Genomic DNA, 57061 nt, shown 5'->3' with positions numbered 1-57061 from the left:
ACTCTATCTGTTACTGAAAAACACCATACGCCGGGACCGCCCCTGCCATCGTCTCGATGGATTCAGGGCCGTGATCGAGCCGTCCGACAAGTTCAGTTTTCCATCCGGCCACGCTGCTGCAGCCTTCCTGTTCGCAACCGTGCTGGCGAGCTTCTACCCCTCGCTGGCACTGGGTGCCTTTGTGGTGGCGGCGCTGATTGGCCTGTCCAGAATTCTGCTGGGTGTGCACTATCCTACGGATATCGCCGCTGGCGCCCTGTTGGGTATCTGTTGCGGGGTATTCTCGCTTCACCTGTGGGAGATGTTCTGAGGTGCGGATACTCTACGGCGTTCAGGGGACAGGGAACGGCCACATAACCCGTGCCAGGGTGATGTCCACAGTGCTTGCAAAAGCGGGTGTCGAGGTGGACTACCTCTTTAGCGGCCGGACGCCTGATCGCTATTTCAACATGGAGCCCTTTGGCGACTATCGCACGCGGCGGGGCCTTACCTTCTTCACCGATGCGGGCAAGGTGCAGCTGGCGAAAACGCTGTTCGGTAATAGCCTGCTTCAGTTATGGCGGGACATTAAGTCTCTGGATGTCCGCGGTTACGATCTTGTCCTGACTGACTTCGAACCGGTTACTGCCTGGGCGGCGCGTCGTCAGCGGGTGCCAAGTCTCGGGATCGCCCATCAGTACGCGTTTTGTTATCGGGTTCCCGGTACCAAGACGGCACCCTGGTTGAAACCGGCCTTGAAACTGTTTGCGCCGGTGGACCAGGCGATCGGTGTGCACTGGCACCATTTCGATGCGCCAATACTGCCGCCATTGATCGAGCCCCCCAGTTTTACCGTGTCCACGCGCGCGAAAGAGGTGCTGGTGTATCTCCCGTTCGAGCGTCTAGATGATATTTGCTATCTGTTGCAGGGTTTCCCTGAGTATCGGTTCCTGATCTACGCAGCGGTAGAGGCACAGCAGGAAGCGCGCAATTTGGTGATCAAGCCCTTCTCACGTGAAGGCTTTCAACGTGATCTGGCGAGCTGTGATGGTGTCATGTGTAATGCCGGTTTCGGTTTGTGCAGTGAGGCTATGCAGGCCGGGAAAAAGCTGCTGATCAAACCACTGGCCAATCAAATCGAACAGGAGGCGAATGCCCGGGCGCTGGCTGATCTGGGCCGAGCCCGTGTCATGAAGCGTCTTGAGCCGGCTGCCATCACCCGGTGGCTGGATGAAACCAATCCCGATCCGCTGCTTTGGCCCGATACCGCATCGGCACTGGTCGATTGGTTACTTGATGGCCGTCAAGAGCCTATAGCGTCGCTGTCTCAGCGCGTATGGGCCGACCGTCTGCCCGAGCTTCAAAGCTCTACTTCCTGAAATTTATCTGAACTGACACGTGACGACTGGCCACTACACGGCTGTGTGGTGCGAGGCTGTGCGTGTATTGGACGGAGAGGGGAGTGTAGGGTGGGTCTGTACAAGGCTCTTTACAAGGCTCTTTATAAGACAAAGGGGTGCATGTTCCGTCATACACCCCTTTATTGGCGTCCTTTGTCCATGCACCTTGATGCATCCTGCGTGCGTCCTGCTGTCCTGCGATGCCGTTTTACGCGCCATCCGGGCATTCAGTCCCTGAACAGGAGATCCTGAAACCCATTATGACCGCACCTGCAAAAATGGATATAGGAATTTTTCCTAGTTTTTCCGATTTTACTCTCGAAATATTCATACTCAGTTTTGCCCGCATTGCACAGGGTGATTGATCCGGGCCTGATGAGGCGCAGGAGCGATTGGGTTACTATGGCTTCATGCGTCGACCTGGCCTTGTATCCCTATCGGTTGTCATGCAAGTGTCATCTTACTGTCGTCAAATGCGAATCCAGAATTAAGGAACGAGCCGTGGCTTTCAGCAACAGTCAGCGTTTTTACCCCGATACCCGTATGCGTCGTATGCGTGCAGACGATTTTTCCCGCCGCCTGATGCGCGAGAATCGATTGAGCCCGGACGATCTGATCTACCCGATGTTTGTCATCGAGGGTGAGGGTGAGAAAGAGGCAGTGGCCTCCATGCCCGGCGTCGAGCGTCTGAGCATCGATCTGCTGGTCAAGGAGGTCAGGGAGGTAGCGGCGCTGGGTATCCCCGCTGTGGCGCTGTTTCCGGTCACGCCGCTGAGCGCCAAGTCAGAGCTGGCGGAAGAGGCTTATAACCCCAATGGTCTGGCGCAGCGTGCCGTACGTGCGATCAAGGATGCTGTGCCGGAGCTGGGTGTTATCACCGATGTGGCGCTGGACCCGTTTACTACCCACGGTCAGGACGGAATCATCGACGAGCGCGGTTATGTACTGAATGATCGCACCGTCGAAACACTGGTGCGTCAGGCGCTGTCTCATGCCGAGGCCGGTGCCGACGTGGTTGCGCCGAGTGACATGATGGACGGTCGTATCGGCCAGATTCGCGATGAGCTGGAGGACCGCAGCTTCGTGAATACACGTATAATGGCGTACTCTGCCAAGTATGCGAGCGCTTACTACGGACCTTTCCGTGATGCGGTTGGGTCGGCTGGTAATCTGGGTAAGGGCAACAAGTTCAATTACCAGATGGATCCGGGTAACAGTGATGAAGCACTGCACGAGGTAGCGTTGGATCTGGCCGAAGGGGCCGACATGGTCATGGTCAAGCCGGGTATGCCGTACCTGGATATCGTGCGCCGTGTTAAGGAGGAGCTCAAAGTTCCAACCTTTGCCTATCAGGTCAGCGGCGAGTACGCGATGCATATGGCTGCATTCCAGAACGGATGGCTGGATGAAGAGAGCGTCATGCTGGAATCGCTGCTGGCGTTCAAACGCGCAGGCGCCGACGGCATTCTCACCTATTTCGCGATGAGAGCGGCGCGTCTTTTAAACCGATAATCTATTATTGGCAGGGAAATGATGGAGCTGGAAACTGGAGTTGAAGAGATGATCGAGAACGCTGAGCTGGAACAGGTCTGTGATGCGACCGTTGCGCTGCGCGACAGCCGAGAGAGCTTGCCGACGATCGATCCTATCGAGGCACCTCCGGTGGATCTCAAGGCGTCGGAGCTGTATATCAACCGCGAACTGAGCCACCTCCAGTTCAATGTCCGCGTGCTTGAGCAGGCGCTGGACGAGAAGCAGCCGCTGCTTGAGCGGCTGATGTTCCTGCTGATCTTCTCGAGCAATCTGGACGAATTTTTTGAAATCCGCGTAGCTGAGCAGATGCGTCAGCTCAAGTACGGTCGCGAGGCTGTCGGCCCCGATGCCATGCATCCGCAGAAGGTATTGGAGAAGATTCGCGAGATCTGCGAGATCAATGTTGACCGCCAATACCGTATTCTCAACGAGATCATGCTGCCGGCACTGGAGCGCGAAGGGATCCACTTCCATCGCCGTGGCACCTGGACGCCCGAGCAGCGAGCCTGGGTTGAGGAGTATTTCAACGAGAAGGTGGTGCCGGTGATCAGTCCGATCGGGTTGGATCCGTCGCACCCCTTCCCGCGACTGGTTAACAAGAGCCTGAACTTTATCGTTGAGCTCGACGGCAAAGATGCCTTTGGCCGCGAAACCGGTATGGCGATCATACCGGCACCGCGTTCTCTGCCACGCCTGATCCGGTTGCCGGACGAGCTGTGCGATGGCGGCGATAATCTGATCTTCCTGTCGTCGATCATCCATGAATTTGCCGACACCCTGTTCCCGGGCATGACAGTGGATGGCTGTTTCCAGTTCCGCATCACCCGCAACGCCGACCTGTCGTTCGATTTCGAGGAGATCGAGGATCTGGCCCGCACACTGCGCGGCGAATTGCACTCCCGCAAGTTCGGCGATGCAGTGCGTCTTGAGGTGGATAACCGCACGCCCGAACATCTGATCGCGTTCCTGCAGGAGGAGTTCAAGTTGCCGACGGCCCATGTCTATCGCGTCGACGGCCCGGTTAACCTGACCCGTCTGATGGCGGTGCGTGATCTGGTCGAGCGCAAGGAGTTGCGCTGGGATCCGTTCACACCGGGACTGCCCAACAAGCTCAAGAGCACCGACGATGTATTCTCCGCGCTGAAGCGGGGTGACCAGCTGCTGCTGCACCCCTTCCAGTCGTTTACGCCTGTCATTGATCTGCTGCGCCAGGCGGCCAAGGATCCAGACGTCATCGCGATCAAGCAGACTCTGTACCGCACCGGTGTGAAGTCCGATATCGTCAACGCGCTGGTTGAGGCGGCCAGAGCGGGCAAGGAGGTCACGGTCGTCATTGAGCTGCGCGCACGCTTTGACGAGGAGAGTAACCTGCAGCTTGCCAGCCGCCTGCAGGAGGCGGGCTGTCTTGTCGTTTATGGCGTGGTTGGCTACAAGACCCACGCCAAGATGATGCTGGTGGTGCGCCGGGAGGGTAATAACCTGACCCGATACTGCCATCTGGGTACCGGCAACTATCACTCGGGCACCGCTCGACTCTATACCGACTACAGCTATATGACCGCCGATGAGCAGGTGGGCGAGGATGTACACAAGATCTTCCAGCAGCTGACCGGCATGGGCAAAATCCAGAAGCTGCAGAAGCTCTACAATGCGCCCTTTACCCTGCATGCCAAGATGATCGAGCTCATCCATAACGAGATCCGAAACGTCAAGGCCGGCAATGAGGGGCACATTATCATCAAGGTCAACGGCCTGACCGAGCCCAAGCTGATTCGTACGCTGTACGAGGCCTCCCAGGTTGGCGTTAAGGTTGACCTGATCATCCGCGGCATGTGTCGGTTGCGCCCGGGGCTGGAGGGGATCTCCGATAACATCCGGGTGCGCTCCATCATTGGCCGCTTCCTCGAACACACCCGTGTTTACTGGTTTGCCAATGCCGGTAAACCGACCGTAATCTGCTCAAGCGCCGATTGGATGGAGCGCAACATGCTCAACCGTGTCGAAACCGGCTTCGAGCTGTACGGCAAGCACGCCGCGCGCATCCGTAGCGAGCTGGACTACTATCTGCGCGACAACTGCCAGAGCTGGGAGCTGCACTCCGATGGCAGCTACACCCAGAATATTCCCGCCGAGGGAGAAGAGTTGTTCAGTGCTCAGCAGACACTGCTTAACGAACTGGCCAACAGCTAGCTCCTGTAAGGCCGCCGTCCTGTACGGCGGCCTTCAACGCTCCAGCTGGGCTGCGTAGCCACTGCGATAATCGCTGTGGATAAACTGGTAGCCGCTGGCCTTTATCCGCTGATTGCGGCAGCGTTTGCTGCCGCCGCGACGTACCTCACGCCATTGTGTTACCGGGCTTTCGGTTTGCTCGGCCAGCCATGCCATCACGTCATGGATAGGCGTGGGTGCGTCGTCACTGGCCAGATACAGTGGTGACAGTTGCTCACCGAGCAGGTCTTGCCGGATTAGATGCGTCAATATTCCCGCACAATCATCCCGATGGATTCGATTGCTATAGTGTATGGGTGTCTCCGGTGCCTGAATGCCTGAACGCACCTGGCTGATCAGGTGGTTTCGGTCGGGGCCGTATATGCCGGAAAAGCGCACGACGGTGGCAGGGCAACCCGCGTTGCGAGCTTCGGTTTCGCTTTCCAGCAGGATCTGGCCGGTCGGGCTGTCGGGCTCGGTGGGGCTGAACTCATCTACCCATTCATGGTCGTGTTGCCCGTAAACGCCCGTGGAGCTGGTCAGGAATAGCCGTTTGGGCGGAACCGGCAGTGCCGCCAGGGTCCGGCGCAGGCCATCGACGTAAACGGCGCGATAGATATCGAGGTCGCGGCTTTTGGCCGCCGCGCAGTAGACCAGATAGTCGCAGGCCGGTAACGCGGGCAACGGACCGCTGGCCGCAAGGTCAGCTGCAATTGGCTGGATGGGCTTGGGGAGCTGGTTTATAGTACGGCGCAAACCATGGACCTCGGCGCCCTCTGCGCTGAGCCTGAGGCCCAGAGCGGTGCCGACATCCCCGCAGCCTGCAATCAGTACCCGGGTCGTATGCATTTTGATCTCCACGCATTTACTCGGACGTATCTTAACAGAGGAATCTGCATGACGCTGACAGAGCTTCGTTACATCGTCACATTGGCTCAGGAGCAACACTTTGGTCACGCGGCCGAGCGCTGCTATGTAAGCCAGCCGACATTATCGATAGCTGTGAAAAAGCTTGAGGAGGAGCTGGGGGTTGCACTGTTTGAGCGCAGCAAAAACGCGGTCAGGGTTACACCTGTAGGTGAAAAGGTGGTGCGACAGGCCCAGATGGTGCTTGAGCAGGCCGAGGCGATACGGGAAATGGCAAAGGAGGGCAAGGACCAGCTGGCCTCGCCTTTGCGTGTTGGAGCTATCTACACCATCGGACCCTATCTGTTTCCCCGGCTGATACCGCAGATGCAGGCGCTGGCACCGCAGATGCCGCTTTACATCGAAGAGAACTTCACCGAAGTGCTACGCGGCAAGATCCGTAATGGTGAGCTCGATGCCATCATTATTGCGCTGCCGTTCCACGAACCGGATGTGCTGACCCGTGCGCTGTACGATGAGCCGTTCATGATGGTGCTGCCCAAGGAGCATCCGCTGACGAAGGAGAGTGAAATCGACGCCAGCAAGATGAACGAAGAACGTATGCTACTGCTCGGCGAGGGACACTGTTTCCGCGATCAGGTGCTCGAAGCCTGCCCGACAATAAACCAGTCATTTCACGACCAGCACACCATTACCGAGGGCAGTTCGCTCGAAACGATACGCATGATGGTTGCATCGGGCCTGGGGACCAGCGTATTGCCGGTTTCTGCTATCGAGGGGCACCCCTCGCGTGATCTGGTCGCAACGCGGCCGTTCAAGGCGCCTCAGCCGACCCGTACCGTGGCGCTGGCCTGGCGTGCCAGCTTCCCGCGCCCGCAGGCTATTGAGGCCTTGATGCAGGCGATTACGGCCTGTCGTCAGTTACCACCGGTGCTGGATATCGCTTGATGCTGAGCGGGGGATGCGCACCGATTCCTGTCACCGACATCAAAGGGGTCGGGACCGCGCTGGCGCTGAAGTTACAGCGTTTGGGGATCGAGAGCATTCAGGATCTGCTGCTCCACCTGCCGCTACGCTATCAGGATCGAACCCGGATCCTGCCGATAGGCTCGCTCAGGCCCGGCGATGAAGGGGTAATCGAAGGGCAGATTGCCGCCAGCGATATCGTGCAGGGGCGTCGCCGCGCGCTTTTGTGCCGGTTGCAGGACGGCACGGGCACCCTGAGTCTGAGATTTTTTCACTTTTCGGCGGCCCAGAAAAACAACCTGGCAAGCGGTGCGCGTGTGCGCTGCTTCGGCGAAGTAAGGCCCGGCCCGTCGGGGCTGGAGATCGTGCATCCCGAATATAAGGTGCTGAAAGCGACCGGGTCTGTGGATGTCGAGGAGCGGCTGACGCCCGTTTATCCATTAACGGAGGGGCTCACGCAGGGGCGGATACGGTCGCTGGCCGCTCAGGCGCTGGAGTGGCTGGATCGGGGCATCGTCGAAGACCTGATACCCGATACATTGCGCAGCCAATGGAAATTGCCGGAACTGGCACGGTCAATCCGTTACCTGCATCAGCCGCCTGTCGATGCGGATCTCGACGGATTGCTCGCTGGCACCCACCCAGCACAGCGACGCCTGGCGTTTGAAGAGCTGCTGGCGCACCATCTATCCCTATTACAGATCCGCCACAGCGTGCGTGAACAGGGCGCTCCCGCCCTCAAGGCGACTGGTAGCCTGAGCGTACCGTTTATCGCCCAGCTGCCCTTCGAGCTGACCGGCGCCCAGTTGAGAGTGGCGCGTGAAGTGGCGCGAGACTTAAACATGCCGCACCCAATGTTAAGGCTGGTGCAGGGCGATGTGGGCTCCGGTAAAACCGTTGTCGCCGCGTTGGCGGCGCTCCAGGCGCTGGAAAATGGTGCTCAGGCCGCCGTTATGGCACCGACCGAGATTCTCGCTGAGCAGCACTTCAACAACTTTAGTCAGTGGCTTGAGCCGCTGGGTATCTCGGTTGCCTGGCTGGCGGGAAAGGTCAAGGGTAAGCAGCGTAGCCGCGAGTTGGAGCGCATCGCAAATGGCGAGGCCCAGCTGGTGGTGGGGACCCACGCGCTGTTTCAGGACGAGGTGAGATTTTCCAATCTGGCGGTGGTGGTGATCGACGAGCAGCACCGGTTTGGCGTGCATCAGCGCCTGAGCCTGCGCGAGAAGGGGCGCAACGGAGAACAGACGCCACACCAGCTGATCATGACGGCCACCCCCATTCCGCGTACGCTCACCATGAGTGCTTATGCCGATCTCGACTGCTCGATCATCGATGAATTACCGCCGGGGCGGACACCGGTTAATACCGTGGTGATCGCAGACTCGCGCAGGGATCAGGTGGTTGACCGCGTGCGCAAAGCCTGTGGTGAGGGGCGTCAGGCCTACTGGGTCTGCACGCTGATCGAAGAGTCCGAGGCGTTGCAGTGTCAGGCGGCTGAGGTCACCGCCGAGTCGTTGCGAGAGGCGCTGCCGGAGTTGCGTATTGGCTTGGTGCATGGGCGGCTAAAAGCGGCCGAGAAAGCGCAGATTATGGCCGCGTTCAAGTCTGCCGAACTGGACCTGCTGGTGGCGACCACCGTCATTGAAGTCGGCGTTGATGTGCCCAATGCCAGCTTGATGATTATCGAAAATCCCGAACGTCTGGGGTTGGCACAGTTACACCAGTTGCGTGGTCGTGTGGGCCGCGGCTCTGTCGAGAGTTTCTGTGTGCTGATGTATCATGCGCCGCTTTCACAGCAGGGGCGGGAGCGTCTGGCAGTGATGCGCGAGAGCACGGACGGATTTCGTATTGCCGAGAAGGATCTTGAGTTGCGGGGGCCCGGCGAGGTGCTCGGGACGCGCCAGACCGGCATGATGCAGTTTCGCATCGCCGACCTGCAGCGTGATGCCGACCTGCTGCCGCGGGTCAAGCGGGCCGCGGCCGATATCGAACACAGCCCTTCGCTGACACAGGCGCTGATCAGCCGCTGGCTCGGTCAGGGCGCCGACTATGCTCATGTTTAACAGACTGGAACGGGATTCAGATGCAGCCGACTGCTGAACAACTTGTCATGATTGAACGTCAGCTAGGGCGTAAACCGCGCGGGATAGCGGCTATCGCGTATGCCACCGAGCAGGGCGTACCTGTTGTGTTGCAGATGCGTTCACTGATCGATGACAAGCCGTTCCCGACACTTTATTGGCTCTGTTCGCGCGATCTCTACCAGATGATCGCCGAGATCGAAACGGGCGGTTGGGTCAAGCAGATTGAGCAGGCGCTGGCTGATGACGAGGTGCTTCGGCAGCAGTATATGCAGCAACAGCAAGCCTATGTCGACCTGCGCTGGCGCCTGATGGACCCGGAGGATCGTGCGCGCATCGAAGCGCTGGGCTTCAGTGATCTGTATCACCGCTACGGCATCGGCGGCATTGCCCAGTGGGACAAGGTGCGCTGTCTGCACATGCAATATGCCCATCATCTGGTGGGCGACAACCTGGTCGGTCGGAAAATGGATGAGGTGTTCGGGTTGAACGAGCGTCTGGCAGAGTTGAAGCTCTGACGCGGGTGAGGGATAGACAACAAAAAACGGCAGGTTGAACCTGCCGTTTTTTGTGTGGCCGATCGCGGGCGTTTAGCCCTGAACCAGCTTCTGATACTTCTGCATCAGCTGATCTTCGGACTCGACGTGATCCGGATCTTTCGGGATGCAGTCGACCGGACAAACTTCCACACACTGCGGCGTGTCATAGTGACCGACGCACTCGGTGCATTTGCCCGGATCGATTTCATAGATTTCTTCACCCGGAGAGATCGCCTCGTTCGGGCATTCCGGTTCACATACATCACAGTTGATGCATTCATCGGTAATCATCAATGCCATGTTGGCTACCTCAATGACTGACAGGGTTCAAGTTACGGCTGATAGTGCTGCTTCAGGGTGCTGGCAACCGACGGATGGACAAACTGGCCGACATCTCCGCCAAGTGAGGCAATCTCACGAATCAGCGTAGACGAGATGAACGACAGGCTCTCTGCCGGTGTCAGGAATAGGCTTTCGACCTCGGGTGCCAGCTTGCGGTTCATATTGGCTAGCTGAAACTCATACTCGAAATCCGATACCGCGCGCAGTCCTCGCAGGATTACGTTTGCACCCTGTTCCCGGACAAAGTCAGCGAGCAGGCAGTCAAAGCCAATCACTTCCACACTGTCGAGGTGGGCAAGTGCCTGCTTTGCCAGGCTGACCCTGAGCTCGAGATCCAGAGCGGGCCCTTTTTTCGGGCTGTCTGCGACGGCGACAACAATGCGATCAAACAGACGAGAGGCGCGTTCAACCAGATCGGTATGACCGTTGGTAATCGGATCGAAAGTGCCGGGATAGACTACCGTATTCATTACAGGCGCTGACCTATGTATTTATGAGCGACACTGTTTCAAGAAACTTGTCCCAGGCTTTTTTGCATCTGCACAGGGTTCAAGCATCCTAAGGCGCGGATGTTAGCCCAATTGCCCGAGGCGCACAAATAGATTAATGGAATCGAATATTTAAATTTAGTTATAAAAACTTATGTTTTATATTTTATTAAGGCATAAAGCGTGAGGGTATTATCCTGATCGCCCACGCATTGGTCGGTAATACTGCGTGCTTTGTGACGTTTTGATGACTCTTGTGTGACGTCGCTTGATTACTCCCGAGCCGCATCGTAGTTTCTTGCCTCAGTCCGGTCTAAATTGAAGTGGCCGGCGGCAACTAAGGAGAGGGGCGTGGTCAGGCGTAGCCGCGAAGACGCGGAAGCAACCCGGCAAGCATTGCTTGATACGGCGTTGGTGCTGTTTGCAGCACAGGGACCGGAAGCGGTTACCATGAAACAGATAGCGGCGCAGGCGGGGGTGACCCACGGCGCCATGTATTGGCATTTCCGAAACAAGCAGGATCTGCTGGTTCAGCTGCTGTCCCAGTGCGAGCTCCCCTTTGAACGCCACTATCTGGAGCAGCGACAGGCGGTGCAGCAGGATGCGTTGGGTGCACTGGAGGCCTTTGTGCGCAACAGCCTTAGACAGCTCACTCAGGATGCCCGGGCGCGCAATATCTATCGGCTGTTCCACTACGGGCGGGCTTGCTCACCGGAGCTGAGGCCTTTGCAGCCAGTTTTGAACGGCCAGTTGGAAACCTGGCAAAACTACCTGCACTATTTTTTGAAGCAGGCGCGCAAACAGAAACAACTGCGAAAAAAACTGGATCTGGACCAGATCAGTGCCAGCATGATGATTGCGCTGGTCGGTGCCATTGATCTCTGGCTGACCTTGCCCGAGCAGTTTGACCTCGGGGTGCAAGTGGAGTGTCTGATGACAATCCAACTCGAAGGCCTGAGGGCGCTCAAACCCTCAATGCTCTGACAGGCGTTCGTACAGTCGGTAGCTGACCTGACCTGCCTGCTTCTCCCGATACAGCTGCCAATCCGAAGGAAGGGGGGGCAGCGTCAACTCCCGTTCACATTCGATGTAGATCATCGCCCGGGCCGCTAGCAGGTTTCGGCTCTCCAGCAGCGCGCATAACGGCGCGATCAGGCCCTGACGAAATGGGGGGTCCATAAAGACCAGATCGAACCGCTCGGACTCGTCGGTGGGCCGGGCATCCAGCCAGTCCAGCGCGGCGGCGGTGATTACTTCTGCATTCTGCGCCTTAAGCAGCTGAAGGTTGGCCTGCAGTGCGCGGGCGACCTGCGGTGAGCGGTCGACGAAGGTGACGGACGCAGCACCTCGGGACAATGCCTCCAACCCCAAGGCTCCGCTACCGGCGCACAGATCCAGACAACGGGCGCCATCGGTTACGCCCTGCAACCAGTTGAACAATGTTTCCCTCACTCGATCCGGCGTCGGACGCAGTCCCTCGATTTCGGGAAAGCTGACCTTGCGGCTGCGCCACTGGCCACCAATGATGCGAAGTACAGCTTCAGAGGCGTCGGGTTGGCGGGGGCGTGCTGAGTGGTTGCGGCGGCTCATCAGGTCAGTGTCCAGCGGTGTTAAATCGAATATGGAGGCTCTGGGCAGGCACCAGCGTATCGGTGAGCAGTTGGCGCGCCTGCGTGAGATTCAGGGATTCAAGTGTAGCGCGAAACGCCGTGTGACTGTCCAGCGGCATGCGATAGAGCGCAACCAGATCCAGCCACTGCTCGGGTGTCTGCGCCTCTAGCACGTCGAGTTGATTGAGCAGGGTGCTGCGGGTCTCATCAAGTAGCGCTTGATCGAGCTGCTCCGCCAGACGATCACCATCGGGCAGCGGCGCTGTCCACTGATGCAGCAACAACGCGCGATACCCTCCGGTTGCCAGGGGGTGCCAGAGCCAGCGGTAATCGGCGTCAGCGGGCGCCATGCGCGATAAAAGGTGCGACACCAGCTCGGCGCCGAGGCGTTGCCGAGCAAGTGATGCGCCATCGTGCGGCGCGGGGATAGGTTGGGCGAGCAGCTCCCAGCGAGTATCCAGACGGCTGCCGGTGGCGGGAATTATCAGTGTACCGGCCTGAGGTGTCGATAAGGGTACGCCATCGGCTGTCGGAGGTACGCTTGTATCTGAGTTGTTCAATCCTTCTCCGATCAGAATGCGGCGGAGGGGCGTTGTCCACAGTCCGGCATAGAGATCAGCGGCGTGGGTATTGGTTCGCAACTGGTCGCCAAAGGCGGCCAGCAGGCGGTCTTCGGCCGACTGACTGTTCAGATAACGTTCAGCCTGCAGACGCTTCTGCAACGCGCTCCAATCGACAGGGGCAGGCTGAGACAGGATGCTCACTATGGATTGAAGCTGCTCGGGCCTGGGGGCGTTGGCCATATGAAAGATAACGCTCCGGTAGTGGCTGCGCCGCTCCAGCCGGGCCTGCCACTGTATCTCATTGAGCCGCTGTTGCACGGACGGGCTTTCGAGTCGCTGGGCAAGCGCGCGTTCCACTGACTGGTTGGCGACCCAGGCCTCATCACTGGCCGTATTCTGCAGAGGCAGTATCAGCTTGAGCTGATAACCTGAGCGCTTGTCAGGCATCAGGTAGCCCAATGCTTTCTGCCAATGGATCTGGTCCAGAGGGCTGGGCTGTTGTCCGGCGCGATGCAGAATCAGGATCACGATCGGTAATACCCAGATAAGAATCATCAGGTAACGTCGGTTGAAGAGCGGCTGCTGTCGGACTTTGACCAAAGCTTTATGCGTCCTTCGCTTAAGTAAGCGCGCCGCTATGGTAAGATAACGCGCTTTGGAATTTCATCGAATGGGGCGCAAGCGTCGAGGCTGGTCGTCCCTGTTATCCGGATACTACAGAATTTATGGAAGCACTCTACACCTGGATGCTCGATAACGGGCTGGATCCTAATTTACTCCCTTACGGCGCTGGTGCGCTGGCCTTCGTCATCCTGTTGGTCATTTACCTGTACCTGCGTGGTAGCAAAACCGAGCAGCAGGCGTCCCCGACATCCGCTGTGGAGACTGAAGCGCGTGAAACCGTCGAGTCGCGACAAGTGGCCGATGGGGCTGGAAGCGCGCCGGTTGAGACCGAGCAGGATACGACCGAAGCCCGTACTCAAACTGAAGTGGCTGTTGAAAGTGCGCTGGAAGTCGAGACGCCTGTCGAAGCCAAGCCTGAAGCCTTTGTTGAGGTAGAGCCGGAGCAGCCGGAGCCAGAGGCAGTCGAGCCGGAAGCAGACGTTGCAGACGAGGCCGAGCAGCTGGCGCAGGAGCGCGCAGAGGCGGAGCGTCAGGCGCTGGAGCAGGCCGAAGCGGAGAAGGCCGCCGCTGAAGCCGCCGCACGGCAGAAAGCCGAAGAGGAAGCGGTGGCCGCGAAGGCTGCGGCCGAACAGGCCGAGCGTGAAGCAGCGGAGAAAGCCCGTGTCGAGGCCGAGAAAGCAGCGGCAGAGGCGGCTGCCAAGGCTGAAGCTGAGCAGGGCGAAGCGCGCCAGACCCGCCTGTTCGAACGGATCAAAAGCGGCCTTAGCCGCACCAAATCCGGCCTGACCGAACAGCTTGGCAGCCTGTTTCTCGGCGCCAAGGAGATCGATGACGATCTGCTTGAAGAGATCGAAACGCTGCTGCTGATGGCCGATGTGGGTGTCGAGGCGACGACCGAGATCGTCACTCGCCTGACCGAACGGGTAGCGCGCAAGCAGCTGAAGGATCCCGAAGCGCTGCGTGAGGCTCTCAAGGAGGAGCTCGCAGAACTACTGGGAGGTGTCGAACATCCGTTGCGGTTGCCACAAGACAAGAGCCCGGCAGTTATCCTGATGGTTGGTGTCAACGGGGTGGGCAAGACCACAACGATCGGCAAGCTGGCCAAACGCTACCAGAGCGAAGGCAAATCGGTGATGCTGGCGGCGGGCGATACCTTCCGTGCCGCGGCGGTTGAGCAGCTTCAGGTTTGGGGCGAGCGCAATAATGTGCCGGTGGTGGCTCAGCACACAGGGGCTGATTCAGCATCGGTGCTGTTCGATGCCCTGCAGTCGGCCAAGGCGAAGGGAGTGGATGTGTTGATCGCCGATACGGCCGGGCGCCTGCAGAACAAGGACAATCTGATGCAGGAGCTGCAGAAAGTCGTTCGCGTCATGCAGAAGATCGACCCGAGCGCACCGCATGAGGTGATGCTGGTACTCGATGCCGGCACCGGGCAGAATGCGATCAGTCAGGCCAAGCAGTTCAAGGAAGCGGTGGGTGTCACGGGTATCACCCTGACCAAACTTGATGGCACCGCCAAGGGCGGCATCATTTTCGCCATCGCCAAACAGTTTGGCTTGCCGATCCGCTTTATTGGCGTTGGTGAGCAGGTCGATGATCTGCGCCCATTCGAGGCGAACGAGTTCGTCAAGGCCCTGTTCGATTAAGAGCGATTATGACCGCGATCCGCTTCAGCAATGTCGGCAAGCGTTACCCCAACGGCCATGATGCGCTGGTGGGGCTCGATTTCACCCTTGAATCGGGCGAACTCGCCTTTCTGACCGGTCACTCCGGCGCCGGCAAGAGCACCCTGCTGAAGCTGATCATGCTGATGGAGCGGCCCAGCCGCGGAGGCGTCTGGGTCGGGGATCGAGACCTGACCAAACTGCCGCGCAAGCAGATCCCCTTTCATCGCCGCGAGATCGGCGTTGTGTTCCAGAATCACCAGCTGCTGTTTGATCGCAGCGTGTTCGACAATGTGGCCCTGCCGCTGCAGATATCGGGCTATGATCCGGTGGACGCGGCGCGGCGTGTGCGGGCGGCATTGGACAAGGTGGGGCTGTTGTCGCGGGAGAAGCTGAACCCGATTACGCTCTCCAGCGGCGAGCAGCAGCGGGTCGGCATTGCCCGTGCCATCGTACACAAGCCCAAGCTGCTGCTGGCCGACGAGCCGACCGGTAACCTGGACCCCGAGTTGTCCGAGGACATCATGCACCTGTTCGAACAGTTCAACCGTATCGGTACTACGGTGCTGATCGCCAGCCATGACCTATCCCTGATCAATCGCCTGCAGCACCGTGTGCTCTCTCTGCAGGCTGGACGGTTGGTGTCCGATGGCTACTGAGCGCAAGAGCCCGCAGTCCCAGACAAAGGGGCGGATGCCACCCCGAGGTGCCGTGCAGCACCGTGTCGGTGTTGCTGACCGGCTGCGAGGTTGGCTGCGCCATCATTATGAGGTGGCGGCTCAGGCGCTGGTACGACTTTGGAGCACCCCGCTGGCCTCGTTGATGACTTTGGCGGTTCTTGCGATTGCGCTGGCGCTACCCGGCTTCATTTTCACGGCACTGAAAAATGTCGAGCAACTGACGGCGGGTCTCGATACCGATCCGCATATCTCGCTGTATCTGGATGTGTCGCTGAGTGATGAGCGAGTCGACAGCTTCAGTCGAGAACTGCTGCTGCGCGATGATCTCATCTCGGTTGAGCTGATCAGCCGGGACAAGGGACTGGCCGATTTCAAAGCCTATACACGTTTTGACGATCTGCTCGACTTTTTCGACAGCAATCCGCTACCCGCCGTGATTACACTGATTCCCGGTACCGAAGAGCCCGATCAGCTACAGCAGCTGCAGCAGGAGTTGGCTGCACTGCCCGAGGTAGAAGAGGCGCGGCTGGATCTTGAGTGGGTACGCAGGCTCGGGGCCTTCATGGCACTGGCCGAGCGGGGTGCTTGGGTGCTGGGCGGCTTGCTGTCGCTCACTGTGCTGCTGGTGGTTGGCAACACCGTGCGGATGACCATAGAAAGCCGCCGTGACGAGATTCTGGTCAGCAAGATGGTCGGCGCAACCGACGCCTGGGTGCGTCGGCCGTTTCTGTACAGCGGCATATGGTTTGGTGCCTTTGGTGCGCTGTTGGCATGGTTACTGGCGCAACTGGCGCTGGCTCTGATCTCTGAGCCTGTGCAGGCGCTTGCCGCACTCTACCTCAATGGCTATGTCGTTCAGGGGTTGGGGCCGACGGAATCCCTGACGCTGCTGCTAATCGGTATCCTGCTGGGGCTGGGCGGCGCCTGGATCGCGGTCGGTCGACACCTGCGTGACATGGAGCCCGGTTAGGTACAGGTGTTGCGTTTTGTCTGGGCAGGCGCTATTTTTTCCGGTCCGGAATGGGATTGAAACGGTTTTGGGTGGAACTTTTCCCGCCTGATTCCGGTCTTAGTTCCGGTTTCATATTGCTGGATGTTTACGAGGTGACTCCTTAAATGGGCACGAGCTTACAAGTTGTTGAACAACTCTCTCCGGGGCGCAATGTAGACGCCTACGTACAGAGCGTGAGCACAATACCTATCCTCACCGCCGAGGAGGAGAAAGAGCTGGCTGAGCGTCTGCATTACCAGAACGATCTGGAGGCTGCGCGGCAGTTGGTAATGTCGCACCTGCGCTTCGTCGTTCATATTGCACGTAGCTACTCTGGTTACGGTCTGCCTTTGGGTGACCTGATTCAGGAAGGTAACGTGGGTTTGATGAAAGCGGTCAAACGCTTCGATCCCACCATGGGTGTACGTCTGGTATCTTTCGCCGTGCACTGGATCAAGGCCGAGATGCACGAGTTCATCCTGCGTAACTGGCGTATCGTCAAGATTGCGACCACCAAGGCCCAGCGCAAGTTGTTCTTCAACCTGCGTTCGCAGAAGAAAGGTCTGGGTTGGATGAGCAACGATGAAGTCGAGGCCGTTGCTCTGGATCTCGGTGTGGACGCCAAGACCGTGCGTCAGATGGAGGGCCGTCTGGCCTCTACCGATACCGCGTTCGATGCACCTGTGGACAGTGACGAAGACAGTGCCTGGCAGGCACCGGCGGCGTATTTGGAAGATCACAGTGCGGATCCTGCCAGTCAGCTTGAAGCCGCCGATTGGGAAGAGAGCTCCCAGCGGGCGCTGATGGCGGCGATGGAAGCGCTCGACGAGCGCAGCCGCGATATCCTGATGCAGCGCTGGCTCAATGAAGAGAAAGCGACGCTGCATGATCTTGCGGCCCAGTACGGTGTGTCGGCCGAGCGTATCCGCCAGCTGGAAAAGAACGCGATGAACAAGATCAAGGCGGCGATGGTCGCCTGATACGGCCCTCGCTGGCATTCTGGCGCTTAGCCTAAAGCCGCTGATACGTTCCGGCAACGGAGAGTTCAGCGGCTTTGTCGTTTTTACGCGTCGGGCTCAGCGCGTATACTATGCACCCTGTTTGTTTTCGGAGTAGTGGGATGCCTGCCCGACTAACCCTGCTGAGTGCAGCATTGGCTGGTGCATTGGCTGTGATGCTGGGCGCATTTGCGGCGCATGCACTGCGTGAAGCGCTGTCTGCGCGCTTGCTTGAGGTATTCCAGACCGGCGTCACCTACCAGTTCTATCATGTGCTCGCGCTGCTGGCTGTGGGTGTGCTCCAGCTGCGTGGCGACAGTCGCCCCCTGCGATTGAGTGCGGCGCTGTTTCTGCTCGGCATGCTGCTGTTTTGCGGCAGCCTTTACACGCTGGTGCTGACAGGGGTGCACTACCTCGGAATTATCATCCCCATCGGCGGGGTATCATTGATGGCGGGCTGGCTGGTGCTGGCCTTTGCGGTTTTCAAGCAAGGTAAAACGTAATGCAGATTCAGGTGAACGGTGAGCCTTTTGACGCCGGTAAATGCGCGACGCTGGGCGAATTGGTAAACCAGTTGGGGCTGGCGGGCAAGCGTATTGCGATAGAGCTGAATATGGAGATCGTCCCGCGCAGCGAACACGAAAGCACTCCGCTCAAGGAGGGTGACAGCGTCGAGGTGGTGCATGCCATCGGTGGCGGCTGAGCTCATTGAGCCTGGGTGTCTTTAAACAGAATCAATTGCAGGATAGAGAGATGTCAGAGCAACACCTGAACGACCCGCTGGTCATCGCCGGCAAAGCCTACCAATCCCGTTTGCTGGTCGGTACCGGAAAGTACAAGGATCTGCAGGAGACCGGAGAGGCGATCGCCGCCAGCGGTGCTGAAATTGTCACCGTCGCCGTGCGTCGTACCAATATCGGCCAAAATCCTGATGAACCGAACCTTCTCGATGTGGTGTCACCGGAAAAATACACCATCCTGCCCAATACCGCCGGTTGCTACACCGCTCAGGACGCTGTGCGTACCTGTCGTCTGGCGCGGGAGCTGCTCGATGGGCACGATCTGGTCAAGCTCGAAGTCTTGGGCGACCAGAAAACCCTCTACCCGAATATTGTTGAAACCCTGTCCGCAGCAGAGACGCTGATCAAGGACGGTTTCAAGGTGATGGTGTACACCAACGATGATCCGATCGTGGCCAAGCAGCTAGAAGAGATGGGGTGTGTTGCCGTGATGCCGCTGGGCTCGCTGATCGGTTCTGGCCTTGGCATTCTCAATCCGCACAACATCCGCCTGATCATGGAAGAGGCCAATGTGCCGATTATCGTGGATGCGGGAGTGGGTACCGCGTCCGATGCGGCGGTTGCGATGGAAATGGGCTGTGCCGGAGTGCTGATGAATACCGCCATTGCTGCTGCGAACAAGCCCGTGCTGATGGCCAGCGCCATGCGCAAGGCGATCGAAGCGGGTCGTGAGGCGTATCTGGCCGGGCGCATGCCGCGCAAGGCCTATGCCAGCGCTTCCTCGCCGCTGGCCGGTGTTATCGGCTGAGTAAGCCCTGACCGCTAGACGAAATTCGGGCGCCATGGCGCCCGAAACTGTTAGAGAATCAAATCAAATGAGCGAGACAGAACAGCAGCGACCGCTGCGCCAGGTGCGCAGCTTCGTGGTGCGGGCAGGACGCATGACCGAAGGGCAGGAGCGTGCCCTTAAAGATAACTGGCCGGTGTACGGTCTTGAACTCAGTAGCGGCATGCTCGATTTTTCCAGCGTCTTCGGCGATGACCGTCCCGTAGTGCTGGAGATCGGCTTTGGCATGGGTGACTCCCTGATCGAGATGGCCCGTCGGGCACCGGAGAAGGGGTTTATCGGTATCGAGGTGCATCCTCCCGGTGTGGGCCGCCTGCTGGCGCGAGCACGGGATGAAGGGCTCAATAACATTCGGGTATTCTGTGATGACGCCATAGAGGTGCTGGCGCAGTGTATTCCCGATGGCAGTCTGGATTGCGTACAGCTGTTCTTCCCCGACCCCTGGCCGAAAAAGCGCCATCACAAGCGCCGCATCGTTCAGCCCGGGTTTGCGCAGACGCTGCGCAAGAAGCTGCGGATCGGCGGCACCTTCCATATGGCGACCGACTGGGAAAATTATGCCGAACACATGATGGAGGTGATGAACGCGGCTGAGGGGTATCGCAATGCCGCGGGCGAGGGCGAGTACTCACCTCAACCCGAGTGGCGGCCTGTTACTAAATTTCAGCGTCGCGGCGAAAACCTCGGTCATGGTGTCTGGGATTTGATCTTCGAACGGGTGGTGTAAGCTCTACGCGTCGATAAAAAAGAGAGTGCCTGTGCACTCTCTTTTTCGTAGTGGTATGGATAAAGCGATCAGTGGCAGTTGCGCCCTTCACCCTGGTTGCCTTTGTGTTTGCCGGGGCCGAACGCCATGCCGCCGCGCTGTGCCATCATCTCCTGCATCTTGGCCTGCTGCTCCGGCGTTAGGATCTTGCTCATCTCCTGCTTCATTTCGGCGTGATCCTGGATGCGCTCTGCGACGCGTGCTTGTGCATCGGCGATCAACTTATCCACATCCGCCTGGAAGGTTTCGGAGTTGGGGTCAAGCGAGCGCATCGCGCCCATGTAACCCTGGCGTTCCCCGCGCATGCCTTGGCGTTCTTCGCGGTGCTGTTCCCACAGTTGCTTCATCTGGGCCTGTTGTTCTTCGGTCAGGTTCAGCGCCTGGGCAAAACGCTCCTGACGGTATTCGCCTTTCTCATTGGCGGCGGCGAAGCCGATAGCGGAGGCGGTGAGCAGGGTGGCGACAACGCCGCCGATCAGTAACTTACGCATGGTGTGTTCTCCTCATCAGTGCTTTTGATGGGTTCAGTATGCGAAACAGCCGCGCTAAGTTGGGTTATGCGGCGGTAAAGTTTGGTAAAGCTTCCCCATACACGAGATGAAGGCCGTACTATTAAAGGTGTGGCACCGTGTCAGGAGTATCTATGAGCAATGAACGACTGCTGATCATCGATGATGATATTGAGCTGTGTAACCTTTTACAGGACTATCTCGCCCATGAGGGTTATCGCGTCGAAGCGTCCCATTCGGCCGAGGAGGCGCTTGTTCGCCTTAATGAACAGAACGAGTGGGATCTACTGATTCTTGATATACAGATGCCCGGTGCCAGCGGGCTGGAGCTGCTACAGCAACTGAGACCCCGTCTGCGGACTCCGGTGATTATGCTCACCGGTCGTGGTGATGAGATTGACCGCATACTCGGGCTTGAAATGGGGGCCGATGACTATCTGGGCAAGCCCTGCAACCCGAGAGAGCTCCTTGCCCGCGTGCGCGCGGTGTTGCGCCGCGCAGGTCCCGACGTCGTGGTGGAGCCGCGCCTGTTCCCGGAGCAGGTGATCGAGCGCTCGGGAATACAGTTGGATCCGGGGCTGCGTGAGGTTCGTGTCAATGGCGTGCAGGTGGAGTTGACCAGTGCTGAATTCAACGTGCTGGCATACCTTATCCACAACGCCGGACGGGTGATGAGCAAAGAGCAGCTAACCGAGCTGGTGCTGCATCGCAAGCTAACCGCCTATGACCGCGCGTTGGATGTGCATGTCAGTCGCGTGCGCCAGAAGCTGGGGCCGCTGCTGCAAGAGGGCGTCGAGCCGATCAAGACCATCCGGGGGCAGGGTTACCAGTTCGTCAAGGACCGCGCATGAAGTGGTACAGCAAACTGTTCTGGAAGATTTTTCTGGTGATATGGCTGGTTAGCGCCGCCGGTACCGGCAGTGCTGTACTGGGCGTGCTGTCCATCGCCGAGAAACGGCAGAGCAAGGAGTTGCTCGAGACCCGTGCGCGGGCTCAGGCTAGCCTGATGCTGGATCGTTTGGCGCGTGGTGAGGCAGAAGGCCGTGAGCTCTGGCGCAGTTTCGATAAGCATGATCACCGCCGCCGTTCGATACCGATGTGGATCATTAACGCCGATACCGGCCAGGTCGTGTTGGGTTTCGATGATCGTCCCCCTCCGGAAAAAGGGGGAATGCGTTTCGAGATCGATGACAACGGTCGCAAACTGCTAGCGGTGGTGTTGGCACCGCGAGAAGGGTTCTACTTCAAACGCCTGATGGGCTTCCTGCTGTCGATGCAGGCGGTACTGGTGTTGCTGGTATCGGCGTTGGCAAGTTTGCTGCTGAGCTGGTTGATCGTAAGACCGATCAACCAGCTGTGCCGCCATGCGCGGGAGCTCTATCACCATCAGAACCTCAGCAGTCGGGCGCATACCCGCTTGAGTTGTCGCCAGGACGAGATCGGAGAACTCTCCCGTGAATTCAACCAGATGGCGGGTTATGTCGAGGAGACGCTGACGGCTCAGCAACGGTTGCTGCAGGATGTGTCCCATGAGCTGCGTGCGCCTTTGGCACGTTTGCAGGTGGCCGCAGGTCTGGCGGAGCAGAAACTGGGCGAAGGGGATGTAACCGCCGAACGCATCAACCGCGAGTGTGAGCGGTTGGATGGACTGATCGCCGAGATTCTTTCATTGTCGCGTCTGGATCAGGCCCCCATAGAGGGGGAACCGTTTGCGATCGCCACACTGTTTGATGAGATGCGCCAGGATGTTGAGTTCACCCAACCGGAACGTAGGGTGGTAACCGATGTGGAGCCGCACACCCTTCGCCTTGCGTTGAACGAGGATCTTCTACGCCGTGCGCTGGATAATCTTGTACGCAACGCGCTGAAATATACTCCCGAAGACACACAGCTGTCGCTGTCTGCTCGTCAACAGGGAGCTCGGGGTGTTGAAATCAGCCTGCGTGATCAGGGGGCGGGGGTACCGGAAGAGTTGCTCGTAAAACTGACCGAGCCTTTTGTCCGTGCACGCAACGCAGGGGGCGACGGGTATGGACTGGGGTTGAGTATATCCAAGCGCGCCGCTGAACGTCTTGGCGGCTCCCTGCGATTACGCAATCACCCCGAGGGTGGGCTCGAGTGCGTGATTGTCTTGCCGGACGGCGTGCTCAAGGCAACAGCGCGGACCTGATCGCCATCTGAAACATGCAGGGCCTGCGCCAGGGATGGTGTCAGCACAACCTGCCCGCGATTGGGTTTCAGCTGCGCGGTGGTGCAGCGAAAACCGGTGGTGCGGGTGTTGGCCACCAGAAAACGTTGTGAGCCTTCCGGGGCCGACTGATCCTGTACGCTGATACGCAGTCGGCGGCTTTGGGTAATCGCCCTGATATCCCCTTGCCGGGCCGCCAGCGTAGGGCCTGCGTCGAAAATGTCGATATAACTCTCAAACCGGAACCCCTCCATCTCCAGCATCCTGTAGGCCGCTTCGGTATTGGGGTGTACGCGACCGATCACCTCCTGAGCATCCTTGGGCAGCAAGTGGATATAGATTGAATGTTTGGGCATCAGCTCGGCGATAAACACTTTGTTGCCAGCACCAGTCAGGTAATCTGCCTTGTCATAGTCCATGGAGAAGAAATGGCGCCCGAGTCCCTCCCAAAAGGGATTGGTGTGATGGGAGTCGGTAAACCCGCGCATCTCAGCGATGACGCGGTCGTTGAAGCGGCGAGGATGCTCTGCGATGAATAGAAATCGACACTTAGAGAGCAGTGTGCCGACGCCGCTTTGGCGGTACTGCGGTCGTAGGTAAAGCGTGCAGAGCTCGGAGCTTCCAGTGTAGTCGTTACACAGGTTCAGCGTCTTGAACTCGTTATACACATCCAGTTCACGCGAAGAGTGCACGACGGTGCTCAAATGGTAGTGGTAAAACGGAGTATCCAGCCCGACGGCTGAGGCAATACCGCAGGTTCCCGCGACCTCTCCGCTTTCGGGGTCCTCCAGTACGAACAGGTAGGTTTCGGGGCCGGGCTGTGCTCTGGGGTTACGCAAGGTTTCCACCGATACCCGCACTTTGTCGGCAAGGAAATCGGGGTTGTCCGGCAAGGATGTGAATCCGGGGCCGGATTCCACGGCGATCTGCTGTAGAAGGTCTAGGTCCCGGTACTCAATAGGCCTAATTACAAACATATACGCCTCCTTCCGCCTCGCATTGGCAGTTAGTCATCCTTTTCTGAGTGTAGACCGTGTAGCGTAAAGCGGCAGGGTGGCGAACGGGTGTCAGTTTTGTGTATAAATCTGTTACTTAAATATGGATACCCTGTAATCTGTCTTTTATTTTTCTTTAAAAAACAAATATATGAATGAATCGTTTTTGTACTTCTGATCTGTGGGTAACTTTTCAGAAATTAACGGGTGCTGGGTTTCTGGTGGGGTTGGTAATGGTCAATCAGGGTTTCAACCGGCAGTGGTTTGTCGAATAGGTAGCCTTGTCCTACCCGGCAGCCGGACGCCAACAGGAACTGGCGTTGCTCTTCGGTTTCTATGCCCTCGGCCAAGACCTGCAGGCCCAGCTGGCGGGCCATCAGAATGATGGTCGATGTGATGGCCAGATCGTCTCGGTCGTCGGGGATATCCTGTACGAACGAGCGGTCGATCTTCAGCACCTGCACCGGCATCTTCTTGAGGTAGCTCAGTGAGGAATAGCCGGTCCCGAAGTCATCGATGGCCAGCGTGACGCCCAATTGCCTGAGTTTATGTAGCACTTCCACCGAGTGGGTGAAGTTGTCCATCATCAAGCCTTCGGTGATCTCCAACTCGAGTGCATCGGCCGGTAGTCCGGTTTCGCGAAGGACCGAGGCCACTGTAGCGTGCAGCCCCAGATCGTCGAACTGCCGGGCCGACAGGTTTACGGCCACCCGGAACTGCTGATCGACAAACTCCCGTACCTTGATCGCCTGCCGGCATGCCTGTAGCAGTACCCAGCGACCGATGGGGATAATCAGTCCGGTCTCTTCCGCCATGGGGATGAACTCGGCGGGCGGGATGGAGCCCTCTATCGGGTGATCCCAGCGCAGCAGTGCCTCCATACCCACCAGTAAACCGCTGAGCAGGTCTATCTGGGGTTGGAACACCAGCTTGAGTTCGTTTCGGTCCAGTGCCTGGCGCAGGTCATGCTCAAGTGTGAGCGCCCGGCGCGCCTCGGCATTCATTTCGGGGCTGTAGAACTGGTAGGTATTGCGGCCGATATGTTTGGCGCGATACATGGCCAGGTCGGCATTACGCAGCAGACTGCTGACATCCATCGCATCGATGCCGATCAATGTGATGCCGATGCTGACCGTCACCTGCATCTGGTGTGTGCCGATATCCAGCGGCTGTGCCAGCAGCTCGATGATGTCGTCCGAGTAGTCGCGGATACGATCGATCGAGGTGAGGTCTTTTAGAATGACGGTAAATTCATCGCCACCGAGGCGGTACACCGCATGGGGTTCGTTGACGCAAAAGCGCAGTCTGTTGGCCACGGTGCGCAGCAGTGTATCGCCCGCCTCGTGTCCCATGGTGTCGTTAATCTTTTTGAAGTGGTCGAGATCGAGCAGCAGCAGGGCGCGTATATCATCGCTGGGGGTGCGCAGCAGCTCTTCGAGTTGATCGCGAAAGCGGCGTCGATTGCCAAGATCGGTCAGTGGATCGTAGAACGCCAGCCGCTCCATCTGCTGCTGGTGCTCCTTGAGCTGGGTGATATCGTCACTGACCGAGACGATTTTCGACAGCGTGCCATTTTCGTCCAGAATCGGCGAAATTGACTGCAGGCTCCAGTACAGGGTTCCGTCCTTGCGACGATTATGCAGGGTTCCGCGCCATTTCTGGTGGCGGCGGATGGTGTTCCATAATGCGTCGTACACCTCGGGAGGCGTGTTACCAGACTTGAGAAAGGAGGGCTGCTTGCCGACAACTTCGCGCAGGGTATAGCCGCTGATGTCGGTGAAGCGCGTGTTGACATATTCGATCGCACCACTGGCATCGGTGATCACAACGGCACTGCCGCTGTTTTCCACCGCGTTTGAGAGCTGCTTCAGTTCAAGCTCGCGCTGGCGGTGAATGCGTTCGTCCTGAACGAGTGCGAGGACAGCGTAGACGCGGCCCTGATCATCGGTCAGCGGTGAGAGATGCAGTTGAAGCTCGATCTGAATATCGGCGATCTGAACACGGTACTGGTTCAACGTGCAGCTGGTCTGTTCGCCCAGAAAAAGAGATGTCAGAGAGTCCAGCAGATGGCTACGGGATGGACTGTGCAACAGCAGTTTGGAAGTGTGTGCAGCTTCGCAGGATTGGCCCAATAGCCGCTCAAATGCGTGGTTGGTAGCGTGACAATACCCGTAGGTGTCGAGTAAACAGGCGCTGACAGGTGAGGCCATCAGGCCCTGAAAAACCTTCAGCGCACCGTCTCGTATTCGGTCACCGGCCTCTTGTGAAGCGGGCTGATCACTATTTTGCACGTATACTGCCTACGCCAATTACTAGCCGATAGCTGATGCTAGCAAATGCCTCACAAAGTGCAATGTTTCAGCGACGTTACGAGCGTAACCGGTTGAAAATGCGCTAAAAACTCGTTTGGCATATGCGAGACGCTCAAAGAGCGTCTGAGCCAGACTCGCCGGTACGGATACGGATAACCTGCTCAAGCGGCATGACGAAGATTTTGCCATCGCCGATCTTGCCGGTGTTGGCGGTTTTAGTGATCGCTTCGATTACCTGATCGACCATGTTGTCATCCACAGCCACTTCCAGTTTTACCTTCGGCAGGAAGTCGACAACATATTCTGCACCGCGGTAGAGTTCGGTATGTCCTTTCTGACGGCCAAAACCCTTCACTTCGGTTACGGTGACACCCTGGATGCCGATATCGGACAACGCTTCACGCACATCATCGAGTTTGAACGGTTTGATCACCGCAGAAACCAGTTTCATCGTTTAACTCCTCGTTCATCGTTAGGCTCACACGGGCGCCTGGATCCCACAATGGCATAATGCCGGATGCACCAGTATACCCACAATAGCCGGTTTACGCATATGCGTCAGACGTGTGGGTAAATGCAAAAAGGGAGCCTTAGGCTCCCTTTGCTATCAGCTGTATCGGAGTATCACTTCTTGGAGGAAGCGAATTCCGGATAGGCTTCCATACCGCACTCGGAGAGGTCGACACCTTCGTATTCTTCCTCTTCGGTGACGCGCACGCCCATGATGGCTTTGATAACCAGCCATGCGATCAGGCTGACCACGAACACCCAGATGAAGATGGTCAGGGCACCGATGATCTGGCCGGAGAAGCTGGAACCGTCGTTGGTTACCGGCACCAGCAGCAGACCGAGCAGACCTACGACACCGTGCACGGAGATCGCACCGACCGGGTCGTCGATCTTCAGCTTGTCCAGAGTGATGATTGCAAACACAACCAGCACACCGCCAAGGGCGCCGAAGATGGTCGCCTGCAGGGCAGACGGAGTAGAGGGCTCTGCAGTGATCGCAACCAGACCGGCCAGCGCACCGTTAAGTGCCATGGTCAGGTCAGCCTTACCGAACAGGATGCGGGCGACAATCATGGCAGCAACCACACCACCGGCTGCGGCAGCGTTGGTGTTCATGAAGACGACAGCAACGGAGTTTGCGCTTTCAACGGATGCAGTCGCCAGTACGGAACCGCCGTTGAAGCCGAACCAGCCCAGCCACAGGATGAACGCACCCAGCGTGGCCATCGGCAGGTTGCAGCCCGGAATCGCGTTGATTTCGCCGTTCTTGCCATATTTGCCCTTACGAGCGCCCAGTACCAGAACACCGGCCAGAGCAGCGGCGGCACCTGCCATGTGAACGATGCCAGAACCTGCGAAGTCGGAGAAACCAAGGTCGCCCAGGGTGTACATGCCGAACACCGCGTTACCGCCCCAGGTCCAGGAACCTTCCATCGGGTAGATGAAGCCGGTCATGACGACGGCGAACAGCAGGAACGACCAGAGCTTCATGCGCTCGGCAACGGCACCGGATACGATGGACATTGCAGTCGCGACGAACACAACCTGGAAGTAGAAGTCTGCAGACGGCGCGTAGGTGGCCGGCTCTTCAACGCCGGTGAAACCGTCGCCGGTGATGCCGGTCAGGAAGTATTCACCGCCGTACATGATGGCGTAGCCGCTGACGAAGTACATGATGCAGGCGATCGCGTACAGCGCGATGTTCTTGGTCAGAATCTCGGTGGTGTTCTTGGCACGCACAAGGCCTGCTTCCAGCATTGCGAAGCCCGCTGCCATCCACATGACCAGCGCGCCGCACACCAGGAAGTAGAAGGTGTCGAGTGCATATTTAAGCTGGGTTACATCACCAGCTGTTGTATTCAGAAGTTCTTCCATCTGTTTCGCCCTCCATCAGGCATACAACATCAATAATCTGTGGGAATGGGTCAGAGTGCGTCGTGACCGGTTTCGCCGGTACGAATGCGCACAACCTGTTCCAGGGGCATGACAAAAATCTTGCCGTCGCCGATCTTGCCGGTCTGGGCAGCCTTGCTGATCGCTTCGAGTACCTGATCGACGATGTCGTCAGCGACAGCGGCGTCGATACGCACCTTCGGCAGAAAATCCACGACGTACTCGGCACCGCGGTAGAGCTCGGTATGCCCCTTCTGACGACCGAAGCCTTTTACTTCGGTAACAGTGATGCCCTGAACACCGATGTCGGACAGCGCTTCACGCACGTCATCCAGCTTGAACGGTTTGATAATTGCTGAAATCAGTTTCATCTCTGAAGTCCCCTTTGGATAAGAAGTAACGAGGTGTGCGCTGCTTAGGGGCGCTGCACGCCTCAGTTGACGTACGCTCAAGCCAGAAGCGTGCCATATATAAAAAATCGATATAAAACAGCGGTATAGGTTGTATTGGTGAAATTTTGCCCGGTTCGATCAGGTGCACCTCTCTATAAACTGATCGTTTTTTGTGCACTCTTATGGAGCGTGCAATATTTTGGTGCGCACGTTTTGGCCTGCTGCACCACGCCTGACAGCGGAGCAAGACAGCGGTATAGTGCCGGGGCATATATAAAGGGCTTCAAGGGAGCGGTGATTCGATGCGTCAGAAATTGATAGACAGCCTAAGTGCACAGATCGGCCACCTGTTTGAGGGCGCGCGTGAATTGCCGGGGCAGCAGGAGTTGCAGCAGCAGATCCGCACGCTGGTTCAGGGCACCTTTTCGCGTCTGGATCTGGTGACGCGAGACGAATTCGATGCGCAGCGCGCAGTACTGGCCCGGACCCGTGAGCTGGTTGAGCAGCTAGAAAAGCGCCTTGCCGAGCTTGAACAGCAGAAAACACCGTCGACAGGCGACGAGCCGGACACCGACACACCTGCCGAATAACCCGCTGGCTCAAAGCCAGCTCATGACCCAGGGACGGCGTCATGTCATTAGCGATTATTCATACACGGGCACAGCTCGGCGTTGATGCGCCCTCTGTTGCCGTCGAAGTGCATCTTTCGGGCGGACTGCCCTCATTATCGATCGTCGGTCTACCTGAGGCTGCGGTCAAAGAATCACGTGAGCGTGTTCGTAGCGCGCTGATCACCTCTGGTTTCGACTTTCCTCAACGTCGGGTGACGATCAATCTGGCGCCTGCGGATCTACCCAAAGAGGGCGGACGGTATGACCTGGCGATTGCGCTGGGCATTCTTCAGGCCTCAGGCCAACTTAAGGCTGAAGGGCTTGAATCTCTTGAAATTCTGGGTGAACTCGCGTTGTCGGGTGATATTCGGCCGGTAACCGGTGTGCTGCCGGCATCGATCGCCTGCGGTAAAGCTCAGCGCAGACTCGTTGTGCCTCAGGCAAACGCCGATGAAGCGGTGATGACCGGTCAGACCGAGGTCTTCGCGGTCGGCCACCTGCTGCATCTGTGCGAGCACCTAAGAGGTGCACAGCGGTTGCCTTTGCATCAGCCGCGTGAGCAATCAGTGTCTTTGGCGGCGGTTCCGGATCTGGCGGATGTCAGAGGTCAGTTACAGGCGCGCAGGGCGTTGGAAGTTGCCGCCGCCGGCGGTCATAACCTGCTGTTCAGCGGGCCTCCCGGTAGCGGCAAGAGCATGCTGGCAGCGCGTCTGCCAGGCTTGATGCCGCCACTAAGCCTTGAGGAGAGTCTTGCTGTTGCGGCCGTGCATTCCGTCGCGGGCTTGCCGGTTGATGCTGTCTGCGCTGGCCAGCGCCCCTTTCGATCCCCTCACCACACTGCATCAGCCGTGGCGATGGTCGGGGGTGGTGGGCGTCCGCGCCCAGGCGAGATTTCGCTGGCACACGAGGGCGTATTGTTTCTTGACGAACTGCCGGAGTTTCCCCGAAGGGTGCTGGAAGTAATGCGTGAGCCTTTGGAAACCGGCGAGATTTTGATCTCCAGAGCGGCGCGCTCCACCGCATATCCTGCCCGCTTTCAGCTGGTGGCGGCCATGAACCCCTGCCCCTGTGGTTATTTTGATGACGGTACGGCTCGTTGTCGCTGCACACCGGATCAGATCAATCGCTATCAACAGCGCCTCTCAGGGCCGCTCTTAGACCGTATCGATCTGCAGTTGCAGGTGCCGGCACTGTCACCTCAGGAGCTGCTGACGCCTGCCAAGCCGGGAGAGTCCAGTGCGGCGGTGCGAGAGCGTGTGCTTGGCGCACGTGAACGTCAGCTACATCGCCAGGGCAAGGCCAACCGGGATCTGAATGGGCAGGAGCTGGAGAAACACTGTACCTTGCCCGTAAGCGCTCGCCAGCTTCTGGCGCGGGTGATGGCGCAGCATCACCTGTCGGCGAGAGCCTGTCATCGTCTGTTGAGGGTGGCCCGTACGCTGGCCGATCTTGAGCGTGAAGCCGATATCCAGCAGTCACACCTGCTGGAAGCGCTGGTCTACCGCGGTAAATGGGTGGAGCAGTAGCTACTAGAGTCAGGGATTATCGCGCCTGCATCTCGTTGGCGCCGAGCATCCTCAGGAACACGTCCAGACTCACTGGCGGACTGAAGAAGTAGCCCTGAACCTGATCGCAGTCTTGCTTGATCAGAAACTCCAGCTGAGCCTTGGTCTCGACGCCTTCGGCGATAACGCTTTTCTGCAGGTTGTGCGCGAGGCTGACAATCGCACGGACGATCTCTTCATCGTCCGCGTTGCCGGGCACGCCGGCAATGAACGACTTGTCGATCTTGAGCTTGGTGATCGGCAGCTTCTGTAACAGCGAAAACGAGGAGTATCCGGTGCCGAAGTCATCCAGAGAGAACTCGATGCCGTGGGCGCTGAGTGTGTGAATACACTCTTTTACATGGACTTCATCACTGAACAGGGCGGTTTCGGTCAGCTCGAACTCCAGCATCGAGGAGTCGATATCGAACTGCTCGATCAGCCGTTCGATCGTCCTCGCAAGGTAGGTGTCCTGGAACTGGCGAAAGGACAGGTTGACGCCGATATGGCCATGCAGACCGGCCTCACGAATCAGTTTCATGTCGCGACCGGCTTGCTGGATAACCCAGTAGCCGATCGGCACGATCAGTCCCGACTTTTCACAGGCCGGTATGAAATCATCCGGACGGATCAACCCACGTTCTGGATGTTGCCAACGAATGAGGGCTTCGGCTCCGGTGATGCAACCGGTGCGTAGATCGATGCGCGGCTGGTAGTGGAGTACGAATTCGCCTTTCTGCAGGGCTCGCCAGAGCTCCGGCTCAAGGGTGATGTCAGCGTTGTTGCTTTGGTCGTGCTGCTGATCGTATATCGCGTAGCTCAGGCCGTTTTGCGCTTTGGCACGCACGCGGGCAAGGCCGGATTGCTTGATCAGGGTATCGAACTCACTGCTGTGCTGGGGCGAGAACGCGACCCCAATACTGCAACTCAGGGCTTTTTCATCGTCTCCGAATCTGTATTCGGGCATTAACTCACCAATCAGCTCGGCAATAAGCTGCTTGGTGCGGTGTTCGATAACATCGCTTTCGTCCACCGGCAGAACCAGCGCAAACTCGTCACTGCCAATTCGCGCCAGATGGCGAGCATCGCTGCAGCGGCGCAGGCGTCGGCTCAGCTCGAGCACGACCTCATCGCCGGCATCGTGTCCGTACTCGTTATTGAAGCGACTGAAACCGTCGAAGTCGACCGTGATCAACGCCAGCTGGTTGCCTTGCTGCAGCTCGTTGAGGAGCGCCTGATAAAAATACTGGCGATTGCCGACGCCGGTCAGCGGGTCGGTGATCTTTAGCTGGGCCAGCGCATCCTGGTTTCGCCGCGTACACTGTGCATACCGCAGAGAGCGCAATAGCAGGTCCCGTGTCAGCTGTTGCAGGCACAGCTGATCGATCAGCGGTTGTCGGACCAGCAGGCTGGGATCGGCGTCGGTAAGATGATCGTTGAATATAATAATCGGCAGCCCTGGATGCTTCAGCTGTATCTGCTTGATATGGCATTGCAGGGCGGTGCGGTCGTGGGTGTAGCAGAGCAGAAGAGTGCGATCGTGCAGGTGCTTCTCAAGCTGTTCGAAACTGGCGTATGCCCGCAGGGAAAAGCCATCTTCCGGCAACAATACAGAATGCAGCATCGGCTCAAGCCGTGCTGTCGGGTCCAGAAGTAGCAGTGTCTGCTCTTCTGTCGGAACTGCCTGTTCTATTGCCAGCATGTGCCGGTCCTTATGAAACTGCTGTAGGTACGGCGGGTCGAACTGCTCTTAAATTCGCATTCTACGTGCGATAATAGCGCCTTTGAAATACCAGGGCCGCGCCAGAGTACCACGTTAAAATCCGGCTTTAAACATACGTTTAAGTCGTTTTGGATCAGTCTCTTAGGGTATCTACTTCAGATTAATCTGAAGCCAGTTGTCTAGTGTAAGTCGGCCGCGTTGCGAAAATATTTAGCGTTAATTGAGGTGCTATGAGCAAGCTGAACCCCCGTCAGCGCGAAGCGGTCCACTATATTGGTGGGCCGCTGTTGGTTCTGGCCGGCGCCGGATCGGGCAAAACCAGCGTGATCACACGCAAGATAGCCTATCTGGTTCAGGAGTGCGGCATAGAGGCTCGGCATATCGCGGCGGTGACCTTTACCAACAAGGCCGCGCGCGAGATGAAAGAGCGCGTGGGCGGGCTTATTCAGGGTAAGGCCAGTCGGGGCCTGACCGTGTCCACCTTCCATAACCTGGGGCTGAACATTATCCGTCGCGAACACAAGGCGCTGGGGTTCAAACCGGGGTTTTCGATATTCGACGATCAGGACAGCAAGGCGCTGCTGCGGGACCTGCTGATCCACCATGACGAAGATGCCGACCATGTTCAGATGGTTCAGCATCAGATCTCAAGCTGGAAAAACGACATGGTCGAGCCGCAGCAAGCGCTGGAAGTGGCGCAGGGGCCGCACGAGGTTCTCGCCGCGCGCGCCTATGAGGCCTATAACCGACACCTGCGTGCCTACAATGCGGTGGATTTCGACGATCTCATCCTGGTGCCGGTTCGACTGTTTGCGGCTCAGCCAGCGGTGCTGGAGCGTTGGCAGAACCGCATCCGCTACCTGCTGGTGGACGAGTATCAGGATACCAACCTGTCTCAATACCGGCTGGTCCGCCAGCTGGTCGGCCACCGCTCAGCGTTGACCGTGGTTGGGGACGACGACCAGTCGATCTACGCCTGGCGTGGCGCACGACCGGAGAACCTGGCGCAGCTGCAGGAGGATTTTCCCGGCCTCAAAGTGGTCAAGCTGGAGCAGAACTACCGCTCTACCAGCCGTATCCTGAAGGCGGCCAATACCCTGATCGCCAATAACCCCCACGTGTTCGATAAAACCCTGTGGAGTGAGATGGGCGCTGGCGACCCGATCCGGGTTATCCACACCCGAAACGAGGATGCGGAGTGCGACCGCATCGCCACCGAGATTCTCGATCGTCATCTGCGCGAGAAAATTCAGTTTCGCGATTTCGCCGTGCTCTATCGCGGCAATCACCAGTCACGGTTGCTGGAGATGAAGCTACAGAGCTATCAGGTGCCCTACAAGCTCAACGGCGGAACATCGTTTTTCTCCCGCGCCGAGATCAAGGATCTGATGTGCTACCTGAAGGTGCTGGTCAACCGCGAAGATGACAACGCCTTCCTGCGTATCATCAATCTGCCGCGCCGCGAGATTGGACCGACCACGCTGGAAAAACTGGGGCAGTACTCCTCCGAGCGTCACATCAGTCTGTTCGATGCCTGTCACGAGATTGGCCTTGAACAGGTATTGCCGGAGCGCGCCATCGAACGCCTGCGGCGCTTCTGCCATATGTTGGAGAGCCTCTATCAGCGCTGTACCCAGGGCGATCCCATCGCCGCCATCCGCGAACTGATCGCCGAGATCGAGTACGAAGATTGGATCCGCCAGAACTGTTCCAGTGATGCCGTTGCCGACAAGCGGATTCAGAATGTGTGGTTTCTGGTCGACTCCCTGCGTTCGACGCTGGAGCGCCTGCAGGAGGATGACCCCGACGCAGGTATAGAAGAGGCGATAGCGCGCCTGATGCTGCTCGACATGCTGGACCGTCAGGAGGAGGAAGACGACTCCGACCGAGTGCAGCTCATGACGCTGCACGCCAGCAAGGGGCTGGAGTTTCCCCATGTCTACCTGATGGGGATGGAGGAGGAGCTGCTGCCGCACCGAAACAGTATCGAGTCCGACACCATTGAGGAGGAGCGGCGTCTGGCGTATGTGGGGATTACCCGGGCCAAGCGCACGCTGGCGATGACGCTGGCCAAGAAGCGACGTCAGTTTGGTGAGGAGGTGGAGTGTGCGCCGAGCCGTTTTCTCGAAGAGCTGCCGCCGGAGGATATCGAAACCGAAGGGCTGGGACAGGCAAGCCCTGAACTCAATCGTGCCCGGGGCAAGGCGACGTTGAACAGCTTGCGCGGCATGTTCGACGATCTATAACCCCGCACAAAAGAAAAAGGCCACCCGAAGGTGGCCTTTTTCATGGGCTGACGAACCTCAGCTGCCGTTTGCCATATACTCGACGGCAGATTTGATCTCGTCATCGGAGCAATCGGCGCAAGTACCGCGCGGCGGCATGGCGTTGAAGCCGTTCAGCGCGTGGTTCAGCAGAGTATCCAGACCTTTTTCGGCCAGGCGGTCAGCCATTTCGCTGGTGCCGAATTTCGGCGCACCCAGTACACCCGAACCGTGGCAAGCAGCGCACTTGCCGTTGTAGATCTCTTCACCGCTGCGCGCGCCACCGGTAGACGCGGTTGCAGCCGCTGCTGCACCGCCACAACTTTCGTCGCCCTGGACGCAGACTTCGCCAACCGGCTTGATACGTTCGATGATCGCTTCATCGGAAGTGGCAGCCTGTACGGTGCTGGTCAGCGCCAGACCCAGGCCCAGTGCAGCGAGTGCTTTTACAGCATTGGCAGCGAATTTGTTCACAGTCACAACCTCTTGTCAGGAATTGGGCTTGGCAGCTTTCCCGCGCGTCCCACGCAAGGCAGGCAAAACTGCACCAAAAAACTGGTCAGGGATTATACCGACAAAAAAGCCCGTACGAAAAGGCGGACCTTAGTCTTCCAGCCTATTAAAGCTCAGTACGTGGCAAGCGATTGAACAGTTCACGTATCCCTTCGCCCCAGGCTTTACGCAGGGCCAGGAACTGTTCGTCTTCGGCACTGATCTGGCGGGTACGCTCCAGACTGTAGCTATCCTTGTTGTAGATCAGTATATCCAGCGGCAGATCCACGGTCAGATTACTCTTGATGGTCGAGTCCATCGAAATCAGGCCGCAGGTCAGTGCGGTTTCCAGCGGAGTATTGGGCGTAATGATTCGGTCAAGAATCGGCTTGCCATACTTGAACTCGCCAATCTGGAAGAACGGCGTTTCGGCACTGGCCTCGATAAAGTTGCCCTGCGGGTAGATCAGGAACAGGCGTGGCGCTTCGCCGCGGATCTGGCCGCCAAGCAACAGGCTGCAGCCCAGATCGACCCCCTGGCTCTGCTGCGGGTGGGTATCGCGCTCGATAATCTCGCGCATCAGCCTGCCGATGTACGCGGCCTCGTCGTACATCGAGGGCAGCGTCATCAGGTTTTCTTCCGCCTCCTCGATGCGCCGCTTGAGCAGTTCCACAATACTCTGCGTCGTCGCCAGGTTGCCGGCGCTGAGCAGCACCAGTGCGTGGTCCCGGCCATTGCCGAACGTAAACAGTTTGCGGAACGTGGAGATGTTATCCACACCGGCATTGGTTCGAGAGTCTGCTACAAAAACCAGCCCGTCGGCCAGTTTCATCGCAACACAGTAGGTCATGGCGATCGCCCATTGGTTAATTGCGCCTATAGTAGGGCCGGGCGCTCCCGGTCGTCTAGTTTCCGCAGGAAGGAAATCTCACTTGCAAACCACACACAGATCGGTAACATTGCGCTCCGCAAACACTTCCTTTGCGCGCCCGTAGCTCAGCTGGATAGAGTAGCAGGTTCCGATCCTGTTGGTCGGGGGTTCGAATCCCTCCGGGCGCGCCATCTTTTATATATTCCACCTAAGTTCAGTATCCTGCGATGCTTTTTCGGTGTTTCGACGCCTGGAGGGTGAGAATCCCCGATGGGTTCGAGTCGAGCGCCGCGAGACAACGTTGCCACAGGCAACGGCCCGCAGGGCGAGGCGAAGCCGAGTCATCCCTCCGGGCGCGCCATCTTTTCTACTTTCTCTGATTCGCCCTTTCGCTGCATATCCTGTAGTGGGCAGTTTATCTTTGTCCGCGTGTGCCGGCTTACTCACATCTACTCGCTATTTGATGCTGGGTATTTACCATTCTTTAACTACACTTAATAACCTACTGTTGGCGTGGGTTTCCGCCGAAAACAGTTTTCTCATGTATCCATTAACTAAATGGAGCAGAAAAATGAACAGGTTATTGCGTGGACTACTAGTGCTGTCGGGATTGTCTTGTGCGGTTGCTGTTGCGCAGGCCGAGGATGACCAGACGTTGATTGAACGTGCGCGCTCAGCTGCACCCTCAATGGTGAGTGCTGATGCGACGGTAATGTATCAGGGGCGGGTGTTGGCTGAGGGGAGTAACGGCTGGACCTGTCTGCCGGAGACGATGCCGGGCGACATGTCGCCGATCTGCAATGATGCGGTGTGGATGGAGGCGCTACAGGCGGTGGGCGGGAAGGCACCGTTCGAAGCCAAACAGATGGGGTTCTCCTATATGCTCGGGGGTGACGGCGGCGTCAGTAACTCGGATCCCTATCATCCTGATCACGTGAATGCGGATGATTTCATCAAGGAAGGACCGCACCTGATGGTGATTGTGCCCCGTGAGGCGCTTGAGGGCATGACAACGGATCCTCATGCCGGAGGGCCGTATGTCATGTGGAAAGATACGCCCTATGCACACATCATGATTCCGGTGGGTGAGCGCGAATAGCGCATGTACCGTTGATTGTATGAAAGGCCGTTGAGTATGAAAGGAAGCGGCAACCACGCCGCTTCCTTTTTGCTTGACCACGTTCCCTATGCGAGTGAGGTCAGCGAGTTGTTGACGCTCACCTCAGAGTCGCCCCTGTTTTCTGAGTCGTCGGGTTACCCACCAGTGGTATAGCCTGCTTGCCACCGGTCTTATCAACGGCAAACCGATGATGAATCCGAGCAGCTTGTAGCGGGGGATACGCGCCATCAGCACGCGATAAGCTTCCAGCTCCGACAGGATTCGGCCGTCCGCTGTGCGGATATGGAGTTCCGTCAGTGCCTTGCGTGGGTCGATGCCCAGCTCGATCAGCTCTCGGTCCCGTCCGGTGATGTCGAACCACTCCACCGGTGTATCCGCTTCAGGGTCCAGTTGTTCGTAATTTTTGCGATCCCGTCTACAGCGGGGGCAGGCACCGTCATAGTACACGATGATTTTGTCCTGCGTGTTCGGCATAACCCGCCTCGTTTAACTCTTATCGTGATCTGAATTAAGGGTAGCCGATGAACAGGCGAGGAGGTGCTCAGGGCGTGAGCGCAGCGACGTGTTTGGTTGCCGCTTTGTTCAGCCCTGGTCTGAGGTTATCGGCCTAGCGTTGCCAGAACTTGTACTCCAATTCGACACCGAACGCATCGTAGCCCTCAGAGTCTTCGCCGAGCATGCAGCTGTGGTGGGTGTACTTGGCGTTGGTACGGAAACGCTCGTCGGCACTTTGATAGATGTTCATGCGTACACCCAGATTCGAGGTCCAGCGATCATCGACCCCTCCCTGCTCGCATTGGGGGCTGACATCCTTGAGGTGATCAAGCCCCAGATAGACGCTGGCATCCTTGAAGAACATGCCGGACTCGGCGGCGAACAGTTTGGGACCGAATGCAAGGGCAGCACCGAAGAGCAGTGCCAGTACGATGCCCTTGAGCACGCCAAGTCCGGTTTTCGACTTGAAGTATTCGATCCATTTACTCGGTGGTATGACCAGAGCGGTTACCAGCAGCACTATGGCGATGGCGGCCAGTACGAACTGCAGGGCGCTGGGTATATTCATGAGGGTCCTCCTTGAACACATGTGAATGGAGGACGGATTATATAGAATGTCTCTACATTGCGTCAGATCATGATGTGCTTCAGTACAGCCCGACCTCGCGGTACTATCTGCCCACTGATCGTTCAGTCAAGATAACTACAAACGGACTTTAACAAGATGAAAACACGCATAGCCCTGTTTAAACCGGCAGCCGTGCTTGCAGCGCTTCTGTCGTTCTCGGCGGCTCCGGCACAGGCCGACGATACCTATACCCTCAAGCTTGCCGAAACCTGGGGCCCCAACTCCCCGATTTTGCATGACACGACGCAGCACATGGCGGAGATGGCTGAGAAGATGTCGGCCGGCCGACTGAAGATTCGTATCGACTCTGCCAACAAGCACAAGGCGCCGTTCGGTATTTTCGACATGGTGAAGTCGGGTCAGTACGACATGGGGCATACCGCGTCTTACTACTACAAGGGCAAGATCCCCAATGCCATGTACTTCACCACTGTACCGTTCAGCATGACGGTGCCTGAGCAGTACGCATGGTTCTACCATGGCGGCGGCATGGAGCTGATGCAGAAGGTCTACTCCCCCTACGGCGTGATGTCGTTCCCCGGCGGCAATACCGGCAACCAGATGGGCGGTTGGTTCCGCAAGGAGATCAACTCGGTCGAAGACCTGAAAGGCTTGAAGATGCGTACGCCGGGATTCGCCGGTGAGGTTATGGCGCAGCTTGGTGTGGCGGTTACCAATATCCCGCCGGGTGAACTCTATACCTCTCTCGAGCGCGGCACGATCGATGCTTTGGAGTGGGTCGGCCCTGCGCTGGACCTGCCGATGGGCTTCCACCGTATCGCCAAATACTACTACTCAGGCTGGCAGGAGCCCGCAGCTGAGGTTCAGTTCCTGATCAACACCAAAGTATGGGAAGGGTTGCCTGAAGACCTTCAGGAGATCCTGCGAGTTGCCATGCGTACGGCTGCCTATGACATGTATACCCAGAGCACGCATATGAACAGCCTGGCCTGGGACAAGATGAAAGAGGAGTATCCGGACGTGACGCACAAGGTGTTCCCGCAGGAGGTGATCAGTGCACTGCGTGAAACCACCGAACGTCTTCTGGCTGACCAGGCCGCGGCGGATCCGTTGGCAGCCGAGATCATCAATAGCCAGCAGAACTACCTGAAACAGGTACGCAAGTGGACCAATATCTCCGATAAGGCCTACCTGGACAGCCTTTCGACGGTGGAGTGACGCACGCTCCTGCACGTTAGCGATTAACCCCACCAAAGTCTGGTGGGGTTTTTATTGTCGATTGCTATCCGACATCTGTATCAATGTAACTGTGAAAGAAAACTGGTAATAAATAGCCGTGGCAAACAAGTACCGAACATGCCTGTTTGCAATGGCGTATTGAATACCCGTACCGAGCGAGGGTTAGATAGCGGTGAGCTACCATTCTTTAAGCGACAGACCGGCGAGCAAAGTGGCGTGTGGGTACACCCTGCGCGGGTCGTTACTGGCGCTACTGATCCTCAGCCCTCTGTACGCTTTAGCCGCTGCTGAAGAGGAGGTCGATCTTGCGGCGATGTCACTGAAAGAGCTGATGTCGCTGGAGGTGTTTACATCAGCCTCGCTGCTGCCCACCCAGATCAGCCGGGCACCGGGCAGCGTCTACACCTTTGATCGCAGCGACTTCGCCCGCTTTGGCGTGCGCAGACTGGATGATCTGCTGACGTTTGTGCCGGGGTTGCAGTTGAACCAGTATCGCAAGCGGCACCGTTCGATATGGGCGCGGGGGATGCTCGACCGCTACAACGACAAGATGGTGCTGATGATCGACGGCGTACGCATACGCCACCTCTACTATGGCCATTTTTCCCTCGGTGACAATCTGCCTCTCGAAGCGATTGAAAAGGTGGAGGTTATCCTTGGACCTGCATCGAGTCTCTATGGCGCTAATGCGTTTAGCGGCATCGTCTCGATTTCCACGCGTGAATTCAGTAGCGACGAAAGTCTGAGTGCAACGCTGGAAACTGCCAATAACGACCGGGGCAAGGGGACGTTGCTCTACAACAGTGACAATTTCCAGGCGTTCGGCAGTTATCTGCAGCAGGATGCGCCGTTTCGTGAAGGGCGCAAGAGCTTTATCGGCGGCGACACGGATCAACCCTTGGGTGAGGAGTTCGCTAACCTACTGATCAAGGGCTCGCCAATTGATGGATTAACGCTCTCAATGAACTATGCCCAGGAGGAAACCCCCTTCCTGTTTATACCCGATACGCAGGATGCCTATGTCGACGCGGAATCGCTTGTGCTGTCGGCAAACTATGAGCAGGGCAGCATCGAAACCGGCCGTATTGAAAGCACTTTTTACTACCATCTGGACAACGCCCGCGAATACGAGGTCGAGAATCTGGGTAACACCCTCGGCTACGAAGAGTATCAGGATGCCTGGATGGCCGGTGGTAAGGTGACCGGATTCAAGCGTCTGGGCCAGCATGTCGTGGCCGCCGGGATAAGCTGGGAGCATGAGTCGGCGGAGAATACCCGTTATCAGCGTAACTACCATTTCGCAGCGGGCTATCTGACGCCGCCGGAAACCGGCGATCTGTTGTCGAGCCCCGGCATCTCAAACGATGACTACGCATTCTATCTGCAGGATGTTTGGAGTCTCGCACCCGAGCTGGATCTGACCCTGGGCGCCCGTTACGACGAGTTCGAAGAGTTTGGCGGACACTGGAATCAGCGCGCTGCACTGGTATACACACCGGAAAATTCACAGACCTGGAAACTGCAGTACGGTACTGCGATCAGAACGCCGACCCTGCGTGAATATCTCAAGGTGCTTGAGGGGACCACGTTCGTGCCGCCGCCACTGGAACCTGAGGAGATCGAGCAGATCGAACTCGGCTATCTCTACCAGTGGGATAACGCCAACCTCAACCTCAGCCTGTATCGAAGCGAGCTGACCAACTTCATCATCGAGATGCCGACACCGGATGATGCCGATGAATTTTTCGCCAATACCGATATGAAGGTGCGGTTCAACGGTATGGAGGCACTGTTGAATGTCAAACCGTCTGAGCGGCTGAATCTGAGGGCAGGTCTGGCCTACCTGGAGCGGGCCGATGGCGATCAGGCGACGCCCTATGTCTCCAGCTGGACCGGCAGCCTGCAGATGGACTATCGCGTCAGACCCGCGCATACGCTGGGCTTTTCGCTGGTTTACAACCAGGCACGTGACGATTGGAACAGTTTCAGCGAGGACGATGAGGGCAGTTTCTATATTGCCAACCTGTACGGTTTTGGCCGTTTGGCACCGGACTGGTCCTATTCTTACGGGATCGACAACCTGTTCGACCGCCGGGTTTACGACCCCGCCGCCGATTTCGGCAATAAATACAGTAACGAGCGTAGTGAACGCGAGATCTGGTTGCGCCTGACCTGGGATATGACGCTTTGATCCGATTTCGCTCGACTTGCTTTAGCTACAGACAACGCTGCCGACTGAGCACCTTGGCCGCGTTGTTGTGGCTATGCCTGATCAGTGTGTTCTCACCTGTCGCGCTGGCCGATCCGAATGACGAGCGGGTGAGTCGTGTAAAAGCGGCCTTTATTCTGAACATCGTCAAGTTTGTTGCCTGGCCGACCGAGTCGCTGCGGATGCCAGCCGATACTTTTACCCTGTGTTATTACCGCGAGGACCCACTGGGCTCCGGTGTTGAGATGATCCTGAACAAAAGAGTGCTTGGGCTGCCGATGAAAAGCAGGCTTATCGAGAATCTGTCGGAGAGTGACCGGTGTAGAGTGTTGCTGATCGCCGCCGAGCAACTGCCACAGTATATGGCGGAGATATCCAACGCCACGGAGCGCAGGCCAGTGCTGACGATCACTGATTTGACCGACGAAGAGGGCAAGGGCGTCGCCTATTCGGGGGTGATCATGAATTTGGTCAGGCGTGGCAGCAGTATCGGTTTCGAAATCGATACACGGGAATTGAAAGCACGCCGCCTCTCGATGAGTTCGGAACTGCTAAAGCTGGCACACATCATAGACGTTCCCGGGAGTGGTAAATGAGCCTGGGGCGCCGTTCGTTGCGGCGAAAATTGACGGTTGTACTGATGATGGTCAGCACCACGGTGCTGGCGTTGGCCAGTCTCGGGTTTGCCGTCAATGACTGGAATAATATGCGCTCAACGGTCTTCGACCGGATGGGGGCGCAGGCAGCTATTATCGGCGGCAATAGTGTATCGGCCTTGTTATTCAGCGATAGCGAGTCGGCCCATCGTACCTTGGCGACGCTTGAAAGCGACCAAGAGATCGTGGCATCGATGCTGTTTGACGCTCAGGGTGAGCTGTTTGCCAGCCACATACGTCAGGGGCAGGCACTAAGCCTGGAGTTACCGCCTAGAGAGCGGGGCGATTTTCGTGGTTATCTCTATGTAAATAAGCCGGTTGTATTCGATGGAGAACAGCTGGGGCGGGTGGTGCTGCTGTTTGAGCCGAAACAGTGGGATGCGCTGCAGCGGGAACGTCTTAGCATCGTGTCGGTACTGTTCCTGGTGTCGGTACTGGTTGCCGTGGGACTGGCGAGCCTGTCTCAGCGGTTTGTCACTGCGCCGATTCTGCAGTTGGCGAAAACCGCCCGCGGCATCACACGTACACGCAACTACCGGCTGAGGGCGCAGTGCACGACCTCGGACGAGATCGGTGAACTGGCCGATGACTTCAATGCCATGCTGGATGAGATCGAACAGCGGGAGAGAGAGCTGCAGCAGGCGCAATCAGAATTGGAGGCAAAGGTAAACGAGCGAACCACCGAGTTGCTGGAACTGACCCGGCAGTTTGAACACCAGGCGTTTCACGATGCGCTGACCGGCCTGCCCAACCGGATGACCTTCGATCGCGATCTGGAGCGCAGTATCGCGATTGCACGGCGCACCGGGCACCAGCTTGCGGTAATGTTCCTTGATCTGGACCGTTTCAAGGCGATCAACGACACGTTGGGTCATGCGATTGGCGATCGTCTGCTGGTCCAGTTGGCCAAGCGACTGAACGGACTGTTGCGAGAAACCGATACCCTGGCCCGTCTGGGCGGCGATGAATTTGCTGTTCTGCTGGTTGAAACCACGCCGGATGCGGCCGCGGAAGTGGCGGGGAAGCTGATTCAGGCGATCAATCAGCCGGTGGAGATCGATAGTTACAGCCTGCGTGTTACGACAAGTCTCGGCATCAGCGTGTGTCCAGACGATAGCCGTGACGCCGGCACATTGCTGAAGAATGCCGATACTGCGATGTACTTTTCAAAGGATGTCGGCCGTAACCGGTTCAGCTTTTATGCCAAGGAGATGAACGCCCGCTCGGAGCGTCGGTTGATGCTGGAGGGCAAGCTGCGTAGCGTCGTCGCCGAGCAGCGTCTGCAGGTGCATTATCAGCCCAAATATGACGCCATGAGCGGCAAGATTGCCGGTGTGGAGGCGCTGGTGCGCTGGTTCGATGAGGATGAGGGCAGCATCTCTCCCGAGGAGTTTATCCCTCTGGCGGAAGATTGCGGTCTGGTCGGCGAAATCGATGAGTTTGTGACCCGCCGCGCCTGTCAGGACCTGATGTCGCTTAAGACGGACCGATGTCCAGCCCTGACGCTGGCGGTAAACTTCTCCCCGGCGCATTTTATCCATCGTGGCCTGCATGACCGGATTGAGTCTACGCTAACCAGTACGGGGTTCCCCGGTGACCTGCTGGAGGTAGAGGTGACCGAGGCGGTTGTGGCGTCGGAGGAGGCGCATCTGCATGAATATCTGAACCAGATTCGCGGGCTCGGTGTGCGCCTGGCGATCGACGACTTCGGCATCGCCTATTCCTCACTCAGTCGACTGAAGCAGTTACCGATCAACACGCTCAAGATCGATCGCTCGTTCATCCGCGATATTGGTGACGACTCCGACGATGAGGTGATCGTGCGCACCATCATCGATATGGCGCATAACCTGAACCTCAAGGTGGTCGCAGAGGGGGTGGAAACCCAGGCCCAACTGGAGTTTATCCGTCGTCACGGTTGTGATCAGGTGCAAGGCTACCTGTTCAGTAAACCGATGCCGATCGACCAGCTGAAAGCATTGCTTGAGGTAAAGTCTGAGGTTCAGATTTAAATCAGGAGTTGGCTCGACGGTGGAAAACCTGTCCTGCAGGAGTCGTTGAAAGAATAGATGACGAAAAGCGACAAAGATGTGTAAAGGGCTATATTGGAATTTGAGCCCTAGATTATTCAACACGAGCCGACCTTAGTATGCGAGCTTCTTTGAAACGATATCGTCGTGAGCATCCTCTCGCTTTGCGAATTCTCGCTTCTATTTTGGTTGCCAGTGGGCTGTTTGCCGTACTCGTCACAGGTATTCAGTTGTACAGCCAATATCGAGCGGATCTCGCCATCCTCGAGTTGCGCCTGAACGATGCCCAGTCGACCTTTGTACGCGCACTGGAGGACGCGGTCTGGCGGCTGGATAACAATCTGACGATCCATACTCTTGAGGGGGTGCAACAGCTGCCCTATGTCGCCTACGTGTGGTTAGAAACGGTGGATGGTGCCATTCATAGGCAAGGTGAGGAGGTGCACTCTCCCTACATTGAGGTTTACCAATATCCGCTGAGTCACCGTTTCGACGACCCGCCAGCCCTGCCTATACCGTTGGGGGTTCTGCGCGTGGGAGTAGACCGACGGCCTATTTTGGATAGCTTGAAAAATCAGGCAATACTGACGCTGGCCTTGCAAATACTTAAAACAGTCATCGTATCGGCACTCATCCTTTGGATCCTCTACCGCCTGCTGTTCCGGCGCCTGAGCCATCTGCAGCAAACCGCAAAAGCATTGACCGCCGACGATCTGCATACCCCCTTCATGCCCGAAACAAATCCTGTAGATCGTTTCGACGAACTGGATGACCTGTGTACAGTGCTGGATGATATGCGCCTAAGGTTAAAGGCCGGAATTGAGGGGATCCGCGAGGCGCAGGAGCGTGAACGTCTGCTGATAGAGAGAGACAGCCTGACCCAATTAATGAACAGCAAAACGGGATTGGCCCAGGCACAGACGCAGCTCAGCATAGCGGAACAGAAGGGGGAGCACCTGGTGCTGGTCGCTGTCGCGGTCAAGGCGTTTAAACCGGTAATCGAGTCCCTCGGTGTACAGTATGCTGAACTGATGATCGTCTACGTAGCTGAGCTGCTGAAAAAGCTGTTTGCGGAAGATGCCATACTTGCGCGCTGTGCCGATAATCAATTTTTCGTCACCCTGCGGATCAACGGAACCGACATTGAACAGATCAGAACGCTAATGGAGAAGATGCGCGGTGATCTGTCGCAACCTATATACCTGCATGGGCACAGTATCGATACCAACTGCTACGCTGGAATTGCGATTTCGCCTGGCGATGGCAGAGATGCACATACACTCTATAAGCACGCCCTATCGGCTGTTTACAGTGCGCATGCGCAACGCCATAGGTCACGTTATCTGTTCTTCGATCCCTTGAAGTATGAGACGACAACGCGCCGCCTAAAACTTACGGCGCTAATCTCCAGTGCTCAATTTCTGGAGGAGTTTGAACTGCACTACCAGCCGATTGTCGATGCCAAGGATAAAAAATTGGTAGGTTGTGAGGCATTAGCACGTTGGTGTAGCGATGAGCTTGGCCAGATTCCACCACCTGAATTCATCGAAGTCGCAGAGGAGATCGGTTTGATTGCCGGTCTCGGCGAGCTGATTCTGCAGAAAGCCTGTCTCCAGGCAGCACATTGGCGCACGCTTGCTCCCAATATGATCATCAGTGTCAATGTCTCGCCGTTACAGATCGTCGATGCGCATTTTCAGCAGATTGTTGAAAACGCGCTCGCACTGTCCGGCCTGCCGGCCTGCGCTCTAAAGCTGGAGGTCACAGAACAGTTGATGCTGCATGACGAAGAACCGTTGATGGAGAAGCTGCGTTACCTACAGTCGCTAGGGGTGCGTCTTGCCATCGATGACTTCGGCAGTGGCTATGCATCACTCAACTATCTGTGTGGCTATCCGTTCGAGCTGCTCAAGATCGATCAGAGCTTTGTGCGTCATATGCTCAGCGAACCCGGGCGTGAGACACTCGTGCGCACCATTGTGCAGCTAGCCCACTCGTTGGGACTCGAAGTTGTCGCCGAAGGGGTTGAGTCGAATGAGTTGAGTGTTTTGCTTACCGAGATGGGCTGCGATCTGTTGCAGGGCTACTGCTTTAGTCGTCCGCTGCCCCCTCAAACCTTCACTGATCAGATGTTAGGGGGCGACTCCGGATGTGGCACGCAGGTTTATTCGGTCGGTATCTGATACTCGGAGTAATCGCTCTATGCCTGTTGGCGAGTCCACTGCTTAAAGCAGACAGCACACCCACGATAAAGTACCAGCACACCAAGAGCCCGAACGATAAGCGGGACGAGTATTTTCTTCAGCTGCTGAAGCTGGCGCTGGATGAAAGCCGCGTTGAGTACGGTGACTACCATCTGCAGCAGGCGTCATCGCTGACCACCCAAGACCGAGCCTTTGCCCTGGTCAAGGCGGGTCAGTACATAGACGTTACCTGGGTGATGAGCAGTACCGCACGCGAGCGCGACGCGTTGGCTATACCCATCCCGTTATTGAAAGGACTGCTTGGTTATCGAACTTTGCTGGTGGCAAACGATCGTCTGAAAGAGTTCGATGCTGTCGACAGTTTGACGCAACTGGCCAAGTTCACGGCGATACAAGGAACAGGTTGGCCTGACGTCGATATCTTGCGTTACAACCATCTCAACGTGATCACCTCGCCCGACTACGAGAGCCTATTCAATATGTTGAGACGGCACCGGGCCGATTATTTTCCACGCGGTATCAGTGAGGTTTGGCTGGAGCTGAACCGTCCCGTCAGCGCTGAGATTACCCTGAAAACCAACCTCGTTTTGTTTTACCGAAGCCCCATCTATTTCTTTGTGTCGCGACGAAATCCACAGCTCGCGGCCAGAATCAAACGGGGATTGGAGCTTGCGGCCAGCAATGGCCGTTTCGACCAACTGTTCTACTCACGGCCGGAGATAAGAAAGGCTATCGAACTGCTCGAGCAACGGGAGCACCGAATCGTTGAGCTGGAGTTGCCCTGGACACTGCCCTCATTACAACAGGTAGACCCTGCGCACTGGTATCAACATGACAATAGTGCTTTCTCCAAAATGGGGCGCGACGCGTTAGGAAACTAAGCCGTTGTGCCCGTTGGCCCGGCTATGTAGCGTTTACTGTACGGTTGATTGGTATGGTATGTCGTTTGGCGGTTAATGGTGCTAACCCGAAAAAGCCAAAACCGCAGCGGGGTGCTGCGGTTATTTCATTGCGCTTACTTAGTGAGGTGCGTGATCAGAAGCGGTATGCGAGACCGATCGACAGGGTGTCGATGTCGAGATCTTCGTCAACCACATCCAGCATGTAACGGTTCCACTGAGCGTTGACCGATACGTTTTCGTTGAATGAGTAGCTGGCGCCCAGACCGATGTACGGATCGGTACCGTCGTCCAGTTCTGCGGATGCACCGCCGCTGAAGGTATCGCCATCAATGGTGATGGTGCCGGAGAAGTCAGCGTCGGACTGCCAGTGGAGCATGCCCGCGCGTGCGAACAGGTCGACCGACTCAGTGACAGGAAGATCGCCGCGGACACCGAAGAAAACACCGGTCGCGTCCACGGAAATGCGCCCGTCGATGGTCACGGAGCTGCCATACAGACTTCCGCTTACCGGAGCGTTGGTTGATGCGGTCGTTTCGCCCAGATCGACATAACCGAGTTCTGCCGAGAAGTAGTCATTGAAGCTGTAACCCATGCCGACACCGTACATTGTGTCGGTCTCGTCGACCGAGATACCCGAAGCGCTTCCGGTATCGAAATCAGAACGACCCAGATCGCCAAAGATATAGATGCCTTGGGCAGACGATGCGGTTGCGAAAGTCGCAGAAGTGGCGGCGACAGCCAGGATGGCGAGAGCCTTTTTCATCCGTTGAATCCTCATGAGAATACACTATCCAGTAGTTGCCAACTGCAGGGGACAGCTGGCAACCCGCACAGCCTATCAGGGTTTATGCCGAGTTAATCTAGGAAGATTTCCTAATTTTCGCCATGCTCTCAACACGTTTGTCATTGCCCTGATCAACGCGCCGCGTCGGGCGTGCGCGTCGGTAGCGTTCATGCGATAAATGCACTCATGCAGTATCAGCGATCGCCGTCGATCAGGCGGCCTAAACCACCGAGTACAGAGCCTTCGCCCTTGTCGCTGCCACCGGAACTCGGTGCACTGGCAATGATGCGATCGGCCATGCGCGAGAACGGCAGACTCTGCAGCCAGACGGTACCGGTGCCTTTCAGCGTCGCCAGGAACAAACCCTCGCCGCCGAAGATCATCGACTTCAGGTTACCCGCGCGCTGGATGTCATAGTCGATCCCCTCCGTAAACCCGACCAGGCAGCCGGTATCCACTCTCAGGGTCTCGCCGTTCAATTTCTTTGGCACCACTGTGCCACCAGCCTGAATGAAGGCCATGCCATCGCCCTCTAGTGTTTGCAGGATGAAGCCTTCGCCGCCGAACAGGCCCGAACCGATGCGGCGGTTGAAGGTGATGCTGACCTTGGTGCCCAGCGCTGCGCAGAGGAAGGCATCCTTTTGGCAGGTGATCCGCTGGCCCAGCTCGGCCATGTTAAGCGGGACGATATTGCCGGGGTAGGGTGCTGCGAATGCGACGCGGCGCTTGGCTGAGCCGCGATTGGTAAAGTGTGTGGTGAAGATCGATTCACCGGTGAACATCCGCTTGCCGGCGGAAAACAGTTTACCCATGAACCCTTCGTCGGGATTGGAGCCATCGCCCATCTTGGTTTCGAAGTCGATATCCTGCTCCATGTAGGTCATAGCACCGGCTTCTGCAACCACCGTTTCGCCCGGGTCGAGCTCCACTTCGACCAGTTGCATCTCCGATCCGATGATCTCGTAATCTACTTCATGGCAGCGCATCTTGAATCTCCTGTCTCAATTGCGTGTTCGGCTTGCTGCAGAGTGTGAGTACCATTCTAGCCCGAAGGTTCGCCAGAGTGCCCATGGGCTGTGGTATGTCGCCTGTTGGGTCAGATGATCCAATTCGAGCCATCCCCGGCATACATTGATGCCGCCTGCTCCAGCAGGGTGTCGGCGTCGGTGGGTTTCGCGAACAGATACCCCTGCAGGCAGGGGCAGCCCATCTCGGTCAGGATGGTTGCCTGCCCTTCGGTTTCGACGCCTTCGGCGATCACCTTGAGGTCGAGACTGCGTGACATAGCGAGAATGGCGCGGATCAGCTCCCGGTCGCTGTGATCCTCCTCCATGTCGCGCACGAAAGAGCGGTCCACCTTGACGGTGCTGACCGGGAAACGTTTGAGGTAGCTGAGACTGGAGTAACCAGTGCCGAAGTCGTCCACCGATATGCCAAGGCCCAGGGCGCGAATCCCTTTGAGGGTATCGAGCATGCGCTCGGAGTCTGTCATCAGCGTGGATTCGGTGATCTCCAGCTCAAGCTGGTCGCCGCAGATATCGTAGCGCTTGAGCAGCTCGCTCAGGGTTTCGGCGAACGCTTTCTCTCGAAGTTGGACAGTGGAGGCGTTCACCGCGATGCGCACGCCCTCCAGTGCTGTGCCACGCCAGCGTTGGAGTTGGGCACAGGCCTCTTCCAGCAGCTGCTGACCTAAGGGGATAATCAGCCCACTCTCTTCGGCTACGGGGATAAACAGGTCTGGCCGTATGATCCCCTGTTCGCCTCTATCCCAGCGTACGAGTGCCTCGACCGAGCAGACTTTCCGGGTGACGGCGTCGATGACGGGCTGGTAGTGAAGGATAAACTCGCCCTCGGGTATCGCCCTGCGCATGTCGTTTTCAAGTTTCAGGCGGGCGATGGCGGCATCGTCGGCGCTGCGTGAGAACAGGTGGAAGCCGTTTCGACCGTCGCGCTTGGCTCGGTACATGGCGGCGTCGGCATGTTTCATCAGCGTCGAGGGGTCGCGGCCGTCATCGGGATAGAGTGCGATTCCGAGGCTGGCGGTGATCATCAACTCGGTGTCGAGCAGGGTGTAGGGCTTGGCCAGCGCTTCAATGACCTTGCCGGCCAGCTCGCCGGCGGCCTCGGCACAGCCGATCCCGTCGAGCAAAATGACGAACTCGTCGCCCCCCAGACGCGAGATAGTATCACTCTCGCGCAAGGTGGCGGTCAGACGTTGTGCCACCAGTTTTAGCAGCTCATCACCGGTGGCGTGGCCGAGCGAGTCGTTCACCTTCTTGAAGTGGTCGATATCGAGGAACATCACGGCGAAGCGCTGTTTATGCCGTTCTCCGTGCTGGCAAGCCTGCAGCAGGCGGTCCTGATAGAGCACTCGGTTGGGCAGATCGGTCAGGTCGTCATGGTGTGCCAGGCGAAGCATCTTGCTCGCCAACTGCCGGGTTTCAGTCACATCCTTGATCACAGTGACAGTGCCGAGCAGGGTGCCGCTAGGCGCATGAATCGGCGACACACTGTCGCGTATGCCGTATTCCAGACCGTCTCGGCTGTGCAGTATCAAGTTGTCCATCACTTCGCTGGATTCGCGCGCGATCCGGCATCGGGTGACGGCGTCGGGCAGTACCCGACCGTTGCGCTGATCGGAAATTCTCACCACCTGATCGAAGCGACAGCCTCGGGCTTCTTTTAGCGGCCAGCCGAGCATCGCTTCCGCTACCGGGTTGAGGTAGGTGATATGGCCCTGCGGATCAGTGGTGATGACGCCGTCGCCGATGGAGTGCAGCGTCACTTCGGCGGTTTCCTTTTCGTCGGACAGGGCTTCGGCGGTGAGCATCAGGCGTTCGAGTGACGTGGCCAGCAGTACCGGTGGTAACAGCGTCAATACCAGCGGCATATAGATCAGTACATCCTGAAGCTCGCGCGGCATGCTGCTCCATGCGCTGGAGTTATAGCCCAGTTGTATCCCGACCAGTATCGAGCAGATCGGCAGCGCAACGGCAACGGCAGGGAAACGGCCGATGATCGCAATCAAGGCCAGGGAGGCGGTAACGAAAACGAAGGGGTAGGGAATATACGCCGGTGCCCAGGAGGAGATCGCCAGTGTGACGGCTATGGCCAGCAAACTTTGGGGCTGTCGTAGCAGAGAGGTGAACGCGGGTATTCCCCGTGTCAGGCAGAGCAAGCCAAGGGGCAGTACGGCGACTCCGCCGATGGCACTGCTGCCGAACAGACTGGTCCAGGTACTGCCGATATCCGCTTTCTGAGCGCTGTAAAAGATCAGTGCGGACAGCATCGCGCCGATGGCAGAGGGCACGAGACAGCCAAGCAAGAGGCTGCTGAGCATGCCTTCGGCACGGCTGACGCTCTCGCGCAGGTCGGTAAAACGTCGTAGTAGCGCAGCTCCGAGCAGAATCTCGATCAGGTTGCCGGGAATGTAGAGTACGACGCGGCTGAAGCTGCCGCCAGCGGCGAGTCCGGCTGTCAGATTAGCCAGAGCAAGGGCGGCCAGATGGAGCGGCCATTCGCGGGCGGGGCGGGTCAGCAGCAGGCAGATTGCCAGTGCATTGGGATACCAGATTGTTGCGATGGAACCGTCCGGGTAGGGCAGGTTCATCGTGCCGTAGGCCACCAGCGTGTAGATCACGCCCGTTATCACCAGTGCAATCATGGCTGAAAGCCGCGACAGCGAAAGGGGGGAGGGCGGGGAGGCTCGTTCTCCGGTAGTCATCATCTACGTCGTCTGGTTGGCTCGTGCTGTCAAAAAATGTGTTCTCCCGTTGGGGTCCATTCCTGAGGCAGACAGATGAGTCGCCAGCCGGCAATGCCGCGACCTTGCGGCTAAGTAGTTGGTATTCAAACGGAATGCGGCGGGTTGTTCAAGATGCAAAGGCGAAAAGAGGGGAGGCCGCAGCGGCTGGATTGTCCGGCCGCCGCGGTATAACGGAATCAGGCGCGGGAGCTGAACTTGCCGGTTTCGGTGTTGATCTTCACCTTCTCGCCGGTTTCCAGATACTCGGGCACCTGCAGTTCCAGGCCGTTGGCGAACTTGGCCGCCTTGGTACGGCCCGTGGCGCTGGCCGCTTTCATGCCGGGTACGGTTTCGACGATCTCCATGATCACAATCGGCGGCAACTGGATGGCGATGGCGTTGCCATCCACCAGCGACAGCATGATCCCCTCCATATTCTCGATCAGGAAGGGGAGCTGGTCTTCGATTACCGAGCCGTTGATACCGTACTGGCTGTAGTCTTCAGCATCCATGAAGTAGTACAGATCGTCCTCGCGATAGAGGTAGGAGGCCTTGCGCCGCTCCAGTGCCACCTCCTTGAGGATATCGTCGCCGACATAGGTGGCCTCGTGCTTGCCGCCGCCCGGAATCTGGCTGAAGCGGACACGGTACAGGGTGGACGCGCCGCGTGCGGTGGGGTTACGCACGTCGATACTCTGGGCCATCATCAGTTTGCCGTCGATATCGACGACCTGGCCACGCTTAAGTTCGGATGCCTTGGGCATGTTGACCTCGAAAAATCAGGGATGTTGTATAAGACCGATCAGTTGTTGCAGGGCATCGCGCGCCGGATATCGGCCATTCTGTTCATAGTCCAGTGGCCAGCCGGCGTTGATCCTCAAGCAGTCCTGGTACAGTGAGAGCGTGGTGAACTCGCAGCCTGGGCGAATACCCAGCCCTATCTCTCTGGCTCGCCGATTCAGCTCCCTGCAGTTCAAGCCAGGGCTCTGCAGCCAGAGTACCAGTCCCCCGGAGGGGTGGCTGAGCGCAATATTATCCGCTAGGGCGTTTTGCAGGAAGCTCTGGTAGGCGGATATCTGCAGTTTTAACTGGGAGCGTACTTTCTGCAGGTGGGCATGATACTGCCCGGTACCGATAAAGTCGGCCAATGCCGCCTGTGACAGTGCGTTGAGACCGAATTGTCCAACTGATCGATGCTGACGATAGCGTTCCAGATAGCGCCCCGGCAGACACCAGCCGATGCGTAATCCTGCGCTCAATGTCTTCGACACCGAGCCGCACCAAAGGATATAACCGCTTCTATCCCAATATTTGGCCGGCAGCGGGGTGACGTTGCCGTGCCCAAGCTCCATGTAGATATCATCTTCGATAATCGGCGTCGCATAGGTTTCTGCCAGATCAGCCAGCTTCTGCTTCTGCCGGGGGGTCATGCTGATGCCCTGGGGGTTCATATGGGTGGTGCTGAACAGACCGGCTTTCACATGCCGCCGGCTCAGGTGGTGTTCCAGCTGCTCCAGGTCTATGCCCTCTGCGGTACTGGGGATCTCGACTACCCGGCGGTCCAGTAGTGCCAGTAACTCCAGCAGGCCGTTGAAGCAGGGTGAACTGATCGCCACCGCATCACCGGGTTGGGTGGTCAGCTCCAGAGCGACGCGGACGGCATCGATACAGCCGTTGCCGATCACCAGTTCCGACGCAGCAAAAGGGAAACCGTAGCCGGCGAAATGAGAGGCCAGTGCCTGGCGTAGTGCCGCCTCGCCCTGGGGATCGGGATAGCGTTCGAGGTATTCGCTTGAGTGCCGGAGTGCCCGCTTGACGCTGCGATTGAGCGCTGCCGTCGGCAGCAGGGACGGACCCAGCTGCGAGATACCCAGCGGGCCGTTCATCCCGCCGGCGGTGGACGGCATATGAGGGGTCGTAATGCGGCTCTCGAACCGGGGCAAGCCGGGCGGTCGGGCCGGAACCGCCGGTTGCGACACGTAAAATCCGGATTGTGGTTTGGCAATTAGCCAGCCCAGCTCTTCGAGATAGTGATAGCAGTTGATCGCCGTGGTCATGCTGACGGAGTAGAGCCGAGCCGATTTGCGCAGGGAGGGAAGGCGGCTGTTGCCGGGCAGCCTGCCGGACTCGATATCGGCAATGATCTGATCCGCCATCTGTTTGTAACGCATCGGGAATCCCCGTCTTGATAGCTCCGTATCTCAAAAATTGTATATCTTTTTTTGTTAAAAATTGAATCTGTTTACTGTTTTGTTCTGGATCAATACTGCTCTCCTCAAATGTCGAGGAGGAGACTATGCGTATTCAGGACGTGGTGCTGGGACTGGCCGTGATGTGCCTGTGGGGGTTCAATTTCTCCGTGATCAAATTGGGGACGGATCAGATCGATCCGCTGATGCTGGTTGCGCTGCGTTTTACTCTGGCGACGATACCGGCCATCTTCTTTGTCGCCCGTCCGCCGGTGGCTTGGCGTTATCTGCTGGCGTACGGCCTGGTATTCGGTCTCGGCGTATGGGGGATGGTGACCTGGTCCATAGAGGCGGGTATCTCCGCAGGCATGGCGGGTCTGCTGCTTCAGCTGAGCGTGGTCTTTAGCCTGCTGCTGGGTGTCGGCTTTTTAAGGGAAAAAGTCGGGCTGGGCAAGGTGGCGGGGGCGCTGCTGGCGATGCTGGGTCTGTTTGTCAGCCTTACGCTGGAGGATGGTTCGGTGACGCCGGTCGGGCTTGCCTTGGTCATGCTCGGCGCTCTGTGCTGGAGCCTGACCGGCATCATCGTCAAACGCGCCGGTACCGATCAGGTGTTCGCGTTCAGCGTCTGGGGCATGCTGTTTGCCCCGCTGCCGCTATTGCTGCTGGTATGTGTGCGCCAGGGCCTGGACGGTGTGCTGCAGGTATCGGAGCAGATGAACGCCAGTGTCTGGTTCTCGGTGCTGTTCCAAGCCTACCCTACCACCTTGCTGGGTTACTGGTTGTGGAACCGTTTGCTGGTGCGCTACCCGCTGTCGACGGTCGCCCCTTTCACGTTGTTGGTACCGGTGTTTGGCTTGATCGGCAGCGCCGTGTTTTACGATGAGCAGATCGGGATGATCAAGCTCCTTTCCTGCCTGCTGATCCTGTCCGGCTTGGTCGTTGGTCAGTGGCAGCATCGGTGGTTAAAGGGCATGGGGCGGTGGGCATCGTCGTTGGGGCTGCTGCGCAGCCGCATTAGAAGATCCATTCCGGACTAGTAGCCACGCCGGTAATCGACCGCCTCCGGCACATCGCCGTCGGCCAGGTAGCGGCGGATGTTGGCCTGCACGATGCGGCTGGCGCTTTTGATGTCGGTGGGCCCGGAAATGTGCGGCAGCAGGGTGATATCGGGATGTGCCCACAGCGGGTCATCGGCGGGCAGCGGTTCGGTCTCAAAGACATCGAGCACCGCATGCTTGAGTGCACCGCAGTCCAGCTGCTGCATCAGTGCTGGGTAGTCTACGATTGCGGCGCGGGCGAAGTTGATCAGGCTGGCGCCGGGCTTCAGCGCCGCGAGACGGTCGTTGTTGAGCAACTGCTGTGTCTCCTCAGTCAGCGGCAGCAGGATGACCAGAATGTCGCAGTTGCCGAGCATCTCATCCAGTTGAGCCTTACCTGCAAAGTGACGGGTCTGCTCTGTCTGGTCGGGGGAGCGACTCCAGGTGCAGACATCGAAACCGTTAGCCATGAGAGCGCGTGCTGCCGCCTGTCCCAGATTGCCGGTGCCGAGTATGCCAACGGTGCGCTCCGATGTCGGGGTATAGAGGTGCTGGCGCCAGAGTTGCTCGCGTTGCTGGCGGGCATACAGCGGCATGTCCCGGTGCAGATAGAGAGTCCAGGCCAGTACGGCCTCTGCCATGATGCGGGCCAGTTCCGGATCCTGCATCCGCACGATGGCGATGTTTTCAAGTTCAGGCATCCTGACCATCTTTTCCACGCCCGCCCAGAGGCTTTGAACCCATATCAGGCTGGAAAAACGGCGCAGCTCCGACGGTTTCGGGTTGGCGACGATGGCGAAGCGGGCCTCTCGGGCCCGTGCGTCGCTGAAGTCTGTCGAAGGCAGAATCTCGAGCTCGGGCAGGGCAACCTTGAGGCTCTCAAGCCAGAGTGCATGCTCATGAGCATCGATATCGGCAATAAAGGGGATCTGTTGCATAGTCTGTGCTCTTACGGAAAAGGGGGCTTAAAGCCCCCTTGTGCGCTGTTGAGTCCTGAGCTTAACCGAGGACTTCGGACACTGCATCCTTGAGAGCCGACACCACCTGGTCGCACTCTTCGCGGCTGATGCACAGCGGTGGCGCGAAACCGAGGATATCGCCCTGAGGCATGGCGCGGGCGATCACGCCGCGTTTGAGCAGCGCCGCCGCGAGCTGACCGCCTACCGCGCCCATCGGCTCATAACGCTTGCGACCGGCTTTATCTGCCACAAACTCCACGGCACAGAGCAGGCCTTCACCGCGCACCTCGCCAACATGGGGATGATCACCGATGGCATCCTGCATCGCCTTTTTGAAGTAGGCGCCGGTTTCGGCGGCATTGCCGACCAGATTCAACTGATCGACCAGCTCAAGGTTGGCAACGCCCGCAGCGGCGCCGATCGGGTGCGCTGAGTAGGTCCAGCCGTGGCCGAAGACGCCGAATGTGTCGGTACCCTGCTCCAGTACCTGCCACACCTTATCCGAGATGATGGAGCCGGACAGCGGCGCATAGGCGGAGGTCAGCCCCTTGGCGATGGTGATGATGTCCGGTTTCAGACCGTAATGCTCAGATCCGAACATGCTGCCCAGACGGCCGAACCCGGTCACCACTTCGTCGGCGATCAGCAGAATGTCGTGTTTGTTGAGCACTTTTTGTATCGCCTCCCAATAGCCCTTGGGCGGCGGCACCAGACCGCCGGTACCCAGTGCAGGCTCGCCGATAAACGCCGCGATGGTATCGGCGCCCTCGCGCTGAATCAGCTTTTCAAGCTCGTCGGCACAGTACGCGGAGAACTGCTCTTCACTGAGGCTGCTGTCCTCACGCAGGTAGTAGTACGGCGCTTCGGTGTGGATCACCTGACTCAGCGGCAGATCGAACTGCTGATGAAACAGATGAAGGCCGGTGAGCGATCCGCTCATCAGGCCCGAGCCGTGATAACCACGCCAGCGCGAGATGATCTTTTTCTTCTGCGGACGTCCCAGTACGTTGTTGTAGTACCAGACTACCTTGATATTGGTCTCGTTGGCATCGGAGCCGGAGAGCCCGTAGTACACCTTGGACATATGATCCGGCGCCCGGTCGAGAATCATCTTCGACAGCGTGATCGAGGCCTCGGTGCCGTGGCCGACATAGGCGTGGTAGTAGGCCAGTTCGCTGGCCTGCTGTGCGATGGCGTCGATCACCTTCTGGCGA

52 protein-coding genes, 1 tRNA gene and 1 other RNA gene (2 of these 54 running past the window's edge) are annotated in these 57061 nt (G+C 57.8%); 31 read left to right on the top strand and 23 right to left on the bottom strand.

From position 1 onward, the window contains the following. From ADIMK_RS11925 to ppk1, 4 genes are all read left to right on the top strand, one after another. On the top strand, positions 1–310 hold the 3' portion of the coding sequence (locus ADIMK_RS11925; protein ID WP_197027527.1) for a phosphatase PAP2 family protein. The gene continues 221 nt to the left of window position 1, outside the view; 310 of the gene's 531 nt are visible here — the last part of the coding sequence; its start codon lies beyond the left edge, outside the window; it ends in the stop codon at positions 308–310. Between the two features lies 1 nt (position 311). After that, on the top strand, positions 312–1358 hold the full coding sequence (locus ADIMK_RS11920; RefSeq protein ID WP_036188255.1) for an MJ1255/VC2487 family glycosyltransferase: 1047 nt from the start codon (positions 312–314) through the stop codon (positions 1356–1358). Positions 1359–1880: 522 nt separating this feature from the next. After that, on the top strand, positions 1881–2891 hold the full coding sequence (hemB, locus tag ADIMK_RS11915; protein WP_036188253.1) for a porphobilinogen synthase: 1011 nt from the start codon (positions 1881–1883) through the stop codon (positions 2889–2891). Positions 2892–2939: 48 nt separating this feature from the next. Next, positions 2940–5102 (top strand): polyphosphate kinase 1, encoded by a 2163-nt coding sequence (gene ppk1 / locus ADIMK_RS11910; RefSeq protein ID WP_051692905.1) that lies wholly within the window; start codon positions 2940–2942, stop codon positions 5100–5102. A gap of 33 nt (positions 5103–5135) precedes the next feature. On the opposite strand, the gene ADIMK_RS11905 is transcribed toward ppk1, so the two are convergent. Then, the gene (locus ADIMK_RS11905; protein ID WP_036188251.1) at positions 5136–5969 is read right to left on the bottom strand and encodes an SDR family oxidoreductase; all 834 of its coding nucleotides are present in this window, start codon (positions 5967–5969) and stop codon (positions 5136–5138) included. Positions 5970–6017: 48 nt separating this feature from the next. Between ADIMK_RS11905 and ADIMK_RS11900 the strand changes: the two genes are divergently transcribed. From ADIMK_RS11900 to ADIMK_RS11890, 3 genes are read left to right on the top strand one after another with little or no spacing between them, the layout of a single operon-like run. Then, the gene (locus tag ADIMK_RS11900) at positions 6018–6935 is read left to right on the top strand and encodes a hydrogen peroxide-inducible genes activator (RefSeq protein ID WP_036188249.1); all 918 of its coding nucleotides are present in this window, start codon (positions 6018–6020) and stop codon (positions 6933–6935) included. Then, the gene (gene recG, locus ADIMK_RS11895) at positions 6935–9016 is read left to right on the top strand and encodes an ATP-dependent DNA helicase RecG (RefSeq protein ID WP_036188248.1); all 2082 of its coding nucleotides are present in this window, start codon (positions 6935–6937) and stop codon (positions 9014–9016) included. Before ADIMK_RS11900 ends, recG begins: the two co-directional genes overlap by 1 nt. Positions 9017–9036: 20 nt before the next feature. Further along, positions 9037–9552, top strand: a complete 516-nt coding sequence (locus tag ADIMK_RS11890; protein ID WP_036188246.1) for a DUF501 domain-containing protein — start codon at positions 9037–9039, stop codon at positions 9550–9552. A gap of 72 nt (positions 9553–9624) precedes the next feature. Here the strand turns inward: ADIMK_RS11890 and ADIMK_RS11885 are convergent, their stop codons facing one another. Next, complete coding sequence (locus ADIMK_RS11885; protein WP_036188244.1) at positions 9625–9873, bottom strand: YfhL family 4Fe-4S dicluster ferredoxin; 249 nt, start codon at positions 9871–9873, stop codon at positions 9625–9627. Between the two features lie 32 nt (positions 9874–9905). Next, positions 9906–10385, bottom strand: a complete 480-nt coding sequence (gene coaD, locus ADIMK_RS11880) for a pantetheine-phosphate adenylyltransferase (RefSeq protein ID WP_036188241.1) — start codon at positions 10383–10385, stop codon at positions 9906–9908. A gap of 369 nt (positions 10386–10754) precedes the next feature. Between coaD and ADIMK_RS11875 the strand changes: the two genes are divergently transcribed. Beyond that, the gene (locus tag ADIMK_RS11875; protein ID WP_036188238.1) at positions 10755–11387 is read left to right on the top strand and encodes a TetR family transcriptional regulator; all 633 of its coding nucleotides are present in this window, start codon (positions 10755–10757) and stop codon (positions 11385–11387) included. Here the strand turns inward: ADIMK_RS11875 and rsmD are convergent. Together rsmD and ADIMK_RS11865 are read right to left on the bottom strand one after the other, a co-directional pair. Beyond that, positions 11376–11993, bottom strand: a complete 618-nt coding sequence (gene rsmD / locus ADIMK_RS11870) for a 16S rRNA (guanine(966)-N(2))-methyltransferase RsmD (protein ID WP_036188235.1) — start codon at positions 11991–11993, stop codon at positions 11376–11378. The genes ADIMK_RS11875 and rsmD overlap by 12 nt on opposite strands. 4 nt (positions 11994–11997) lie before the next feature. Then, positions 11998–13176 carry a hypothetical protein gene (locus ADIMK_RS11865; RefSeq protein WP_036188232.1) on the bottom strand — a complete coding sequence of 393 codons (1179 nt, stop codon included), beginning with the start codon at positions 13174–13176 and terminating at the stop codon, positions 11998–12000. Positions 13177–13301: 125 nt separating this feature from the next. Here ADIMK_RS11865 and ftsY point away from each other — a divergent pair, with 125 nt between their 5' ends. From ftsY to trmB, 8 genes are all read left to right on the top strand, one after another. Beyond that, complete coding sequence (ftsY, locus tag ADIMK_RS11860; protein WP_231517043.1) at positions 13302–14846, top strand: signal recognition particle-docking protein FtsY; 1545 nt, start codon at positions 13302–13304, stop codon at positions 14844–14846. Between the two features lie 8 nt (positions 14847–14854). After that, complete coding sequence (gene ftsE / locus ADIMK_RS11855; RefSeq protein ID WP_036188229.1) at positions 14855–15523, top strand: cell division ATP-binding protein FtsE; 669 nt, start codon at positions 14855–14857, stop codon at positions 15521–15523. Then, positions 15513–16514, top strand: a complete 1002-nt coding sequence (gene ftsX, locus ADIMK_RS11850) for a permease-like cell division protein FtsX (RefSeq protein ID WP_036188226.1) — start codon at positions 15513–15515, stop codon at positions 16512–16514. The genes ftsE and ftsX overlap by 11 nt, the downstream gene beginning before the upstream one ends. 146 nt (positions 16515–16660) lie before the next feature. Further along, the gene (gene rpoH / locus ADIMK_RS11845) at positions 16661–17515 is read left to right on the top strand and encodes an RNA polymerase sigma factor RpoH (protein ID WP_036188223.1); all 855 of its coding nucleotides are present in this window, start codon (positions 16661–16663) and stop codon (positions 17513–17515) included. Positions 17516–17655: 140 nt separating this feature from the next. Beyond that, on the top strand, positions 17656–18036 hold the full coding sequence (locus tag ADIMK_RS11840) for a DUF423 domain-containing protein (protein WP_036188220.1): 381 nt from the start codon (positions 17656–17658) through the stop codon (positions 18034–18036). Continuing rightward, the gene (gene thiS / locus ADIMK_RS11835; protein WP_036188216.1) at positions 18036–18236 is read left to right on the top strand and encodes a sulfur carrier protein ThiS; all 201 of its coding nucleotides are present in this window, start codon (positions 18036–18038) and stop codon (positions 18234–18236) included. The genes ADIMK_RS11840 and thiS overlap by 1 nt, the downstream gene beginning before the upstream one ends. A 50-nt stretch (positions 18237–18286) precedes the next feature. Continuing rightward, positions 18287–19081, top strand: coding sequence for a thiazole synthase (locus tag ADIMK_RS11830; RefSeq protein ID WP_197027526.1), 795 nt, complete (start codon positions 18287–18289; stop codon positions 19079–19081). A 67-nt stretch (positions 19082–19148) separates the two neighbouring features. Next, positions 19149–19847 (top strand): tRNA (guanosine(46)-N7)-methyltransferase TrmB, encoded by a 699-nt coding sequence (gene trmB / locus ADIMK_RS11825; protein ID WP_036188213.1) that lies wholly within the window; start codon positions 19149–19151, stop codon positions 19845–19847. A 68-nt stretch (positions 19848–19915) separates the two neighbouring features. On the opposite strand, the gene ADIMK_RS21375 is transcribed toward trmB, so the two are convergent. Then, positions 19916–20377 (bottom strand): Spy/CpxP family protein refolding chaperone, encoded by a 462-nt coding sequence (locus ADIMK_RS21375; RefSeq protein WP_051692896.1) that lies wholly within the window; start codon positions 20375–20377, stop codon positions 19916–19918. Between the two features lie 152 nt (positions 20378–20529). On the opposite strand from ADIMK_RS21375, the gene ADIMK_RS11815 reads away from it, so the two are divergent. Beyond that, complete coding sequence (locus ADIMK_RS11815) at positions 20530–21246, top strand: response regulator transcription factor (protein WP_036188210.1); 717 nt, start codon at positions 20530–20532, stop codon at positions 21244–21246. Then, complete coding sequence (locus tag ADIMK_RS21370) at positions 21243–22565, top strand: sensor histidine kinase (protein WP_051692895.1); 1323 nt, start codon at positions 21243–21245, stop codon at positions 22563–22565. The genes ADIMK_RS11815 and ADIMK_RS21370 overlap by 4 nt, the downstream gene beginning before the upstream one ends. Here ADIMK_RS21370 and astA read toward each other — a convergent pair. The 5 genes from astA to glnK (ADIMK_RS11785) all read right to left on the bottom strand — a co-directional run bounded on the left by astA (position 22493) and on the right by glnK (ADIMK_RS11785) (position 28163). Then, on the bottom strand, positions 22493–23560 hold the full coding sequence (gene astA, locus ADIMK_RS11805) for an arginine N-succinyltransferase (RefSeq protein ID WP_051692894.1): 1068 nt from the start codon (positions 23558–23560) through the stop codon (positions 22493–22495). The genes ADIMK_RS21370 and astA overlap by 73 nt on opposite strands. Before the next feature lie 218 nt (positions 23561–23778). Beyond that, positions 23779–25869 carry a putative bifunctional diguanylate cyclase/phosphodiesterase gene (locus ADIMK_RS11800; RefSeq protein WP_051692893.1) on the bottom strand — a complete coding sequence of 697 codons (2091 nt, stop codon included), beginning with the start codon at positions 25867–25869 and terminating at the stop codon, positions 23779–23781. Between the two features lie 133 nt (positions 25870–26002). Then, positions 26003–26341, bottom strand: a complete 339-nt coding sequence (gene glnK, locus ADIMK_RS11795; protein ID WP_036188207.1) for a P-II family nitrogen regulator — start codon at positions 26339–26341, stop codon at positions 26003–26005. Positions 26342–26514: 173 nt separating this feature from the next. After that, entirely contained in the window at positions 26515–27774 is a 1260-nt protein-coding gene (locus tag ADIMK_RS11790; RefSeq protein WP_036188205.1) for an ammonium transporter, read from the bottom strand. Positions 27775–27824: 50 nt separating this feature from the next. Then, on the bottom strand, positions 27825–28163 hold the full coding sequence (glnK, locus tag ADIMK_RS11785) for a P-II family nitrogen regulator (RefSeq protein WP_036188202.1): 339 nt from the start codon (positions 28161–28163) through the stop codon (positions 27825–27827). 323 nt (positions 28164–28486) lie between these two features. On the opposite strand from glnK (ADIMK_RS11785), the gene ADIMK_RS11780 reads away from it, so the two are divergent. Together ADIMK_RS11780 and ADIMK_RS11775 are read left to right on the top strand one after the other, a co-directional pair. Continuing rightward, the gene (locus ADIMK_RS11780) at positions 28487–28774 is read left to right on the top strand and encodes an accessory factor UbiK family protein (RefSeq protein WP_036188199.1); all 288 of its coding nucleotides are present in this window, start codon (positions 28487–28489) and stop codon (positions 28772–28774) included. A 41-nt stretch (positions 28775–28815) separates the two neighbouring features. After that, positions 28816–30321 (top strand): YifB family Mg chelatase-like AAA ATPase, encoded by a 1506-nt coding sequence (locus ADIMK_RS11775; RefSeq protein ID WP_036188196.1) that lies wholly within the window; start codon positions 28816–28818, stop codon positions 30319–30321. A gap of 16 nt (positions 30322–30337) precedes the next feature. Here the strand turns inward: ADIMK_RS11775 and ADIMK_RS11770 are convergent, their stop codons facing one another. Continuing rightward, a complete protein-coding gene (locus ADIMK_RS11770) occupies positions 30338–32041 on the bottom strand; it encodes a putative bifunctional diguanylate cyclase/phosphodiesterase (protein WP_051692892.1) in 1704 nt (567 codons plus the stop codon). Positions 32042–32292: 251 nt separating this feature from the next. Here ADIMK_RS11770 and rep point away from each other — a divergent pair, with 251 nt between their 5' ends. Continuing rightward, entirely contained in the window at positions 32293–34308 is a 2016-nt protein-coding gene (rep, locus tag ADIMK_RS11760; protein ID WP_036188191.1) for a DNA helicase Rep, read from the top strand. Positions 34309–34365: 57 nt separating this feature from the next. Here the strand turns inward: rep and ADIMK_RS11755 are convergent, their stop codons facing one another. Together ADIMK_RS11755 and ADIMK_RS11750 are read right to left on the bottom strand one after the other, a co-directional pair. Beyond that, positions 34366–34800: a c-type cytochrome gene (locus tag ADIMK_RS11755; RefSeq protein ID WP_036188188.1), complete on the bottom strand. Its 435-nt coding sequence runs from the start codon at positions 34798–34800 to the stop codon at positions 34366–34368. A gap of 145 nt (positions 34801–34945) precedes the next feature. After that, positions 34946–35668 carry a proteasome-type protease gene (locus ADIMK_RS11750; protein ID WP_036188184.1) on the bottom strand — a complete coding sequence of 241 codons (723 nt, stop codon included), beginning with the start codon at positions 35666–35668 and terminating at the stop codon, positions 34946–34948. A gap of 135 nt (positions 35669–35803) precedes the next feature. On the opposite strand from ADIMK_RS11750, the gene ADIMK_RS11745 reads away from it, so the two are divergent. From ADIMK_RS11745 to ADIMK_RS11740, 3 genes are all read left to right on the top strand, one after another. Continuing rightward, positions 35804–35880: transfer RNA gene (locus ADIMK_RS11745), tRNA-Arg, on the top strand. Between the two features lie 46 nt (positions 35881–35926). Then, a non-coding RNA gene (locus ADIMK_RS21710) (RtT sRNA) lies at positions 35927–36050 on the top strand. Positions 36051–36260: 210 nt separating this feature from the next. Further along, positions 36261–36788, top strand: coding sequence for a hypothetical protein (locus ADIMK_RS11740; protein ID WP_036188182.1), 528 nt, complete (start codon positions 36261–36263; stop codon positions 36786–36788). 123 nt (positions 36789–36911) lie between these two features. On the opposite strand, the gene ADIMK_RS11735 is transcribed toward ADIMK_RS11740, so the two are convergent. After that, entirely contained in the window at positions 36912–37283 is a 372-nt protein-coding gene (locus ADIMK_RS11735; protein WP_036188179.1) for a thiol-disulfide oxidoreductase DCC family protein, read from the bottom strand. 133 nt (positions 37284–37416) lie between these two features. Beyond that, the gene (locus ADIMK_RS11730) at positions 37417–37872 is read right to left on the bottom strand and encodes a hypothetical protein (protein WP_036188176.1); all 456 of its coding nucleotides are present in this window, start codon (positions 37870–37872) and stop codon (positions 37417–37419) included. A 156-nt stretch (positions 37873–38028) separates the two neighbouring features. Here ADIMK_RS11730 and ADIMK_RS11725 point away from each other — a divergent pair, with 156 nt between their 5' ends. The 6 genes from ADIMK_RS11725 to ADIMK_RS11700 all read left to right on the top strand — a co-directional run bounded on the left by ADIMK_RS11725 (position 38029) and on the right by ADIMK_RS11700 (position 47112). Next, positions 38029–39111: a TRAP transporter substrate-binding protein gene (locus ADIMK_RS11725; RefSeq protein ID WP_051692891.1), complete on the top strand. Its 1083-nt coding sequence runs from the start codon at positions 38029–38031 to the stop codon at positions 39109–39111. Between the two features lie 193 nt (positions 39112–39304). Continuing rightward, positions 39305–41323 carry a TonB-dependent receptor plug domain-containing protein gene (locus tag ADIMK_RS11720; protein ID WP_156042899.1) on the top strand — a complete coding sequence of 673 codons (2019 nt, stop codon included), beginning with the start codon at positions 39305–39307 and terminating at the stop codon, positions 41321–41323. 53 nt (positions 41324–41376) lie between these two features. Beyond that, entirely contained in the window at positions 41377–41937 is a 561-nt protein-coding gene (locus ADIMK_RS11715; protein ID WP_036188170.1) for a YfiR family protein, read from the top strand. Then, positions 41934–44009, top strand: a complete 2076-nt coding sequence (locus ADIMK_RS21365) for a putative bifunctional diguanylate cyclase/phosphodiesterase (RefSeq protein WP_051692890.1) — start codon at positions 41934–41936, stop codon at positions 44007–44009. The genes ADIMK_RS11715 and ADIMK_RS21365 overlap by 4 nt, the downstream gene beginning before the upstream one ends. A gap of 149 nt (positions 44010–44158) precedes the next feature. Then, positions 44159–46210, top strand: coding sequence for a putative bifunctional diguanylate cyclase/phosphodiesterase (locus ADIMK_RS11705; protein WP_197027525.1), 2052 nt, complete (start codon positions 44159–44161; stop codon positions 46208–46210). Then, positions 46177–47112 carry a substrate-binding periplasmic protein gene (locus ADIMK_RS11700; protein ID WP_051692889.1) on the top strand — a complete coding sequence of 312 codons (936 nt, stop codon included), beginning with the start codon at positions 46177–46179 and terminating at the stop codon, positions 47110–47112. Before ADIMK_RS11705 ends, ADIMK_RS11700 begins: the two co-directional genes overlap by 34 nt. Before the next feature lie 154 nt (positions 47113–47266). Here ADIMK_RS11700 and ADIMK_RS11695 read toward each other — a convergent pair whose 3' ends face one another. The 5 genes from ADIMK_RS11695 to ADIMK_RS11675 form a co-directional block, all read right to left on the bottom strand. Further along, positions 47267–47896: an outer membrane beta-barrel protein gene (locus ADIMK_RS11695; protein WP_036188164.1), complete on the bottom strand. Its 630-nt coding sequence runs from the start codon at positions 47894–47896 to the stop codon at positions 47267–47269. Positions 47897–48111: 215 nt separating this feature from the next. Beyond that, positions 48112–48903: a TIGR00266 family protein gene (locus ADIMK_RS11690; RefSeq protein WP_036188149.1), complete on the bottom strand. Its 792-nt coding sequence runs from the start codon at positions 48901–48903 to the stop codon at positions 48112–48114. Positions 48904–49013: 110 nt separating this feature from the next. Further along, a complete protein-coding gene (locus tag ADIMK_RS11685) occupies positions 49014–51644 on the bottom strand; it encodes a bifunctional diguanylate cyclase/phosphodiesterase (RefSeq protein WP_081849770.1) in 2631 nt (876 codons plus the stop codon). 215 nt (positions 51645–51859) lie between these two features. Beyond that, entirely contained in the window at positions 51860–52426 is a 567-nt protein-coding gene (gene efpL / locus ADIMK_RS11680) for an elongation factor P-like protein EfpL (RefSeq protein WP_036188137.1), read from the bottom strand. Between the two features lie 15 nt (positions 52427–52441). Next, positions 52442–53833, bottom strand: a complete 1392-nt coding sequence (locus tag ADIMK_RS11675) for an aminotransferase-like domain-containing protein (protein WP_036188135.1) — start codon at positions 53831–53833, stop codon at positions 52442–52444. 125 nt (positions 53834–53958) lie between these two features. Between ADIMK_RS11675 and ADIMK_RS11670 the strand changes: the two genes are divergently transcribed. Continuing rightward, positions 53959–54888, top strand: coding sequence for an EamA family transporter (locus ADIMK_RS11670; protein ID WP_051692887.1), 930 nt, complete (start codon positions 53959–53961; stop codon positions 54886–54888). Here ADIMK_RS11670 and ADIMK_RS11665 read toward each other — a convergent pair. Then, complete coding sequence (locus tag ADIMK_RS11665; RefSeq protein ID WP_051692886.1) at positions 54885–55826, bottom strand: 2-hydroxyacid dehydrogenase; 942 nt, start codon at positions 55824–55826, stop codon at positions 54885–54887. The two genes, ADIMK_RS11670 and ADIMK_RS11665, sit on opposite strands and share 4 nt — an antisense overlap. A 61-nt stretch (positions 55827–55887) precedes the next feature. Further along, on the bottom strand, positions 55888–57061 hold the 3' portion of the coding sequence (locus ADIMK_RS11660) for an aspartate aminotransferase family protein (RefSeq protein ID WP_036188132.1). The gene runs 197 nt beyond the window's last position; 1174 of the gene's 1371 nt are visible here — the last part of the coding sequence; its start codon lies off the right edge, out of view — the gene reads right to left on this strand; its stop codon occupies positions 55888–55890.

It is taken from the genome of Marinobacterium lacunae (genome assembly GCF_000705555.1).
GTDB lineage: Bacteria > Pseudomonadota > Gammaproteobacteria > Pseudomonadales > Balneatricaceae > Marinobacterium_D > Marinobacterium_D lacunae.
This window is presented reverse-complemented; position numbering and strand designations above follow the sequence as displayed.

What these genes read in the sequence shown, in the direction of transcription:
- ppk1 (WP_051692905.1), top strand. Translation starts at nt 2,940, where the DNA reads ATGATCGAGAACGCTGAGCTGGAACAGGTCTGTGATGCGACCGTTGCG.
- ADIMK_RS11905 (WP_036188251.1), bottom strand. Translation starts at nt 5,969, where the DNA reads ATGCATACGACCCGGGTACTGATTGCAGGCTGCGGGGATGTCGGCACC.
- ADIMK_RS11900 (WP_036188249.1), top strand. Translation starts at nt 6,018, where the DNA reads ATGACGCTGACAGAGCTTCGTTACATCGTCACATTGGCTCAGGAGCAA.
- recG (WP_036188248.1), top strand. Translation starts at nt 6,935, where the DNA reads ATGCTGAGCGGGGGATGCGCACCGATTCCTGTCACCGACATCAAAGGG.
- ADIMK_RS11890 (WP_036188246.1), top strand. Translation starts at nt 9,037, where the DNA reads ATGCAGCCGACTGCTGAACAACTTGTCATGATTGAACGTCAGCTAGGG.
- ADIMK_RS11885 (WP_036188244.1), bottom strand. Translation starts at nt 9,873, where the DNA reads ATGGCATTGATGATTACCGATGAATGCATCAACTGTGATGTATGTGAA.
- coaD (WP_036188241.1), bottom strand. Translation starts at nt 10,385, where the DNA reads ATGAATACGGTAGTCTATCCCGGCACTTTCGATCCGATTACCAACGGT.
- rsmD (WP_036188235.1), bottom strand. Translation starts at nt 11,993, where the DNA reads ATGAGCCGCCGCAACCACTCAGCACGCCCCCGCCAACCCGACGCCTCT.
- ftsY (WP_231517043.1), top strand. Translation starts at nt 13,302, where the DNA reads ATGGAAGCACTCTACACCTGGATGCTCGATAACGGGCTGGATCCTAAT.
- ftsE (WP_036188229.1), top strand. Translation starts at nt 14,855, where the DNA reads ATGACCGCGATCCGCTTCAGCAATGTCGGCAAGCGTTACCCCAACGGC.
- ftsX (WP_036188226.1), top strand. Translation starts at nt 15,513, where the DNA reads ATGGCTACTGAGCGCAAGAGCCCGCAGTCCCAGACAAAGGGGCGGATG.
- rpoH (WP_036188223.1), top strand. Translation starts at nt 16,661, where the DNA reads ATGGGCACGAGCTTACAAGTTGTTGAACAACTCTCTCCGGGGCGCAAT.
- ADIMK_RS11840 (WP_036188220.1), top strand. Translation starts at nt 17,656, where the DNA reads ATGCCTGCCCGACTAACCCTGCTGAGTGCAGCATTGGCTGGTGCATTG.
- thiS (WP_036188216.1), top strand. Translation starts at nt 18,036, where the DNA reads ATGCAGATTCAGGTGAACGGTGAGCCTTTTGACGCCGGTAAATGCGCG.
- ADIMK_RS11830 (WP_197027526.1), top strand. Translation starts at nt 18,287, where the DNA reads ATGTCAGAGCAACACCTGAACGACCCGCTGGTCATCGCCGGCAAAGCC.
- trmB (WP_036188213.1), top strand. Translation starts at nt 19,149, where the DNA reads ATGAGCGAGACAGAACAGCAGCGACCGCTGCGCCAGGTGCGCAGCTTC.
- ADIMK_RS21375 (WP_051692896.1), bottom strand. Translation starts at nt 20,377, where the DNA reads ATGCGTAAGTTACTGATCGGCGGCGTTGTCGCCACCCTGCTCACCGCC.
- ADIMK_RS11815 (WP_036188210.1), top strand. Translation starts at nt 20,530, where the DNA reads ATGAGCAATGAACGACTGCTGATCATCGATGATGATATTGAGCTGTGT.
- ADIMK_RS21370 (WP_051692895.1), top strand. Translation starts at nt 21,243, where the DNA reads ATGAAGTGGTACAGCAAACTGTTCTGGAAGATTTTTCTGGTGATATGG.
- astA (WP_051692894.1), bottom strand. Translation starts at nt 23,560, where the DNA reads ATGTTTGTAATTAGGCCTATTGAGTACCGGGACCTAGACCTTCTACAG.
- glnK (WP_036188207.1), bottom strand. Translation starts at nt 26,341, where the DNA reads ATGAAACTGGTTTCTGCGGTGATCAAACCGTTCAAACTCGATGATGTG.
- ADIMK_RS11790 (WP_036188205.1), bottom strand. Translation starts at nt 27,774, where the DNA reads ATGGAAGAACTTCTGAATACAACAGCTGGTGATGTAACCCAGCTTAAA.
- glnK (WP_036188202.1), bottom strand. Translation starts at nt 28,163, where the DNA reads ATGAAACTGATTTCAGCAATTATCAAACCGTTCAAGCTGGATGACGTG.
- ADIMK_RS11780 (WP_036188199.1), top strand. Translation starts at nt 28,487, where the DNA reads ATGCGTCAGAAATTGATAGACAGCCTAAGTGCACAGATCGGCCACCTG.
- ADIMK_RS11775 (WP_036188196.1), top strand. Translation starts at nt 28,816, where the DNA reads ATGTCATTAGCGATTATTCATACACGGGCACAGCTCGGCGTTGATGCG.
- ADIMK_RS11770 (WP_051692892.1), bottom strand. Translation starts at nt 32,041, where the DNA reads ATGCTGGCAATAGAACAGGCAGTTCCGACAGAAGAGCAGACACTGCTA.
- rep (WP_036188191.1), top strand. Translation starts at nt 32,293, where the DNA reads ATGAGCAAGCTGAACCCCCGTCAGCGCGAAGCGGTCCACTATATTGGT.
- ADIMK_RS11750 (WP_036188184.1), bottom strand. Translation starts at nt 35,668, where the DNA reads ATGACCTACTGTGTTGCGATGAAACTGGCCGACGGGCTGGTTTTTGTA.
- ADIMK_RS11740 (WP_036188182.1), top strand. Translation starts at nt 36,261, where the DNA reads ATGAACAGGTTATTGCGTGGACTACTAGTGCTGTCGGGATTGTCTTGT.
- ADIMK_RS11735 (WP_036188179.1), bottom strand. Translation starts at nt 37,283, where the DNA reads ATGCCGAACACGCAGGACAAAATCATCGTGTACTATGACGGTGCCTGC.
- ADIMK_RS11730 (WP_036188176.1), bottom strand. Translation starts at nt 37,872, where the DNA reads ATGAATATACCCAGCGCCCTGCAGTTCGTACTGGCCGCCATCGCCATA.
- ADIMK_RS11725 (WP_051692891.1), top strand. Translation starts at nt 38,029, where the DNA reads ATGAAAACACGCATAGCCCTGTTTAAACCGGCAGCCGTGCTTGCAGCG.
- ADIMK_RS21365 (WP_051692890.1), top strand. Translation starts at nt 41,934, where the DNA reads ATGAGCCTGGGGCGCCGTTCGTTGCGGCGAAAATTGACGGTTGTACTG.
- ADIMK_RS11700 (WP_051692889.1), top strand. Translation starts at nt 46,177, where the DNA reads ATGTGGCACGCAGGTTTATTCGGTCGGTATCTGATACTCGGAGTAATC.
- ADIMK_RS11695 (WP_036188164.1), bottom strand. Translation starts at nt 47,896, where the DNA reads ATGAAAAAGGCTCTCGCCATCCTGGCTGTCGCCGCCACTTCTGCGACT.
- ADIMK_RS11690 (WP_036188149.1), bottom strand. Translation starts at nt 48,903, where the DNA reads ATGCGCTGCCATGAAGTAGATTACGAGATCATCGGATCGGAGATGCAA.
- ADIMK_RS11685 (WP_081849770.1), bottom strand. Translation starts at nt 51,644, where the DNA reads ATGATGACTACCGGAGAACGAGCCTCCCCGCCCTCCCCCCTTTCGCTG.
- efpL (WP_036188137.1), bottom strand. Translation starts at nt 52,426, where the DNA reads ATGCCCAAGGCATCCGAACTTAAGCGTGGCCAGGTCGTCGATATCGAC.
- ADIMK_RS11675 (WP_036188135.1), bottom strand. Translation starts at nt 53,833, where the DNA reads ATGCGTTACAAACAGATGGCGGATCAGATCATTGCCGATATCGAGTCC.
- ADIMK_RS11670 (WP_051692887.1), top strand. Translation starts at nt 53,959, where the DNA reads ATGCGTATTCAGGACGTGGTGCTGGGACTGGCCGTGATGTGCCTGTGG.
- ADIMK_RS11665 (WP_051692886.1), bottom strand. Translation starts at nt 55,826, where the DNA reads ATGCAACAGATCCCCTTTATTGCCGATATCGATGCTCATGAGCATGCA.